Source organism: Aminobacter sp. Y103A (genome assembly GCF_030294925.1).
Taxonomy (GTDB): domain Bacteria; phylum Pseudomonadota; class Alphaproteobacteria; order Rhizobiales; family Rhizobiaceae; genus Aminobacter; species Aminobacter ciceronei.
In genome coordinates, this window is the sequence record NZ_AP017986.1 from 5,566,809 (window position 1) to 5,607,792 (window position 40,984).

34 protein-coding genes and 1 pseudogene (1 of these 35 running past the window's edge) are annotated in these 40,984 nt (G+C 63.4%); 19 read left to right on the plus strand and 16 right to left on the minus strand.

Going from position 1 to position 40,984, the window contains the following annotated elements; genetic code table 11:
- Positions 1–50 carry the 3' end of a putative bifunctional diguanylate cyclase/phosphodiesterase gene (locus Amn_RS27375; protein WP_067965902.1) on the plus strand. It extends 1,651 nt beyond the left edge of the window, so 50 of the gene's 1,701 nt are visible here — the last part of the coding sequence; its start codon lies off the left edge, out of view; it ends in the stop codon at positions 48–50.
- A 38-nt stretch (positions 51–88) separates the two neighbouring features.
- Here the strand turns inward: Amn_RS27375 and Amn_RS27380 are convergent, their stop codons facing one another.
- Positions 89–700, minus strand: a complete 612-nt coding sequence (locus tag Amn_RS27380; RefSeq protein ID WP_067955852.1) for a DUF1236 domain-containing protein — start codon at positions 698–700, stop codon at positions 89–91.
- A gap of 110 nt (positions 701–810) precedes the next feature.
- Positions 811–2,064, minus strand: a complete 1,254-nt coding sequence (locus tag Amn_RS27385; RefSeq protein ID WP_263005604.1) for a flavin monoamine oxidase family protein — start codon at positions 2,062–2,064, stop codon at positions 811–813.
- 168 nt (positions 2,065–2,232) lie between these two features.
- On the opposite strand from Amn_RS27385, the gene Amn_RS27390 reads away from it, so the two are divergent.
- Entirely contained in the window at positions 2,233–3,051 is an 819-nt protein-coding gene (locus Amn_RS27390; RefSeq protein ID WP_067955848.1) for a lytic murein transglycosylase, read from the plus strand.
- A 130-nt stretch (positions 3,052–3,181) separates the two neighbouring features.
- Positions 3,182–3,700, plus strand: coding sequence for a hypothetical protein (locus tag Amn_RS27395; RefSeq protein WP_154386251.1), 519 nt, complete (start codon positions 3,182–3,184; stop codon positions 3,698–3,700).
- Positions 3,701–3,830: 130 nt separating this feature from the next.
- Here the strand turns inward: Amn_RS27395 and Amn_RS27400 are convergent, their stop codons facing one another.
- Complete coding sequence (locus tag Amn_RS27400; protein WP_286294158.1) at positions 3,831–5,051, minus strand: argininosuccinate synthase; 1,221 nt, start codon at positions 5,049–5,051, stop codon at positions 3,831–3,833.
- Positions 5,052–5,176: 125 nt separating this feature from the next.
- Complete coding sequence (locus Amn_RS27405) at positions 5,177–7,480, minus strand: Tex family protein (RefSeq protein WP_286294160.1); 2,304 nt, start codon at positions 7,478–7,480, stop codon at positions 5,177–5,179.
- 203 nt (positions 7,481–7,683) lie between these two features.
- Between Amn_RS27405 and Amn_RS27410 the strand changes: the two genes are divergently transcribed.
- Positions 7,684–8,040, plus strand: coding sequence for a DUF423 domain-containing protein (locus tag Amn_RS27410; RefSeq protein ID WP_067955842.1), 357 nt, complete (start codon positions 7,684–7,686; stop codon positions 8,038–8,040).
- Between the two features lie 3 nt (positions 8,041–8,043).
- On the opposite strand, the gene Amn_RS27415 is transcribed toward Amn_RS27410, so the two are convergent.
- Positions 8,044–9,456, minus strand: a complete 1,413-nt coding sequence (locus Amn_RS27415; RefSeq protein WP_067955840.1) for a helix-turn-helix domain-containing protein — start codon at positions 9,454–9,456, stop codon at positions 8,044–8,046.
- A gap of 167 nt (positions 9,457–9,623) precedes the next feature.
- Here Amn_RS27415 and Amn_RS27420 point away from each other — a divergent pair, with 167 nt between their 5' ends.
- The 4 genes from Amn_RS27420 (at position 9,624) to scpA (ending at position 16,059) form a co-directional block, all read left to right on the plus strand.
- Positions 9,624–10,205, plus strand: a complete 582-nt coding sequence (locus tag Amn_RS27420) for a biotin transporter BioY (RefSeq protein WP_067955838.1) — start codon at positions 9,624–9,626, stop codon at positions 10,203–10,205.
- Positions 10,205–11,737 carry an acyl-CoA carboxylase subunit beta gene (locus Amn_RS27425; RefSeq protein WP_067955836.1) on the plus strand — a complete coding sequence of 511 codons (1,533 nt, stop codon included), beginning with the start codon at positions 10,205–10,207 and terminating at the stop codon, positions 11,735–11,737. The genes Amn_RS27420 and Amn_RS27425 overlap by 1 nt, the downstream gene beginning before the upstream one ends.
- A gap of 11 nt (positions 11,738–11,748) precedes the next feature.
- Positions 11,749–13,752 carry an acetyl-CoA carboxylase biotin carboxylase subunit gene (locus tag Amn_RS27430; protein ID WP_286294166.1) on the plus strand — a complete coding sequence of 668 codons (2,004 nt, stop codon included), beginning with the start codon at positions 11,749–11,751 and terminating at the stop codon, positions 13,750–13,752.
- Positions 13,753–13,917: 165 nt separating this feature from the next.
- Positions 13,918–16,059 carry a methylmalonyl-CoA mutase gene (scpA, locus tag Amn_RS27435; protein ID WP_067955833.1) on the plus strand — a complete coding sequence of 714 codons (2,142 nt, stop codon included), beginning with the start codon at positions 13,918–13,920 and terminating at the stop codon, positions 16,057–16,059.
- 52 nt (positions 16,060–16,111) lie between these two features.
- Here the strand turns inward: scpA and Amn_RS27440 are convergent, their stop codons facing one another.
- Both Amn_RS27440 and hemN read right to left on the minus strand, forming a co-directional pair.
- Positions 16,112–17,443 (minus strand): UDP-glucose dehydrogenase family protein, encoded by a 1,332-nt coding sequence (locus Amn_RS27440; protein ID WP_286294169.1) that lies wholly within the window; start codon positions 17,441–17,443, stop codon positions 16,112–16,114.
- Positions 17,444–17,513: 70 nt separating this feature from the next.
- A complete protein-coding gene (gene hemN / locus Amn_RS27445; protein WP_263005598.1) occupies positions 17,514–18,863 on the minus strand; it encodes an oxygen-independent coproporphyrinogen III oxidase in 1,350 nt (449 codons plus the stop codon).
- 187 nt (positions 18,864–19,050) lie between these two features.
- Between hemN and Amn_RS27450 the strand changes: the two are divergent.
- Positions 19,051–19,772, plus strand: a pseudogene (locus tag Amn_RS27450) (Crp/Fnr family transcriptional regulator).
- Between the two features lie 8 nt (positions 19,773–19,780).
- Here Amn_RS27450 and Amn_RS27455 read toward each other — a convergent pair.
- On the minus strand, positions 19,781–20,350 hold the full coding sequence (locus Amn_RS27455) for a hemerythrin domain-containing protein (protein ID WP_286294173.1): 570 nt from the start codon (positions 20,348–20,350) through the stop codon (positions 19,781–19,783).
- Positions 20,351–20,412: 62 nt separating this feature from the next.
- Here Amn_RS27455 and ccoN point away from each other — a divergent pair, with 62 nt between their 5' ends.
- The 9 genes from ccoN (at position 20,413) to holA (ending at position 29,529) form a co-directional block, all read left to right on the plus strand.
- Positions 20,413–22,029 carry a cytochrome-c oxidase, cbb3-type subunit I gene (ccoN, locus tag Amn_RS27460; protein ID WP_286294175.1) on the plus strand — a complete coding sequence of 539 codons (1,617 nt, stop codon included), beginning with the start codon at positions 20,413–20,415 and terminating at the stop codon, positions 22,027–22,029.
- Between the two features lie 10 nt (positions 22,030–22,039).
- On the plus strand, positions 22,040–22,771 hold the full coding sequence (gene ccoO / locus Amn_RS27465; protein WP_286294177.1) for a cytochrome-c oxidase, cbb3-type subunit II: 732 nt from the start codon (positions 22,040–22,042) through the stop codon (positions 22,769–22,771).
- Between the two features lie 10 nt (positions 22,772–22,781).
- Positions 22,782–22,931 carry a CcoQ/FixQ family Cbb3-type cytochrome c oxidase assembly chaperone gene (locus Amn_RS27470; RefSeq protein WP_067955824.1) on the plus strand — a complete coding sequence of 50 codons (150 nt, stop codon included), beginning with the start codon at positions 22,782–22,784 and terminating at the stop codon, positions 22,929–22,931.
- 3 nt (positions 22,932–22,934) lie between these two features.
- The gene (gene ccoP, locus Amn_RS27475; RefSeq protein ID WP_263005597.1) at positions 22,935–23,798 is read left to right on the plus strand and encodes a cytochrome-c oxidase, cbb3-type subunit III; all 864 of its coding nucleotides are present in this window, start codon (positions 22,935–22,937) and stop codon (positions 23,796–23,798) included.
- 171 nt (positions 23,799–23,969) lie between these two features.
- Entirely contained in the window at positions 23,970–25,526 is a 1,557-nt protein-coding gene (gene ccoG / locus Amn_RS27480; RefSeq protein ID WP_263005596.1) for a cytochrome c oxidase accessory protein CcoG, read from the plus strand.
- Positions 25,523–26,020 (plus strand): FixH family protein, encoded by a 498-nt coding sequence (locus Amn_RS27485; protein WP_286294181.1) that lies wholly within the window; start codon positions 25,523–25,525, stop codon positions 26,018–26,020. Before ccoG ends, Amn_RS27485 begins: the two co-directional genes overlap by 4 nt.
- Positions 26,017–28,290 carry a cation-translocating P-type ATPase gene (locus Amn_RS27490; RefSeq protein ID WP_286294182.1) on the plus strand — a complete coding sequence of 758 codons (2,274 nt, stop codon included), beginning with the start codon at positions 26,017–26,019 and terminating at the stop codon, positions 28,288–28,290. Before Amn_RS27485 ends, Amn_RS27490 begins: the two co-directional genes overlap by 4 nt.
- Positions 28,287–28,427, plus strand: coding sequence for a cbb3-type cytochrome oxidase assembly protein CcoS (ccoS, locus tag Amn_RS27495; RefSeq protein ID WP_067955816.1), 141 nt, complete (start codon positions 28,287–28,289; stop codon positions 28,425–28,427). Before Amn_RS27490 ends, ccoS begins: the two co-directional genes overlap by 4 nt.
- Before the next feature lie 52 nt (positions 28,428–28,479).
- Positions 28,480–29,529: a DNA polymerase III subunit delta gene (holA, locus tag Amn_RS27500; protein ID WP_067955814.1), complete on the plus strand. Its 1,050-nt coding sequence runs from the start codon at positions 28,480–28,482 to the stop codon at positions 29,527–29,529.
- Positions 29,530–29,662: 133 nt separating this feature from the next.
- Here holA and Amn_RS27505 read toward each other — a convergent pair whose 3' ends face one another.
- From Amn_RS27505 to mnmE, 5 genes are all read right to left on the minus strand, one after another.
- Positions 29,663–30,544 carry a ParB/RepB/Spo0J family partition protein gene (locus Amn_RS27505; RefSeq protein WP_067955812.1) on the minus strand — a complete coding sequence of 294 codons (882 nt, stop codon included), beginning with the start codon at positions 30,542–30,544 and terminating at the stop codon, positions 29,663–29,665.
- Between the two features lie 33 nt (positions 30,545–30,577).
- Positions 30,578–31,375 carry a ParA family protein gene (locus Amn_RS27510; protein WP_067955810.1) on the minus strand — a complete coding sequence of 266 codons (798 nt, stop codon included), beginning with the start codon at positions 31,373–31,375 and terminating at the stop codon, positions 30,578–30,580.
- A 39-nt stretch (positions 31,376–31,414) separates the two neighbouring features.
- Positions 31,415–32,050: a 16S rRNA (guanine(527)-N(7))-methyltransferase RsmG gene (gene rsmG / locus Amn_RS27515; RefSeq protein ID WP_286294183.1), complete on the minus strand. Its 636-nt coding sequence runs from the start codon at positions 32,048–32,050 to the stop codon at positions 31,415–31,417.
- Positions 32,047–33,921 (minus strand): tRNA uridine-5-carboxymethylaminomethyl(34) synthesis enzyme MnmG, encoded by a 1,875-nt coding sequence (gene mnmG, locus Amn_RS27520; protein WP_067955806.1) that lies wholly within the window; start codon positions 33,919–33,921, stop codon positions 32,047–32,049. Before mnmG ends, rsmG begins: the two co-directional genes overlap by 4 nt.
- Before the next feature lie 169 nt (positions 33,922–34,090).
- The gene (gene mnmE, locus Amn_RS27525; RefSeq protein WP_286294184.1) at positions 34,091–35,410 is read right to left on the minus strand and encodes a tRNA uridine-5-carboxymethylaminomethyl(34) synthesis GTPase MnmE; all 1,320 of its coding nucleotides are present in this window, start codon (positions 35,408–35,410) and stop codon (positions 34,091–34,093) included.
- Between the two features lie 61 nt (positions 35,411–35,471).
- Here mnmE and Amn_RS27530 point away from each other — a divergent pair, with 61 nt between their 5' ends.
- Positions 35,472–37,490: a thioredoxin domain-containing protein gene (locus tag Amn_RS27530; protein ID WP_286294185.1), complete on the plus strand. Its 2,019-nt coding sequence runs from the start codon at positions 35,472–35,474 to the stop codon at positions 37,488–37,490.
- A gap of 96 nt (positions 37,491–37,586) precedes the next feature.
- Here Amn_RS27530 and rho read toward each other — a convergent pair whose 3' ends face one another.
- The 3 genes from rho to hemE form a co-directional block, all read right to left on the minus strand.
- Complete coding sequence (gene rho / locus Amn_RS27535; protein ID WP_018430513.1) at positions 37,587–38,852, minus strand: transcription termination factor Rho; 1,266 nt, start codon at positions 38,850–38,852, stop codon at positions 37,587–37,589.
- Between the two features lie 161 nt (positions 38,853–39,013).
- Complete coding sequence (hemJ, locus tag Amn_RS27540) at positions 39,014–39,553, minus strand: protoporphyrinogen oxidase HemJ (protein WP_067955800.1); 540 nt, start codon at positions 39,551–39,553, stop codon at positions 39,014–39,016.
- On the minus strand, positions 39,550–40,584 hold the full coding sequence (gene hemE, locus Amn_RS27545) for a uroporphyrinogen decarboxylase (RefSeq protein ID WP_286294186.1): 1,035 nt from the start codon (positions 40,582–40,584) through the stop codon (positions 39,550–39,552). Before hemE ends, hemJ begins: the two co-directional genes overlap by 4 nt.
- Between the last annotated feature and the right edge of the window lie 400 nt (positions 40,585–40,984).

Here is a 40,984-nt window from a genome sequence, read left to right on the forward strand (position 1 = left end):
TGCTGAAGCGGGCGGAACATGCTTCCGAGACGTCGATCACGCCGCTCTAGGACCGGCCGCCGGACAGCTTGCCCGGCGGCCTCCAAGGCTATCGGACCACGTAGACCACGCGCCGAGTCGACGGTTCAACCAGCACCGGCTGGCCGTTCACATTGACATAACGATACTCGTAGTCGGGTATCTCGGTCAGTTCGACCGTATCAGGCAGGCCGGCACCCACCACGACCTCGCCGTCGAGATAGACCGGCTCGACCCGATGGTCGGTCACATAGGTACGAACCGCCCCGGGCGGCTCGATGGCCGGCATCACTTCACCAGCGACGATCGCCCCTGTCGTGCCGTCGATGACAACGTCACCGGCGCCACCGGCAGCCGGCGGATCAACGACAATCACGCCGGAATCTACCGGACGCGCCGAAAGCACGATCTGCTGGCCGCCGAAATCGCCGACGAGATAATCGGAGTAAACCCAGCCGTCGCCGCCGGAATCGGCGACGCTGCACCATTTGCTGCCTTCAAGGCAGCCGCGAAGCGTAGTGCCCTGTCCGGCACCGATGACGCCGATGACCGGATATTGCGGCCCAGGGCCGGCGCGGACGTTGAGATCGGTCGCAGCCTGCACGGCAACGTCGGCAAATGACGGGCCGGAGAAGGCGAGAAGCGCCCCCGCGATGGCGGGCAACAACAGTTTCGTTTTCATCTTTTCGCTCCGTTTTCCTGGTCCCTCAAGGTGCCGAAACGGAGCCGACAGTCATCGGTTCCTGACGAAATGGCCCGGAACGCTCACGAATTGTAGCAGATTGACGTTCGCTAAGCTGATGTCCTCCAATGTGTCGCCAGTTGCGAAGCGACCTGTCCTGCCACCGCTTCGCCCGACAGCCGGGCCCCACCGCAGGTCTGGATCAGCGGCCCCGCAAGATGCTCGCCGGCAAAGAAGATGCGCTCGCCGAGCGGCTGCATCAGGACCGACCGCGCCTCGGAACGACCGGGACGCGCTGCGGCATAGGCGCCCCTGACATAGCGTTCGCCGCCCCAATTCGTCATCATCGCCCGGCCGACATGCTTGCGCGTGTCGTTGCCGAAGATCTCGCACAGCCGGTCGGTGGCGAAATCGACGCCGGCTGCCTCGCCGGCTGCCGACAGCTCCCAGGCGAAATCGCCGCCGACGAAGCCGACCATCAGGTCGAGATCGAAGGGAAAGCTGAGGAAGTAGATGTCGTGACGCGCGGACCGCTCGATGAGCAGGTCATCGAAGGGTTTGAGACCAAGGCGGCTGCCTTTGATTTCGACGGGCAGCTTGGTCAACATGCCCATCGGCAGGTCGAAAAACGCCGTCATATAGTGTTCCGGCAGCGCGGGCGAAAAGGCGATCTCCTCGAAGGCCAGCACCGCCGGCGATGCCGTCACGATCGCAGCCCCGGCACGCAGCACGCCGCGATCGGTGTGGCAGCTGACGCCTGCACCATCCCAGTCGATCCGTCGCACCGGCGTGGCAAGCTCGACCGGAACATCCGCGCCGAAACGCGCGACCAGTGCGCCATACCCTTCCCGAGTGAAGTAATTGGGATCGAGATCGGCGGCATTCCTGAAGTCGGCGATCGAAATCTCGTCTTCGTCGGCGCCGAAATCCATCGGTCCGCAGAAGGTGGCGGCGGCACGCGACGAGCGTCCCTTGGCCAAGAGCGCGCCAAGCCGGTCGTCGGGGTCGGCGTGACTTTCAAGTAAGGCCGCCATGGCGGCATCCGCCTGTTTGACCTCCGCTTCCTCGGCCTCACTCGCCTTACGGTTGCGATAGTAGAGGTGATCAATGTTCATGTCGTGATGATGCATGGTCCAGCCGGCGGCCTCGGCCTCCGGGAAATAGGGGTTGCGATCGGCGGCGTGCAACCAGGCGCAACCGATGTCGAAGGGCGCACCGAAGTGTTTGCTGCTGGTCCAGGCGCGCCCCCCTATACGATCCATGGCTTCCAGCACTTTGAAGCTAAGTCCTGCGGCACGCAGGACTTTTGCCGCCGAAAGGCCGGCGGAACCGGCGCCGACGATCACAACATCGACATCATCCATGTTTTTTCCCCGCTCTCGCCATATTCACCGCTTGATCCTATGCGAGAATTTTGCCACCTGCCATTGCAGGCAGACGGGGACGTAAACGCCTTCTTAATGCTAAAAAGCGAGCGTTGGGCTGGCAACACCCCTCCCAGGGACATTTGATTCAGGCATCAGGAGAACGGCATGGCATTGACTGCCAAGGTGAAGACTTTTGCTGCGGCCTCCGCCATGCTGGCGGTTTCGGCAGGCAGCTCAATTGCGGCGGAATGCGGCAACAACGCGGGCGGCTTCGAAGCATGGAAGGCGGCATTTGCCGACCAGGCGGCGGCGAACGGCATCAAGGGCAACGCGCTGAGCGCTCTCGCCAAGACGACCTATGCCACCAAGACGATCTACGCCGACCGCAACCAGAAGAGCTTCAAGCTCTCGCTTGACCAGTTCATGGCCAAGCGCGGCGGCAAGGCGATTGCCTCCAAGGGCAAGACGATCAAGAAGCAGAACGCGGCGCTGTTCCAGAGCATCGAGGCGCGCTATGGCGTGCCGGCCGGCCCGCTGATCGCGATCTGGGGCATGGAGACCGGCTTCGGCGGCTTCATGGGCAACCAACACACGCTGTCGGCGGTCGCCACGCTCGCTTATGACTGCCGCCGTTCGGAATATTTCACCGACCAGCTCTACGCAGCGCTCAAGCTCGTCCAGAGCGGCACGCTGGCGCCCAACGCCATCGGCGCTGCTCATGGCGAAATCGGCCAGACGCAGTTCCTGCCGGTCAACGTGCTGAAATACGGTGCTGACGGCGACGGCAACGGCAAGATCGACATGGTCCGCTCCAAGGCCGACGCGCTGGCCTCGACCGCCAACTTCCTGCGCGGCCACGGCTGGAGCGCAGGCGGCGGCTACCAGCCCGGCCAGGCCAATTTCGGCGCACTGCAGGGCTGGAACGCAGCCAGCGTCTACCAGCAGGCGATCGCCATCATCGGCGCCGAGATCGACGGCAACTGACGCCTGACGACCTGACACAACCCTGTCAGGAGACATTTCCGAGGCACTGGCAAAGCCAGGGCCTCGGACGCAAAATGACAAGAGCCCGGTGGCGACGCCGGGCTTTTTCAATGCGGACGAGGATCTTGTCATGAACAGCCAGAGCGGCCTGCCCGCCGATCTCTCGCGCTTCGGCAATGTCGAAGGCTACAGCCATTACCCAAAGACCGTGACACCGGGGTTGCCGGCACCCGCCGGCGGCGGCCTGCTGAAGTGGTACGACATCGCCGAGGCCGCGACGCCGGTGACACGCGACACCAGTGCGCTGGCACAGCGTTTCCTGGCGGCGGAGACGGCAACCGGGCGACTCAAGCTCAAGGGCGAGCTCGGCTTTGTCATCCTGCACCGCTGCGGCGGCGATTTTCATTTTCTGCTGGTGAGTTCGTGGCGCAATGCCAACGAGATGTGGGAAACTGTCTACGCCAAGACATCGGACGCCCCCGATTTCTCGCTGTTTCCGCTGCCCGGCCCGCACCGCGCCACCTTCTGTGTCTGGGAGCTGGCCGCAGTGAACCACGAGCGGCTGGCCTTCAGCCGGTACCTCTATTCAGCGCGCGACGAGGCGGCCAAGCGGGCGTATCTTGAGGATTATTACGAAGGTGGGGCGTGAGTCTTTCATTCTCCCCGCTTGCGGGGAGAATGTGGCCCAAAAGGCTGAATAAGGGGCAGCGCGTAATTCTGAGAGGCTTGTCTGCCTGCCGGCATCTTCTCCCCGTAGAACGGGGAGAAGAAAAAGCTCGTCATTGCCGGTTACGCGCGGCGAGCGTGCGCAGGCGCAAGGCGTTGAGCTTGATGAAGCCGGCGGCGTCCTTCTGGTCGTAGGCGCCCTGGTCGTCCTCGAAGGTGACCAGCTTGTCGGAATAGAGCGACTTCGCGCTCTCTCGGCCGATGACCATGACATTGCCCTTGTAGAGCTTGAGGGTGACTTCGCCCTCGACGTCCTTCTGGCTGAGGTCGATCGCTGCCTGCAGCATCTGGCGCTCGGGCGAGAACCAGAAGCCGTAATAGATCAGCTCGGCGTAACGCGGCATCAGCTCATCCTTGAGATGCGCGGCACCACGGTCGAGCGTGATCGATTCGATGGCGCGGTGCGCCTGAAGCAGGATCGTGCCGCCCGGGGTCTCGTAGACGCCGCGGCTCTTCATGCCGACGAAGCGGTTCTCGACCAGGTCGAGACGGCCGATGCCGTTGTCGCGGCCGTAGTCGTTGAGCTTGGCCAGCAGCGCCGCCGGTGACAGGTGCTCGCCATTGATCGAGACGGCATCACCCTTTTCGAAGCCGATCTTGATGATGGTTGCCTTGTCAGGCGCAGCCTCGGGCGAAATGGTGCGCATGTGCACATACTCGGGTGCCTCGACGGCCGGATCTTCCAGTACTTTGCCCTCGGAGGACGAGTGCAAAAGGTTGGCATCCACGGAGAAGGGGGCCTCACCCTTCTTGTCCTTGGCGACCGGGATCTGGTGCTTTTCGGCGAAGTCGAGCAGGTCGGTGCGGCTCTTGAACGACCAGTCGCGCCACGGTGCGATGATCTTGATGTCGGGATTGAGCGCATAGGCCGACAGCTCGAAGCGGACCTGATCGTTGCCCTTGCCAGTGGCGCCGTGGGCGATTGCGTCTGCACCGGTCTTCCTGGCGATATCGACGAGGTGCTTGGAGATCAGCGGACGAGCAATCGAAGTGCCGAGCAGGTAAACGCCTTCATAGACGGCATTGGCGCGGAACATCGGGAAAACAAAGTCGCGGACGAATTCTTCGCGCACGTCCTCGATGAAGATCTCCTTGATGCCCAGCATCTCGGCCTTCTTGCGCGCCGGCTCGAGCTCCTCGCCCTGGCCGAGATCGGCAGTGAAGGTGACGACCTCGGCGTTGAGCTCGGTCTGCAGCCACTTCAGGATGATGGAGGTGTCGAGACCGCCGGAATAGGCGAGCACAACCTTCTTGACGTCTTTCCACTTGGACATTTGAGCACGGCACCTTTTGCAAGCGGCCGGCTGGGGCCGCGTTTCCCGGGCTTTCTAAGCAGGAACGGGCAAGCGGGCAAGGGCGATCATGCCGCTGCGATAGCAGCGTGATCGCCCAGGCTTGCTCACTTGCGCTTCATCGCCTCAAGCAGGGCCGCGCCGAACGCACCTTGCTGGTCCGCCTTGTTTGGCTGCGGCTTCGATGACGCGAACTTCATGTCGCGGCTCTTGGCGGGAGCGGCCGAGCGGGGCGCCGGCTCGCCGCCATCCTTGCGCATGGTAAGCCCGATGCGCTTGCGCGCAATGTCGACCTCGACGACGCGGACTTTCACCACGTCGCCGGCCTTCACCACCTCATGTGGGTCCTTCACGAACTTGTCGGCCAGCTGCGAGACATGGACGAGGCCGTCCTGATGCACGCCAATGTCAACGAAGGCGCCGAAAGCGGCGACGTTGGTGACGGTACCTTCGAGCAGCATGCCGGGCTTGAGATCCTTGATGTCGTCGACGCCGTCGGCGAAGGTCGCGGTCTTGAAGCCCGGACGCGGGTCGCGACCCGGTTTTTCCAGCTCGGCGATGATGTCGCGCACCGTCGGCAGGCCGAAACGTTCGTCGACGAAGGCGCGCGGATCGATCGCCTTAAGTGCTGCACTGTCACCCATCAGCTGGCGCAGGTCACGGCCGCAGGACGCCACTATCTTCTTGGCGACGCCATAGGCTTCAGGATGGACGGACGAAGCATCGAGCGGCTCCTTGCCGTCACGGATGCGCAGGAAGCCGGCGCATTGTTCGAAGGCGCGCTGGCCAAGGCGGGGGACCGACAACAGGTCGCGACGTGTGGCGAAGGCGCCCGAGGCGTCACGGTAGGCGACGATCGACTCGGCCAGCGACGGCCCAAGACCGGAGACACGAGCGAGCAGGGGGGCAGAGGCGGTGTTGAGGTCGACACCGACGGCGTTCACCGCATCCTCGACCACCGCTTCGAGCGAACGTCCGAGGCGATACTGGTCGACGTCGTGCTGGTACTGACCGACGCCGATCGACTTGGGCTCGATCTTGACCAGCTCGGCGAGCGGATCCTGCAGACGGCGCGCAATCGATACGGCACCACGCAGCGACACGTCGAGATTGGGGAACTCGGCCGCGGCCGTAGCGGAGGCCGAATAGACCGAGGCGCCGGCCTCGCTGACAATGACCTTTGTCGGCTTGGGTGCCGGCATGTCAGTCAGCATGTCGGCGACGAGGCGCTCGGTTTCGCGGCTGCCGGTGCCGTTGCCGATGGCGATCAGCTCGACCTTGTGGCGGATGATAAGCCGGGCCAGTTCAGCTTGGGTTCCACGCACGTCGTTCTTCGGCGGGAAGGGGTAGACCGTGGTGGTGTCGAGCACCTTGCCGGTGGCGTCGATGACCGCAACCTTGACCCCGGTGCGGATGCCCGGATCGAGGCCCATGGTGGCGCGCGAGCCGGCAGGGGCGGCGAGCAACAGGTCCTTGAGGTTGCGCGAGAAGACGCGGATCGCCTCTTCCTCGGCCGCCTCGCGCAGGTCGCGCATCAGGTCGAGCGACAGCGAAAGCGACAGTTTCACGCGCCAGGTCCAGCCGACGACCTGCATCAGCCACTGGTCGCCGGGCAGGGTCGATCCAATCTGGTAGGCGGCGGCGATCATGCGCTCGACCGGCTTGACCGGCGAGGTGTCGTCGGCATCGATCTCGAGGTCGAGCGTCAGCACGTCCTCGTTGCGGCCGCGCAGCATGGCGAGCGCCCGGTGGCTCGGCACGGAGGCCCAGCGCTCGGAATGGTCGAAATAATCGGAGAACTTGGCGCCGGCGTCCTGCTTGCCGTCGACGACGCGGGCACGCATGACGGCGCGTTCCTTCATGTGGGTGCGCAGGCGGCCGAGGAGATCGGCGTTTTCCGAAATGCCCTCGGCGACGATATCGCGCGCGCCTTCCAGCGCCGCCTTCACATCGGCCACTTCGCCGACGACGTAAGGCACGGCGAGCTCAGCGGGCACTTTCGAACGGTCGGCGAGGATCGCTTCTGCCAGCGGTCCAAGCCCGCGCTCCCTGGCGATTTCCGCTTTGGTGCGGCGCTTGGGCTTGTAAGGCAGGTAGATATCTTCGAGCTCGGCCTTGGTGGTGACGGTGGCGATGCGGATCGCCAGCTCGTCGGTCATCTTGCCCTGGCTGGTGATGGATTCGACGATGGCAGTGCGGCGCGCCTCGAGTTCGCGCAGATAGGCGAGGCGTTCGGAGAGATCGCGCAGCTGGGTGTCGTCGAGGCCGCCGGTGACTTCCTTGCGGTAGCGGGCGACGAAGGGAACGGTCGCACCCTCGTCGAGCAGCCCGACGGCAGCTATGACCTGCTCGGCCTTCGCATTGATCTCGGCTGCAATGATCGCAGCGATTTTCCTGATGTCGCCAGCCATGGAATCCTGGTGCCTGTTGTACGGGTGCGCGAACATAGTGACTGCCGGGCGGAACGCCAAACGACCATTTTCCCGCGCCGTCTCAAGCTCCACAGAAAAGCGGCAGGGCTGCGGCAATCGGCGCGGCAAACGGATGGAATTTTGGCAGGCATCTTCGCAGCTTCCGCGTATCTTCCCGGGAAAGCGCCCTCAGGAGCAAATCAATGAAATTCGACCGGTTTCTGTTTGTCGCAGCGGCGCTGTGCGGCGCAGCCGGCGTGGCGCTGTCGGCGGCGGCCAGCCATGGCGGCAGCGCAAATGTCGCCACTGCGGCTAATTTTCTGCTGTTTCATGCGCCTGTACTGATCGCTCTGTCGCTGTTGGCAGCCCACAGCCGCACCCTGCACGTCGGAGCAGCCATTCTACTCCTGTCAGTGTTGCTGTTCTCAGGCGATCTCCTGGCGCGCGACTATCTGGGCCAACGCCTGTTTCCCTTCGCCGCCCCCTTGGGCGGCACCGGCATGATCCTGGGCTGGCTGACGCTGGCGGTTGGCGGGCTGACGGTCCGCCAAGACGGCTGATCCTCAGCCGATTCGATAGGGAAGGGGGTGACGGACGTCCTTGTCGATTACCAGCCGGCGCTTGAGCGGCGGCACGGCGCGCTGGAGGCAGTTGGTGCGCTCGCAGATGCGGCATGAAATGCCGATCGGATCGAAGGCGGTTCTGCTACCCAGCTCCAACCCGTCGGCATAGACAAAATCCTGCGCGTAAGTGACCTCGCAGCCAAGCGCGATGGAATAGCGCCGGTGCGGCGCGTTGAAGCCGCCGCCGCCCTTGGAGATTTCCGTGGCGATGCAGAGATATCGCGCGCCATCGGGCGTCTCGGCCAGCTGGCGGATGATCCGGCCCGGCGTCTCGAAGGCCTGGTGCACGTTCCACAGCGGACAGGCCGCGCCGAAACGAGCGAACTGCAGCTTGGCGGCACTGTGGCGCTTGGTGATGTTGCCGGCGCGGTCGATGCGGGCAAAGAAGATCGGCACGCCCTTGTGCCCCGGCCGCTGCAGCGTACTGAGGCGGTGGGCCACCTGCTCGATCGAGGCGCCGAAATGCGCGGCCATCAGCTCGAGGTCGTGGCGCAGCTCCGCCGCCGCGCGCATGAAGGCCTGATAGGGGAGGGTCAGCGCGCCGGCGAAATAATTGCGCAGCCCCATCTTGCAGATTTCCTGCGCCTCGCTGGTACGGAATTCGGCCGAACGAGCGATCTGTGCCACCTCGGCCTCCATCTCCATCTCGGCGATCTGGAAGGCGATCTGGAAGCTGCGGGTGGCCAGAGGCGAGTAGGGGTTGAGAAACAGCACCCCCGACTTGGCGTCGAAGCGCCTCAGCGCATCGTCGTCGGCATCGGCGCGGGCGATGCGGACGCCGTGCCGGCTGTCCAGATGCCCCGCCATCGCCGCATAACTGTCGCGCTCGCCGATGCCGAGCTCCCCGGCCAGCCGCTCGGCCGCCACGTCGAGCGCGTGGATGTAATTGTCGACGAAATGGAAGAAGTCGCGCACTTCCTCATAGGGCGTCGGCTCGGAGGCCGATGTGCCGCGCCCCAGTGTGTCGTCAAGGCTCGCCAGCTGCTCGGAATTGCGGCGATAGGCTTGATGGGCCGAGATCAGCGCCCGGGCGAAGCCCGGCGCGTTCTGCGTCACCAGCTTCAGTTCCTGCAGGTTGGGCGCGTAGTTCTCGAAGATCGGATCGGACAGTGCCTCCGTCAGCGCCGACAGCAGCCGGTCATTGTCGCCCTGCGAAATCTCCGAGATGTCGATCTGGAATTTTTCGGCGAGCGCGAGCAGCACCGAGGCGGAAACCGGACGCTGGTTGTTCTCGATCTGGTTGAGATAGCTGGTCGAGATGCCGATGCGCTCGGCGAAGCTCGCCTGCGTCGCCTTGTTGGCCTCGCGCAGCTCGCGCACCTTGCGGCCGATATAGAGTTTGCGGGTCGCCATGTTTGCAAATTCGCAATTTACATTTCTCGAATTTGTATATTACGCTTTTGCGCACTTTCAACTGTTTTCCTGCGCGCGCCATGGGGCTATTGCGCCAACTTCGCTGCTTGCCGCTGACGCGGCGAGAGGCCATTGTTTTTCAACCTCGTAGCGCGGGAGAAAGCCCCATGACGCTCTACCAGACCGTTGCCGACAGGCGGACCAGCCGGCTCAGCACAATGGACATCGTGGCCGTCGTCGCGGGCTCGTTGCTTCTGACCGCCTCCGCCAAGATCCAGGTGCCGTTCTACCCCGTTCCCATGACCATGCAGACGCTTGTCGTCATCGGCCTCGGCCTGGCGCTCGGCCCGGTACGTGGCACTGCTGCCGTTGCTCTCTATCTCGCGCAGGGCGCTCTTGGCCTGCCGGTCTTTGCCGGCACGCCCGAAAAGGGCATCGGCCTCGCCTACATGACGGGCCCGACCGGCGGTTATCTCGCAGGCTACCTGCCTGCCGCAGTACTCGCCGGCTGGCTCGCCGAGCGCGGCTGGGACCGCAACGCTGCCACCGCCATGCTGGCCGCACTGCTTGCCGGAGCCGTCATCTATGTGCCCGGCCTGCTCTGGCTCGGCAATGTCGTCGGCTGGGACAAGCCTGTGCTGGCCTTCGGCCTCTACCCCTTCATATCAGGCGACGTCATGAAGGCCGTGCTTGCCGCGATCGCCTTCCCCGCCGCCTGGAAATGGCTTTCTCACAAGGGCATAAACTGATGCGCGCCGTACTCGAACAACTGGAAGCCCGCCGCGCCGAGGCCCGCCTCGGCGGCGGCCAGAAGCGCATCGATGCCCAGCATGCCAAGGGCAAGCTGACGGCGCGCGAACGCATCGACGTGCTGCTCGATGAAGGCTCCTTCGAAGAGTTCGACATGTATGTCACCCACCGCACCACCGATTTCGGCATGGCCGAGCAGAAGGTGGCGGGTGACGGCGTCGTTACCGGCTGGGGCACCATCAACGGTCGCCTGGTCTATGTCTTCAGCCAGGACTTCACCGTGCTCGGCGGCTCGCTGTCGGAGACGCACGCGCAGAAAATCTGCAAGATCATGGACATGGCGATGCGCAACGGCGCGCCCGTCATCGGCCTGAACGACTCCGGCGGCGCCCGCATCCAGGAAGGCGTCGCTTCGCTCGCCGGCTATGCCGACGTATTCAAGCGCAATGTCGATGCCTCCGGCGTCGTGCCGCAGATCTCGGTCATCATGGGGCCCTGCGCCGGCGGCGCAGTCTATTCGCCGGCCATGACCGACTTCATCTTCATGGTGCGTGACTCGTCCTACATGTTCGTTACCGGCCCGGACGTGGTGAAGACGGTCACCAACGAGATAGTCACGGCAGAAGAACTCGGCGGCGCCCGCACGCACACCGCGAAGTCCTCGGTTGCCGACGGCGCCTACGAAAACGACATCGAGGCGCTGGAGCAGGTCCGCCTGCTGTTCGACTTCCTGCCGCTCAATAACCGCGAGAAGCCGCCGGTACGGCCGTTCCACGACGACCCGAGCCGGCTGGAGATGCGGCTCGACACGCTGATCCCCGACAGCGCGACCAAACCCTACGACATGAAGGAGCTGATCCTGGCGATCGCCGACGAGGGCGATTTCTTCGAAATCCAGGAAGCCTTCGCCAAGAACATCATCACCGGCTTCATGCGCATCGAGGGCCAGAGCGTCGGCGTGGTCGCCAACCAGCCGATGGTGCTGGCCGGCTGTCTCGACATCGATTCATCGCGCAAGGCTGCGCGTTTCGTCCGTTTCTGCGATGCCTTCTCGATCCCGATCCTGACCTTGGTCGACGTGCCGGGCTTCCTGCCTGGTACCGCCCAGGAATATGGCGGCGTCATCAAGCATGGCGCCAAGCTACTCTTCGCCTACAGCCAGGCCACCGTGCCGATGGTGACGCTGATCACCCGAAAAGCCTATGGCGGCGCCTATGACGTCATGGCCTCCAAGCATATCGGCGCCGACATCAACTATGCCTGGCCGACGGCCGAGATCGCCGTGATGGGTGCCAAGGGCGCGACCGAGATCCTCTATCGCTCCGAACTGGGCGACGCCGGCAAGATCGCCGAGCGCACCAAGGAGTACGAGACCAACTTCGCCAACCCGTTCAAGGCAGCCGAGCGCGGCTTCATCGACGAGGTGATCATGCCGCACTCGTCGCGCCGCCGCATCGCCCGCGCTTTCGCCGCCCTGCGCGGCAAGAAGCTCGATGCGCCGTGGAAGAAGCACGACACGATACCGCTGTGAGCAGGACAAACATGTTCAAGAAAATCCTCATCGCCAATCGTGGCGAGATCGCCTGCCGGGTCATCAAGACGGCCCAGAAGCTTGGTATCGCAACGGTCGCGGTCTATTCCGACGCCGACCGCGAGGCCTTGCATGTGAAGATGGCCGACGAGGCCGTCCATATCGGACCGGCACCATCGAACCAGTCCTACATCGTCATCCAGAAGATCATCGACGCGATCAGGCAAACCGGCGCCGATGCGGTGCATCCCGGCTACGGCTTCCTGTCGGAGAACCCGAATTTCGCCGAGGCGCTGAAGGGCGAGGGCGTCGCCTTCATCGGTCCGCCGCCGGTTGCCATCGAAGCGATGGGCGACAAGATCACCTCGAAGAAGATCGCGGCCTCCGCCGGCGTCAACACCGTGCCCGGCCATATGGGCCTGATCGAGGATGCCGAGGAGGCGGTCAAGATCGCCAATTCGATCGGTTATCCCGTCATGATCAAGGCCTCCGCCGGCGGCGGCGGCAAGGGCATGCGCATTGCCTGGAACGACGCCGAGGCGCGCGAGGGTTTCCAGTCGTCCAGGAACGAGGCCAAGTCCTCCTTCGGCGACGACCGCATCTTCATCGAAAAATTCGTTACCCAGCCGCGTCACATCGAGATCCAGGTGCTGGGCGACCAGCACGGCAACCTTGTCTATCTCGGCGAGCGCGAATGTTCGATCCAGCGCCGCAACCAGAAGGTCATCGAGGAGGCGCCGTCGCCCTTCCTCGACGCCGCCACCCGCAAGGCAATGGGCGAACAGGCCGTGGCGCTCGGCAAGGCCGTCGGCTACTTCTCGGCCGGCACGGTCGAGTTCATCGTCGACGGCAACAGGAACTTCTACTTCCTCGAGATGAACACCCGCTTGCAGGTCGAGCATCCGGTGACGGAATTGATCACCGGCATCGACCTGGTCGAGGAGATGATCCGCGTCGCCGCCGGCGAGAAGCTTCGCTTTACGCAAGCCGACGTGAAGCTCAACGGCTGGGCCGTCGAAAGCCGCCTCTATGCCGAGGATCCCTACCGCAACTTCCTGCCGTCGATCGGCCGGCTGACCCGCTACCGCCCGCCGGTCGAGGGCAAGCGCGACGACGGCACCATCGTCCGCAACGATACCGGCGTCTTCGAGGGCGGCGAAATCTCGATGTATTACGATCCGATGATCGCCAAGCTCTGCACCTGGGCGCCGGATCGCCTGACGGCGGTCGAGGCGATGGGCCGGGCGCTGGACGATTTCGAAGTCGAAGGCATCGGCCACAATCTGCCGTTCCTCTCGGCGGTCATGGACCAGGAGCGGTTCCGCTCCGGCGCGCTGACCACCGCCTACATCGCCGAGGAGTTCCCCGACGGCTTTGCCGGCGTGGCACCCTCCGAGTCCGATGCCCGCAAGCTTGCCGCGGTGGCGGCACTTATCAACCAGTCCGTCCAGCGTCGCGGCACCCAGATCTCGGGCTCGCTCGCCAACCACCAGCGTCCCGTCGGCGCCGACTGGGTGGTCACCCTTGCCGGCTTCACCCTGCCGCTCCATGTCAGGGACGGAGCCGACGGCATGATGGTCGAATTCGACGACGGCACCACACTTGCGGTGTCGAGCGACTGGCTGCCAGGCCACCCGCACGCCAACTTTGCCGTCGATGGCACGTCCATCGGCGTGAAGGTGTCGCGGTCGGGCACAGGCTGGCGCCTGCGCTGGCGCGGCATGGACGTGGTGACCCATGTGCGCAGCCCGCGCGTCGCCCAGTTGGCCAGGCTGATGCCGGTCAAGCTGCCGCCGGATACCTCGAAGATGCTGCTCTGCCCGATGCCGGGCGTGGTGACGTCGATCCTCGTCAAGCAAGGCGACACCGTCGAGGCCGGCCAGTCGCTGGCAACCGTCGAGGCGATGAAAATGGAAAACGTGCTGCGCGCCGAGCGCAAGGGCACGGTCAAGCGCGTGGCGGCGACAGCGGGCGAAAGCCTCGCAGTCGACGAGCTGATCATGGAGTTCGAGTGATGGCGCCTAGCGCCTCTTCAGACTGCTTAGGGTCGATCCGCAAAGTGGACACGATCGACCCCATCGTCGCACGTGCTCGACTTGGCACTCTTACCCCCACCCCGGACCTGCGGTCCGACCCTCCCCAGAAGGGGGAGGGTGAGCCCCGCGCCTGAGGAGGCCCCAATGACCGACAAACCAACAATTGATTCCTGGAAAAAACTCGCCGAGCGCGAGATCAAGGCATCGCCCGACACGCTGACCTGGAACACGCCTGAGGGCATCGAGGTCAAGCCGCTCTACACGGCGGATGATCTCCAAGGCATCGGCCATCTCGGCACGCTGCCGGGCATCGCGCCGTTCCTGCGCGGTCCACGCGCCACCATGTACACCGGCCGCCCCTGGACGATCCGGCAATATGCCGGCTTCTCCACGGCGGAGGCTTCCAACAACTTCTACCGCAAGGCGCTCGCCGCCGGCCAGCAGGGCGTGTCGGTCGCCTTCGACCTCGCCACCCATCGCGGTTATGACTCGGACCATCCGCGCGTCGAAGGTGACGTCGGCAAGGCCGGCGTGGCAATCGATTCCGTCGAGGACATGAAGATCCTGTTCGACGGCATCCCGCTCGAGCAGATCTCGGTGTCGATGACCATGAACGGCGCTGTCATCCCGATCCTCGCCAATTTCATCGTCGCGGGCGAGGAACAGGGCGTGTCGCGCGAGAAGCTGTCGGGGACCATCCAGAACGACATCCTCAAGGAGTTCATGGTCCGCAACACCTACATCTACCCGCCCGAACCCTCGATGCGCATAGTTGCCGACATCATCGAGTACACGGCCAGAGAGATGCCGAAGTTCAACTCGATCTCGATCTCCGGCTACCACATGCAGGAGGCCGGTTCGACGCTGGTGCAGGAACTTGCCTTCACCCTGGCCGATGGGCGCGAATATGTTCGTGCGGCGCTGAAGAAGGGGCTCAATGTCGACGACTTCGCCGGCCGGCTGTCCTTCTTCTTCGCCATCGGCATGAACTTCTTCATGGAGGCGGCAAAGCTGCGGGCGGCGCGCTTGCTGTGGTCGCGCATCATGACCGAGTTCGAGCCGAAGAAGGCCTCGTCGCTGATGCTGCGCACGCACTGCCAGACCTCCGGCGTGTCGCTGCAGGAGCAGGATCCCTACAACAACATCGTCCGCACCGCCTTCGAGGCGATGTCGGCGGCCCTCGGCGGCACGCAGTCGCTGCACACCAACTCCTTCGACGAGGCGATAGCACTTCCAACCGAGTTTTCGGCCCGTATCGCCCGCAACACCCAGTTGATCCTGCAGCATGAGACCGGCGTGACCAAGGTCGTCGACCCACTCGCCGGCTCCTATTATGTCGAGGCCCTGACCAACGACCTCGCCGAGAAGGCCTGGGCGCTGATCGAGGAGGTCGAGGCGATGGGCGGCATGACCAAGGCTGTCGCGAGCGGATTGCCCAAGCGGATGATCGAGGAGGCGGCGACCCGGCGCCAGGCCGCCGTCGACAAAGGTGACGAGGTCATCGTTGGCGTCAACAAGTACCGCCTCGAGCAGGAAGATCATCTCGATATCCTTGAGATCGACAATTCCGCCGTGCGCCTGTCGCAGATCGCCCGTATCGAGCGCACCCGCCGCCAGCGCGACCCGAAGCGCGTCGCCGAAACGATTGCCGCGCTGGAACAGGTCGCTCGCTCAGGTGAAGGCAACATCCTTGCCGCGGCCGTCGACGCGTCCCGCGCCCGTGCCACGGTCGGCGAGATTTCCGATGCCATGCGCCGCGCCTTTGGCGACCATGCGGCGGTGCCGGAAGTGGTCGAAAACGTCTATGGCAAGGCCTATGACGACGAGCCGGAATTCCAGACGTTGGTGTCGCGGCTCGAACAGTTTGCCGGCTCACTGGGTGAAAAGCCGCGTGTCATGGTGGCCAAGCTCGGCCAGGATGGCCACGATCGCGGTGCCAAGATTATCGCCTCGGCCTTTGGCGACATCGGTTTCGAGGTCATTGCCGGGCCGCTGTTTCAGACGCCGGGCGAAGCCGCAGACACGGCGATCGCCTCCAGGGTCCACGTCGTCGGCATGTCGTCGCTGGCGGCCGGCCACAAGACGCTTGCCCCACAGCTTGTCCAGGCTCTCAAGGCCAAGGGCGCTGCGGATATCATCGTGGTGGTCGGCGGCGTCATTCCGCGGCAGGATTATCAGTACCTGCTTGACCATGGCGTGTCGGCGGTCTTCGGACCCGGCACCAATGTGCTCGACGCCGCCCGCGCGGTGCTCGACCTGATGGAAGGCAAGCGCCGCAACCAGTGAGCGCCGCATCAGACAAAAGAGCCCGCTCGCGCGGGCCCTTTCTTTGCCGGTGTTATGACGCCTTTCGGCCGATGGAGACGTATTGGATGCCGTGGCGGGCGACGACTGCCGGGTCGTAGAGGTTGCGGCCGTCGAAGATGACGGCGGTCTTGAGCTGGTCGCGGATCAGCTCGAAGGACGGCGCCCTAAAATTCTTCCACTCGGTGGCGATCAAGAGTGCATCGGCGCCGCGCAACGCCGCCTCCTTGGTACCGCACAAGGTGAGGTCGTCGCGCTGGCCATAGATCTGCTGCGCCTCGTTCATCGCCTCGGGATCATAGGCCTGCACCCTGGCGCCGGCTTGCCACAGCGCCTCCATCAGCACCCTCGATGGTGCCTCGCGCATGTCGTCGGTGTTGGGCTTGAAGGCCAGACCCCAGAGCGCAAAGGTCTTGCCGGCAAGGTCGCCGTTGAAGTGGCTCTTCAGCTTGTCGAACAGCACCGCCTTCTGGGCATTGTTGCGCGCCTCGACCGAGTGCAGCAGCACCGGCTCGAAACCGACATCGCCGGCGGTGCGGATCAGTGCCCGCACATCCTTGGGGAAACACGAGCCGCCATAACCCAGCCCGGGATAGATGAAGTGGTAGCCGATACGCGGGTCCGAACCGATGCCCTTGCGCACCTCCTCGATATCGGCGCCGAGCAGCTCGGCCAGATTCGCCATCTCGTTCATGAAGCTGATCTTGGTCGCCAGCATGCAGTTGGCGGCGTATTTGGTGAACTCGGCCGAGCGCACGTCCATCACGATCATCTTCTCGTGGTTGCGGTTGAACGGTGCATAGAGCTCGCGCATCACCTCCTCGGCCGCTTCGCTGTCGGTGCCGACGATGATGCGGTCGGGCTTCATGCAGTCGGCGACCGCCGAACCTTCCTTCAAAAACTCCGGGTTGGAGACGACGTCGAAGCTTAGCTCCTCCCGGCCTCTCTGCTTGAGCGCAGCCGCAATCGTCTCGCGCACCTTGTCGGCGGTGCCGACCGGCACCGTCGACTTGGTCACCACGATCTTGGCACCCGCCATCTCGCGGCCGATGACATCGGCCACCGACAGCACATATTTGAGGTCGGCCGAGCCGTCCTCGCCCTGCGGCGTGCCGACCGCGATCATCTGGATCGCGCCATGGCGCACGGCCATCGAAGCGTCCGTCGTGAAGACGATACGCCCCGCCGCGTGGTTCTCGCGCACCAACGCCTCCAGCCCCGGCTCGAAGATCGGGATGAAACCCTGGTTCAGCCGCTCGACCTTGGCCGCATCGACGTCGACGCAGACGACGTCATGACCGACCTCGGCCAGAACAGCCGCCTGAACAAGACCGACATAGCCAATCCCAAATACTGTCAGATTCATGAAGCCAGATCCCGTTCGCGCCGTGCGTTTCGCACGCGCTTGATACAGGAATTTGACAGCGCGTAGAAGTTCAGACGGCTACGGAATGGCGCGCGGTGCCCTGGCCGAGATAGGCGTCGAAGACAGCCGCGATCGATCGAACGAACGGCTTGCCGCGTTCGCTGACGACGAAGCGGTTGCCGGCGCGCACGAAGACGCCGTCCCTGTCGTTGGCGGCAAGCAGCTCGGCCTCGGCAATGACGCCGCGGGCGCCATCGCCGAAACGGCTGAGCATCTCGCAGCGCGAGAAGGAAAAATCGCACATCAGCCGCTCGATCACCCAGGCACGCATGCGGTCGGCATTCGACAGGGCGAAGCCGCGCACCGCGGCCAGGCCACCGGCCAGCACGCGGCGTTCATATTCTCCCGTTGCCGGCATGTTCTGGACATAGCCATGTGGCAGAAGGCCGATCGACGAGGCACCGAGGCCGATCAGCGCGTCGGCCTGGTCGGTCGTATAGCCCTGGAAATTGCGCCGCAGCGTGCCCGCATGCGCCGCCACGGCCAGGCTATCCCCAGGCAAGGAGAAATGATCCATGCCGACGGCTTCGTAGCCGGCGTCCAGGATCAGCCGCGCGGCCACTTCCGACTGCGCCAACCGCGCCACAGCGTCGGGCAACAACGCATCGTCGATCATCGTCTGGTGCTTCTTCAGCCACGGCACATGGGCGTAGCCGAACAGCGCGATGCGGTCGGGTCGCAGCGACAGCAGCTTTTCCGTTGTTGCGGCGATGCTGTTGAGCGTCTGGTGCGGCAAGCCGTAGAGCATGTCGAGATTGACCGAGCGCACGCCGCGCGCGCGAACGGCGTTGACCACTGCCTTCGTCTGTTCGAAACTTTGCTCTCGGTTTATGGCCTTTTGAACCCGCTCATCGAAATCCTGCACGCCCAGGCTCGCCCGTGTCAGACCTACGGCCGCCAGCGCATCAAAACGCGCCTCGTCCATGTCGTTGGGATCGATCTCGACACTGATTTCGGCATCATCGGCAAAGCTGAACTTTTCGCGCAGCCGGCTGCCGAGCGCCATCATGTCCTTTGGTGTCAGCATCGTCGGCGAGCCCCCACCGAGATGCAAGTTGCGGACATTTAGCCGGCTTCCACACAGCGCGGAGATCGTATCGATCTCGCACTCCAGCGCCCTGAGATAACGTTCGACGGGATCGTAGCGACGGGTCTGCTTGGTATGGCAGGCGCAGAACCAGCACAGCCGGTCGCAATAGGGAACATGGATGTAGAGCGACGCACTCGCCCCCTTGGGCAACGCGCGCAACCAGCCACCATAGGTCGTCGAAGACACCGCCGCATTGAAGTGCGGCGCGGTCGGATAGCTGGTGTAGCGCGGCACCGGCGCTGCGTATTTCTCGACGAGGGTCCTGTCCATGATCGTCTCCATCAATTGCTGAAGCATGCTGCGGAGACGCCGGTATCGCCTTGACCTGGATCAAGCGAAGACCTGGATCAAGCAACGAGCTGGATCAAAAGCAACACAGGGCGATGGACACAATGACACGGTTCCTTTTGGCGGCCGCGATGCCTAGATTGGGCAAATCGGGGTGCTGGACGAAGAAATGGCCATTCGCCAGGACATTCACAATTCTGAAATACCGGCGTTGTGCCGCTCCTGCGAGGCGCGGCATCGCGGCGTTTGCGGTGCGCGCCGGAACAGCTTGTCGAGCTCAGCCGACACACCACCAAACGCAAGGTCGAGCCGGGCACCGTGCTGGTGTCGGACTCGGACACGATCGACAGCTACGCCAACGTGCTGGCCGGCGTGGTCAAGCTGGTCAAGACGTTGCCCGACGGCCGCCAGCAGATCGTCGGCCTGCAGTTCGCGCCCGACTTCATCGGCCGTCCGTTCAAGCAGGAGAGCTCAATCACGGCAGAAGCCGCAACCGCCGTCCGCGTCTGCGCCTTTCCCAAGACCTCGCTCGACCGTATGATCGACCAGGCGCCGGAGCTCGGCCACCGGCTGCATCTCCAGGCGCTCGACGAGCTCGATGAGGCACGCGACTGGATGCTGACGCTGGGACGCAAGACCGCCGCCGAGCGTGTCGCCTCGTTCCTTCACCTCATCGCCAGGCATGGCGACCCAGAGGCCGAGAGCGCGGGCGAAATCAGCTTCGACCTGCCGCTTACCCGCGCCGACATCGCCGATTTCCTTGGCCTGACCATCGAAACCGTCAGCCGCCAGCTGACCAAGCTGCGCAAGGACGGTCTGATCACGGTCGAAAACAACCGCCATATCACGGTCTTCGACTTGGACAGGCTGGAGCGACGCGCCAATATCTGAGCAGGCCGTCAACCGGCGGGCGCCAGAAGTGCCATGACATGGTCGCGCTCGAAAGCGACGTGCCGGCGCACCGCGCCGAAATAGCCTCGCAACATGAATCCGAGGGTTTCCGGACTGTCGGCCTCGCCCTGCCGCGCGGCAGAGCGCAAGGCGTCCCGCAACTCGGCGGCGTAGCCCTCATCCTCGAGATGTTCGTTCCTCAGTCGCTCGATGGTCTTGCCCGACTCGACGCTGTGGCCCAGACGCTGGCAAAAGCACGGAAAGATCCGCTGCTCCTCGAAGCGGTGGATTTTTGCCATTGTCGGCCCAAGCGCCCGCGCCGCCAGGATGCATTTTCGCCGGTCAAGCCCGTTGGGCAGTGAATCGGCAATCTCCTCAAGCCGATCGCACAGCGCAAGTTCGGCGGTATGGGCGCACCGCATCACCTCGACGGCCTCGCGCTCAGCACCATCCTGCGATCCGGCTTGCCTGTCATTGAGCGCGATCATTACCCAGAGGTTCCCTTTTTGAGGCCAAGGCTGGGCCGACACGGCCGGCTTGACCTTGATCCAGATCAAGGCGCGAGCCGCCAATGTCATGGATGTGTCCGGTCTGGCGTCGGCAGAAACCGTCGGCGCGCGACCATAGTCGGGGATCGCTCATGAAATATGGAAACGAAATCGTCCTGCTGGCACTGGCGGCGTTCGCCGCCTTGCTGGGCGCCGCCTTCGCGCAGGATAGCCAGTTCGGCGCTCATATGTGGGTGCTGTTCTTCGCCCTTGGCGGTGGCGCCACCGTCCTGCTGCGCACCGGCAACTACGCACCGGCCGCTGCCGCGCCCGCGGACAGCTCGCCCTACATGGACGGGCCAATACGCTACGGCGTTATCGCCACCGTGTTCTGGGGCGTCACCGGCTTCCTGGTCGGCGTCGTCGTGGCGGCCCAGTTGGCATTCCCCGATCTCAACATCGAGCCCTGGCTGAACTTCGGCCGCCTGCGCCCGCTGCACACCTCGGCAGTGGTCTTCGCCTTCGGCGGCAACGCGCTGATCGCGACCTCGTTCTACGTCGTCCAGCGCACCTCGCGGGCGCGGCTCTTCGGCGGCAACCTCGCCTGGTACGTGTTCTGGGGCTATCAGTTGTTCATCGTCATGGCGGCGACCGGCTATCTGCTCGGCATCACCCAGAGCCGCGAATATGCCGAGCCCGAATGGTATGTCGACACCTTCCTGACCATTGTTTGGGTCGCCTATCTCGCCGTCTTCCTCGGCACCATCCTGAACCGCAAGGAGCCGCATATCTATGTGGCCAACTGGTTCTACCTCGCCTTCATCATCACCATCGCCATGCTGCACGTGGTCAACAACCTGGCGGTGCCGGCATCCTTCCTCGGCTCGAAGAGCTATTCGCTGTTCTCGGGCGTGCAGGATGCGCTGACCCAGTGGTGGTACGGCCACAACGCCGTCGGCTTCTTCCTCACCGCCGGCTTCCTCGGCATGATGTATTATTTCGTGCCCAAGCAGGTCGAACGCCCTGTCTATTCCTACCGGCTGTCGATCATCCATTTCTGGTCGCTGATCTTCCTCTACATCTGGGCCGGCCCGCACCACCTGCACTACACCGCCCTGCCAGACTGGGCGCAGACGCTCGGCATGGTGTTTTCGATCATGCTCTGGATGCCGTCCTGGGGCGGCATGATCAACGGCCTGATGACGCTGTCGGGCGCCTGGGACAAGATCCGCACCGATCCGATCGTCCGCATGATGGTGTTGGCCATCGCCTTCTACGGCATGTCGACCTTCGAGGGCCCCATGATGTCGATCAAGGCGGTCAACTCGCTCAGCCACTACACCGAATGGACCATCGGCCATGTCCACTCCGGCGCGCTTGGCTGGAACGGCATGATCACTTTCGGCGCCATCTACTTCCTGGTGCCGCGCCTGTGGGGTCGTGAGCGGCTCTATTCGCTGCGTTTGGTGACCTGGCACTTCTGGCTAGCGACCCTCGGCATCGTCGTCTACGCCGCGGTCATGTGGGTTGCCGGCATCAGCCAGGGCCTGATGTGGCGCGAGTATGACGAGCAGGGCTTCCTGGTCTACTCCTTCGCCGAAAGCGTCGCGGCCATGGCGCCCTATTACGTCGTCCGCACCATTGGCGGCCTGATGTATCTCGCCGGCGCGCTGGTCATGGCCTGGAACGTCTACATGACGATCCGCGGCCACCAGCGCCAGGAAGAGCCGATGCCCACCTCAGCCCCCGCCCTCCAGCCTGCGCAGTAAGGAGCCCGAAATGGCACTGCTCGACAAACACAAGACAATCGAGAAGAACGCGACGCTGCTTCTGGTCGGCACGCTTCTGGTCGTCAGCATCGGCGGCCTGGTCCAGATCACGCCGCTGTTCTACCTCGAGAACACGATCGAGAAGGTCGAGGGCATGCGGCCCTATTCGCCGCTGGAGCTCGCTGGCCGCAACATCTACATCCGCGAGGGCTGCTACACCTGCCACAGCCAGATGATCCGGCCATTCCGCGACGAGGTCGAGCGCTATGGCCACTACAGTCTGGCAGCGGAGTCGATGTACGACCATCCGTTCCAGTGGGGATCGAAGCGCACCGGCCCCGACCTCGCCCGCGTCGGCAATCGCTACTCCAACGAATGGCATGTCCAGCATCTGGTCGAGCCGCGCTCGGTGGTGCCGGAATCGGTCATGCCGAGTTACGCCTTCCTCCAGGAAACGCCCTTGGCGGTGAAGACCATCAGCTACGACCTGATCGCCAACCGTCGTGTCGGCGTACCCTACAGCGACGAGATGATCGCCAGCGCCGATGCCGACATCAAGGCGCAGGCCGATCCGAATGCCGACACGTCGGGCGTACTGGCGCGCTATCCCAAGGCCAAGCTTGGCGACTTCGACGGCGATCCGGCAGCGCTGACCGAGATGGATGCGCTGGTCGCCTATCTGCAGATGCTCGGGACGCTGGTCGACTTCTCGACCTACGACCCGGCCACCGGCTACCGCTAGGAGATATGCGATGGACTACACGACGTTGCGGCATTTCGCCGACAGTTGGGGGCTGCTGGCGATGACTGTCTTCTTCATCGGCGCGGTTCTCTTCGCCCTTCGCCCCGGCGGCAAGCAGGCCGCCGAGCGCGCCGCCCAAATCCCGCTCAAGGAGGACTGATCTGTGGGCGACAAGCACATCGACGAACTGTCCGGCGTCGAGACGACCGGACACGAATGGGACGGTATCACCGAGCTCAACAACCCGATGCCGCGCTGGTGGCTCTGGACCTTCTATGCCACCGTCGTCTGGGCGCTGGCCTACACCATCGCCTACCCGGCCTGGCCGATGATCAGCTCGGCGACGACAGGCGTGCTCGGCTATTCCAGCCGCGCCGACGTCAAGAACGAGCTGGCCGCAGCCGAACAGGCCAAGAGCGCCTATGTCCAGGCGGTCAAGGCGAAGAGCGTCGGCGAGATTCTGGCCGACGACAAACTGCGCCAGTTCGCCACCGCCGCCGGCTCTGCCGCCTTCAAGGTCAATTGTATCCAGTGCCACGCCTCCGGAGCGCAAGGCTCGCCCGGCTTCCCCAACCTCAATGACGATGAGTGGCTGTGGGGCGGCAGCATCGACCAGATCTACAAGACCATCGGCCATGGCGTCCGCTTCGACGGCGACGAGAACACCCATGCGTCCGAAATGCCGGCCTTCGCCGACATTCTCGAACCGAAACAGATCACCGAGGTCGCAGCCTATGTCGCGAGCCTGTCGGGCACGGCCGACACGCCGGAGCTTGTTCCGGGCGGTGCCAAGGTGTTCGCCGACAATTGTGCCGCCTGCCACGGCGACAACGCCAAGGGCAACAAGGAGCTTGGCGCTCCCGACCTGTCCGACGCCATCGCGCTCTATGCCTCCGGCCAGGCCGCCATTGCCAGCCAGGTGCGCCATCCCAAGCATGGCGTGATGCCAGCCTGGAGCGCCCGGCTCGGCGACGTCAACGTCAAGGAACTTGCAATCTTCGTCCATTCGCTCGGCGGCGGCGAATAACCCTCCATCGCCGACGGTCGATGGACGAAGGGTGGGGGAGAGGCCCGGCATCGCTGCCGGGCCTCTTTTTGCATTCGCTTGACCTGAATCAAGGTTCGCCGGGCACGGTCACGGCAAAAGCGAGATGAGACGCTGCCGAAGCAATGGCTTGGCGCCCAGCAGGAGACGAGAATGCTCGACGAGAGGCAGGTGGAGAGGCTCGAGGTCACGGCGGTCAACTCTGCCAAGACCCGCCAACCGCTCTACACCGCACGCCAGAAGGTGTTTCCCAAGCGGGCCTCGGGCCGGTTCCGCCAGTTCAAGTGGCTGGTCATGCTGGTCACGCTCGGCATCTATTATCTGACGCCATGGTTGCGTTGGGACCGTGGTCCCTTCGCGCCTGACCAGGCCGTGCTGCTCGACATCGCCAACCGACGCTTCTACTTCTTCTTCATCGAGATCTGGCCGCAGGAATTCTTCTATGTCGCCGGCCTGCTGGTCATGGCCGGAATCGGGCTGTTCCTTGTCACCTCTACCGTCGGCCGCGCCTGGTGCGGCTACACCTGCCCGCAGACCGTCTGGGTCGACCTGTTCCTCGTCGTCGAGCGCGGCATCGAGGGCGACCGCAATGCCCGCATCAAGCTCGACAGCGCGCCATGGTCGTTTGCCAAGATCTGGAAGCGCATGACCAAGCATGCGATCTGGCTGGTCATCGCGGTGGCCACCGGCGGCGCCTGGATCTTCTACTTCGCCGACGCCCCGACCCTGCTCGGCCAGTTCATCACCGGCGAGGCCGAAGCCGTCGCCTACATTACTGTCGGCATCCTGACCGCCACGACCTATGCCTTCGGCGGCCTGATGCGCGAGCAGGTCTGCACCTATATGTGCCCGTGGCCACGCATCCAGGCGGCGATGCTCGACGAGAACTCGCTGACCGTCACCTACAATGACTGGCGCGGCGAGCCGCGCTCGCGCCACGCCAAGAAGGCGGCCGCCGAGGGGTTTTCGGTCGGCGACTGCGTCGATTGCAATGCCTGTGTCGCGGTCTGCCCGATGGGCATCGACATTCGCGACGGCCAGCAGCTCGAATGCATCACTTGCGCACTCTGCATCGATGCCTGCGACGGTGTCATGGACAAGATCGGCAAGGAGCGCGGCCTCATTTCCTACGCCACGCTTGCCGACTACCAGTCCAACATGACAATCGCCATTGACCCCGCCACGAGAGCCATCGATCCCGCTCGTGTGCGCGATGCCGACGGCAAGCTCGACAAGGGCATTTCGCATTTCCACATCCGCCGGCTCTTCCGGCCGCGCACCTTCGTCTATGCCGGCGCGTGGGGCCTCGTTGGCCTTGGCCTGTTGATCGCGCTGCTTAGCCGCGACCGGCTCGACATCAACGTGCTGCAGGACCGCAATCCGCAGTATGTCGTCCTGTCCGACGGCTCGATCCGCAACGGCTACACCGTCAAGCTGCTCAACATGGTGCCCGAGCCGCGCAGCTTCGAGCTCAGCATCGAGGGCCTCCCCGGTGCGGTCATGAGCGTGGTCGGCATCGACCAGCAGGAGACGCGCTCGATCACCATCGAGGCCGAGCCGGACAAGCTCAAGACCGTCAGGGTCTATGTCCGCCAGCCGCGCGACCAACTCAGCCAGGGACAGGGCTTCTCGTTCGTCGTCGCCGACAGGGCGGGCGCCGAACGAGATGTCTACGCCGCAAAGTTCAACGTTCCGGAGACCTTGAGATGAGCACGCGCGCCATTCAGCCGAGAGCATTCACCGGACGGCATATGCTGGCCATCATGGTTGCCTTTTTCGGTGTCATCATAACAGTCAATCTGCTCATGGCGACCTTTGCCAGGACGAGCTGGACCGGGCTCGTCGTCCAGAACACCTATGTCGCCAGCCAGCAGTTCAACGAGCGCGTGGCCGAGCAGCGTGCTCAGGCAGCGCTGGGCTGGAAGGGCAAGCTCACCATCGTCAATGGCGAGATCCACTACAGCTTGACCGATGCCGCCGGCGCCCCGGTCGCGATCGACAGCGTGACCGCTTCCTTCCGCCGTCCGGCCTATGAAGCCGAAGACTGGCAGGTGTCCTTGCAGCGCGAAGCGGACGGCACGTTTTCCATCGCCACACCGCTGCGCGACGGCATCTGGATCGTCAGCACCGAAGCCTCGGTTGCGAACCGCGAGCCCTATCGCGAAGCGCGCCGGATCGTCGTTTTCGATGGAGCGGAAAGATGAATTGCTGCGGTCCAGAAGCCGAATTTGCCCTCAGCTTCAAGCCGGTTGCCGCAAGCGGACCGCCGCGCGAAGAACTGCTGCTTGCCAGTCGCGCTCTGCCAGGCAGTGCCAGGCAGGTCGAACTTTCCGTGCCAGGCGTGCATTGCGGCGCCTGCATTGCCAATATCGAGGCCACGCTCGGCAAGCTCGACGGCGTCGAGCACGCACGCGTCAACCTGTCGACGAAGCGTGTTTCAGTACGCTGGCGCGAGCACGCAGGCGTTCCCGCCATCTCGGAAGCCCTGGCGCGACTCGGCTACGAAAGCCATCTGTTCGAGCAAGGGGCCGATGACAAGGACGAGACGCTGGCCGAACTCATCCGCGGGCTCGGCATTGCCGGCTTCGCCGCCGGCAACATCATGCTGCTGTCCGTGTCCGTCTGGTCCGGCGCGACGGATGCCACGCGCGACCTGTTCCATTGGATCTCCGCGCTGATCGCCCTGCCCGCGCTCGCCTTTTCCGGTCGCATCTTCTTCCGCTCGGCCTGGGGCGCATTGCGCAACGGCCGCACCAACATGGATGTGCCGATCTCCATCGGCATCCTGCTCGCCTTCGGCATGAGCCTCTACGATACAGCCAACAGCGGCCCGCATGCCTATTTCGACGCCTCGGCTTCGCTGCTGTTCTTTCTATTGATCGGCCGTACGCTCGACCACGTCATGCGCGAGCGCGCCCGCGTCGCCGTCAAGGGTCTCGCGCGACTTGCGGCCCGTGGCGCGACCGTGCTGCAGGCCGGCGGCGCCAACGCCTACCTTCCGGTCCAGGAGATCGAGCCGGGCATGCGGATCCTTCTCGCCGCCGGCGAGCGCGTGCCTGTCGACAGCAAGGTGATCAATGGCCGCTCGGAGCTCGACTGCGCTATCGTCTCGGGCGAAAGCGTGCCTGTTGCGGTCGAGTCAGGTGCCGCCTTGCGTGCCGGTACACTCAACCTGACTGGAGCGCTGACAATCGAGGCAACGGCCAAGGCGCGGGATTCCTTCCTCGCCGAGATGGCGCGGTTGATGGAAGCCGCCGAAAGTGGCCGCGGCGGCTATCGCCGCATTGCCGATCGCGCCGCCGCACTCTACGCGCCCGTTCTCCACCTGACCGCCTTCCTGACCTTCGTCGCCTGGATGGTCGCCGACGGAAACTGGCACCAAGCTATCACCATCGCCATCGCCGTCCTCATCATCACCTGCCCCTGTGCGCTCGGTCTCGCCGTGCCGATCGTGCAGGTTGCCGCCGCGCGACGCCTGTTCGAGAACGGCATCATGGTCAAGGACGGCGCCGCCATGGAACGTCTGGCCGAGATTGATACCGTCGTCTTCGACAAGACCGGCACGCTGACGCTTGGTAGACCGAGGCTGGTGAACGCCCACGAAATATCAGCCGAGACGCTCACTTTGGCAGCCGCGATCGCACTCCATTCGCGCCATCCGATCTCACGCGCCCTCTCCGAGACCCAGGCCGCTATGCCTGCCAAGGATTGGCACTTCGACAGCGTCGAGGAAATTCCGGGCTTCGGCCTGGAGGCGCGGCTGGGCGCGGACACCTACCGTCTGGGCCGCTCAGCCTGGGCGCTGGATGATGCCGCCTCGGCCGTTGGCACCGTCCTCTCAAAGAACGGCGCCGAACTCGCCGCCTTCGCCTTCGAGGACAGATTGCGGACCGGCGCCGTAACGGCAGTTGCAGATTTGCGCGCCAAGGGCCTCTCCGTCGAAATCCTCTCCGGCGACCGCTCGGAAGCCGTGACTGCCGTGGCCAAGGCTCTCGGTGTCGAAACCTTCTCCGCGGGCGTGCTGCCAAACGGCAAGGTGGAGCGTCTCGAGGCACTCAAGGCAGAAGGCCGCAAGGTGCTGATGGTCGGCGATGGGCTCAACGACGCGCCGGCGCTGGCCGCCGCCCATGTCTCGATCGCCCCTGCCGGTGCCGCCGACATTGGCCGCAGCGCCGCCGACTTCGTCTTCCTGCGCGAGGGCCTTTCTGCCATTCCACTGGCCTTGGCCGCCTCCTGTGAGGCCAACAAGTTGATCCGGCAGAACCTGGTGCTTGCCGTCATCTACAATGCCGTCGCTGTGCCGATCGCACTGTTGGGCTACGTCACCCCACTGGTGGCGGCCCTGGCGATGTCCGGCTCCTCGGTCATCGTGATCGCCAACGGACTGCGGCTCAGCACCGGCAAACGCAGCGCGGCAGAGGCTGCCATCAGACCGGCAAAACCCTTCCCAGCCAAGGAGGTCATGGCATCATGAGCGGTCTCCTCGTCCTCCTGCCCATCGCGCTGTTTCTCGGCGCCCTTGGCCTCGCTGCCTTCCTGTGGTCGCTGCGCAGTGGCCAGTATGAAGATATGGATGGCGCCGCCGAACGCATCCTGGTCGACGACGACTAGCCTGACGACAAAATGGCTGCGACCGGACCCGGGCCTGTGCTAACAGGACGGCATGGCGCAGAAGAAAGCTCACGAAGTCGATTCCTGGCTGGCCCGGCCCGCTGCCGAAGCCGTCATCGTGTTGATCTACGGCCCCGACCGGGGCCTCGTTTCTGAGCGCGCTTCAGCCTTTGCCGCCAAGACCGGCCTGCCGCTCGATGATCCCTTCTCCGTCGTCAAGATTGACGCCGCCGATGTCGAGCGCGACAGCGGCCGTCTCGTCGATGAGGCCCGCACCGTGCCGATGTTTTCGCCGCGCCGGCTGATCTGGGTGCGCAACGCCGCTGCCCAGAAGAGCCTTGCCGACGACGTCAAGGCGCTGGCCGCCGACCCGCCGCGCGACGCCGTCATCCTGATCGAGGCGCAGGATCTCAAGAAGGGCGCGCCGTTGCGCACGATCGTCGAAGGCGCCTTTGCCGGCATGGCCCTGCCCTGCTACGCCGACGAGGCGCGCGATATCGAAAGCGTCATCGACGAGGAACTGCGCACCGCCGGCCTGAACATGGCCATGGACGCCCGCAACGCACTGCGCCGCAGCCTCGGCGGCGACCGCCTTGCGACACGCGGCGAGATCCAGAAGCTGACACTCTATGCCATGGGCAAGGGCGAGATCTCGCTCGAAGACGTCAAGGACATGACTGGCGATGTCTCGGCATTGTCGCTGGACGACGCCATCGACGCAGCCCTTGGCGGCAACATCGCCGAGTTCGACGCCGCTTTCACCAAGCAGTGCCAGACCGGCAGCCAGGCGGCACAGCTTCTCGCGACCGCAACCCGCCACCTCCAGAACATTCATCTGATGCGCGGCGAGATGGAAAATGGCGGCCGCAACGCCTCGGCGGTCGTCGCCGCGGCACGCCCCCCGGTGTTCTTCTCCCGCCGCCGGGCCGTGGAAAAGACCTTATCGAGCTGGAGCGCGGCAGCGCTGACCCGCGCATTGACACGGCTGCAATCGACAACGCTGCAGACGCGGCGCCGGCCCGACCTTGCGGTTGCGCTGGCGCGCCAGGCGATGCTCGGCATCGCCGTCGAAGGCGCCCGCCTCTCCTCCGGCCGGCGCTAAAGAACGCCGTCGCACGTCTCGTTCTAATACAGTCCGAACGAAATCGGCTGCATGCCTTTCCCGGATTTGCTGCAAACGCAAAAAAAACGCCGGCGCGAGGCCGGCGTTTTCAGACAAGAGTCAATAGAATCAATCAGATATGTTCGCTCTTCAGGCGACGGCACAAATCGTCAAGCTGTTCCAGCGAGCGGTAGCTGATGCGCAGCTCGCCGCCTTTTTCCTTGTGCGCGATCGAGATCTTCATGCCGACGACGTCGGTGAGAAGCTTCTCCAGCGCGATCGTGTCCGGATCCTTCTCGACAGGACGCGACGGCTGCTTTTCCAGCAGCGCATCGGCCGGAAGTTGCGCCAGCGCCTCGGCCTGGCGTACCGACAGGCCCTCTTCGACGATCCGCTTGGCCAGGCCCGCCGGGTCGGCAGCCGTGATCAGTGCCCGGGCATGACCGGCCGACAGCTCGCCATTGACCAGCATGTCGCGCACAACGTCAGGCAGCTTCAGCAGCCGCAGCGTGTTGGCGACATGGCTGCGGCTCTTGCCGATGACCTGGCCGAGATCGGCCTGGGTATAGTTGTGATCGTCGATCAGCTGCTGGTAGCCCATTGCCTCTTCAATGGCATTAAGATCGGAGCGCTGGACGTTCTCGATAATGGCGAGCTCAAGCGCCGTGCGATCGTTGACGTCGCGAACGATGACCGGAATCTCGTTGACGCCGGCCCGCTGTGCTGCACGCCAGCGGCGCTCGCCGGCGATGATTTCATAGTGCCCGGCCTGCGCAGCTGGCCTGACGACGACTGGCTGGACCAGGCCGTGCTCGCGGATAGACTGCGCCAGGTCGGCAAGTTCGGCTTCGCCAAAATGGCGACGAGGGTTGCGCGGATTGGGGCTGACGAACTCGATCGGCACCCGGCCGTCGGCCGGCGCCGCCGGCTTTTCCGGGACCGCCGGCTTGTCCATCTCGCCGATGAGAGCAGCAAGTCCCCGGCCAAGGCGCTTTCTGGAAAGGTCTTCGTTCATGTCTAGTCCAGCTTGTTTCGAGTCCGAATCGATTTATGCGGCCCGGAGTTTACGTTCGCGCCTGATGACTTCCGAGGCGAGCTGCAGATAGGCTTGGCTGCCCGAGCATTTCAGGTCGTAGAGGATCGCCGGCTTGCCATAGGACGGCGCTTCCGAAATGCGCACGTTGCGCGGGATCACCGTGTCGTAGACCTTTTCTCCCATATGGGCGCGCACATCCTCGACCACCTGGTTGGCCAGATTGTTGCGACCATCGAACATGGTCAGCACGATGCCCTGGATCGTCAGCTCCGGATTGATCGAGCGGCGTACCTGATCCACCGTCTCAAGCAACTGGCTCAAGCCCTCGAGCGCAAAGAACTCGCACTGCAGCGGCACCAGGACGGAATCAGCCGCGGCCATCGAATTCAGCGTCAAGAGGTTGAGCGAAGGTGGGCAATCGATCAGTACGTAACTGTAGCCGGCCGCCCGCTCAGCCGATGCCCGCAAGGCATTGCGCAGCTTCAAGACGCGATCGGGCGCCGAGGCGATTTCCATTTCGATTCCAAGCAGATCGAGCGTCGACGGAATGATCGACAGACCCGGCACTGCCGTTTCCATCGCCGCCTGTTCTATCTCCAGCTCGCCGGTCAGCACGTCATAGGACGACACGCTGCGGTCCTTGCGATCGATGCCGAGGCCCGTGCTGGCATTGCCTTGCGGATCGAGGTCGATAATGAGCACGCGCTCGCCGATGGCGGCAAGGGCGGTCGCCAGATTGATGGCGGTCGTCGTCTTGCCGACGCCGCCTTTCTGATTGGCGACTGTGATGATTCTAGGTGTGGTTTTCATGGCTCGACTGCTGTTTTCCGTCTCGTCACAGCGCGGCAGCTAGGCGCGGCGCAGGTTCCGAATCTCGAGAATGACTCCCTGGGCGTCGGTCAGGCTCTGGTGTTCTACCAGATCGAATCTCCACTGGTGAGCGCTATCTTCGATTTCCTGACGGTAATCCCGGCCTTTGTGGAAAAGCGCTGTGGTGCCCGCCGCCTCCAACCATGGCCACGACAGCTCCAGGAGCAGCGGTAGTGGTGCCAAGGCTCGTGCACTCAATATCTCGGGCGACTTGATGAGCGCATGGACATCTTCGATGCGCTTCGAGTGCACTTTAGCCGGCAAGCTGAGCTCACCGACTACGGCCTGCAGGAAGCCGGTCTTCTTGCGATTGCTTTCCACCAGATCGATGGTCGCGCCTGGCCGTTCGGCGAGCATCGAACCGATGATCAGGCCTGGGAACCCGCCGCCCGACCCAATGTCGAGCCATTTCATTGCGGCGCCCCCAAGCTTCACGATCTGGGCGCTGTCAAGGATATGGCGCTCCCAAACGTCATTGAGCGTCGACGGCGCCACCAGATTGATGCGCTGTGCCCACTTTCGGAACACAGCCTCGAAGGCTTTCAGCTTCGCGAATGTTTCACGTGAAACGGGACCGGCCACTTCCTGCAACCGGGCATAGGCGTCATTGTTCAAGCGGCGCCCCTACGTGACTGAGCTTCTGTGTTGCGGACATGGGCCAGAATGATGGCCAGCGCCGCCGGCGTCATGCCATCGATACGCTGCGCCTCGGCCAATGAACGCGGCCGACGGACGCGCATCTTCTGCCGAAGCTCGTTGGAAAGGCCAGGAACCGACTCAAAATCAAGCGCTTCCGGGATCACCCTCTCCTCTTCCTTCAGCATCAACGCCGCGTCAGCCTTCTGGCGGTCAAGGTAGACGGCATATTTGGCTTCGGTTTCAATGGCTTCCGCCGTCTTGGCGTCAACCGACGCCAGCTCCGGCAAGATATTAACAAGTTGCATGAACTGGATATTGGGGTAAGCGAGTAGTTCGTAAAGCGACCGTTTCACACCGTCGAGATTGACCTCGATGCCATAACGGCGCGCCTCGTTGGGTGATAGCTTCAGCGATTGCGTCAGTTCGCGCGCGGCTGCTACGCGGCCCGTCATCTCGCCAAAACGCTTTTCCCGCTCGGCCGAAGCAATGCCCAGTTCCATGGCCAGGGGCGTCAAACGCTCGTCCGAATTGTCGGCCCGCAGTGAAAGCCGGAATTCCGCACGCGACGTGAACATGCGATATGGCTCGCTGATCCCGCGGCTGGTCAGATCGTCGACCATGACGCCGATATATGCCTGTGTCCTGCTCAAGATCAGCTGCTCGCTGTCGCCGGCAAACCGCGCGGCGTTAAGCCCGGCAAGCAGGCCCTGTGCACCGGCCTCTTCATAACCCGTCGTGCCATTGATCTGTCCGGCAAGGAAAAGACCGCGAATACGCCTGGTCTCGAGCGTCGGCTCCAGCTCGCGCGGATCGATGTGGTCATACTCGATCGCATATCCCGGCTGCAGCATCACTGCCCGTTCCAGTCCGGGAATCGACTTCAGAATGTCGAGCTGCACGTCCTCCGGCAACGAGGTCGAGATACCGTTCGGGTAGACTGTGTGATCGTCGAGCCCTTCCGGCTCGAGGAAGATCTGATGGCCTTCCCGGTCGCCAAACTTGACGATCTTGTCCTCGATCGACGGGCAATAGCGTGGCCCGATGCCCTCAATCGACCCGGAATACATCGCCGATCGCCCAAGATTCTCGCGAATGATGCTGTGAGTGGCGTCGGTCGTCCGCGTGATGCCGCATTCGATCTGCGGATTCCGGATCCTATCGGTGAGCAGCGAAAAAGGAACCGGTTCCTCGTCGGCCGCCTGCGTCTCGAGCGAAGTCCAGTTAATGGTGCGGCCATCGAGCCGCGGCGGGGTCCCAGTCTTCAATCGGCCAAGGCGCAAGCCCGCCCGCTTCAGCGTCTCGGACAATCCCATCGAAGCCTGTTCGTTCATCCGGCCGGCCGGGAACTTGCGTTCGCCGATGTGGATCAGCCCACGCAGGAAGGTGCCTGTCGTGAGAACCACGGCGGCACAGGAAAGCGTTTGTCCATCGCCCAGCACAACACCGGTCAGGCGGTCGCTATCTATAATAAAATCAGATACTTCTGCCTCAACGACGGTGAGGTTCGGCTGTTCAGCGATCGCCTGCTGCATGGCCAGGCGATAGAGCTTGCGATCGGCCTGGGTGCGCGGCCCGCGCACCGCTGGGCCCTTGCGGCGGTTGAGAAGGCGGAACTGAATGCCAGCGGCATCGGCGACCCGACCCATGAGGCCGTCAAGTGCGTCGATCTCGCGGACGAGATGGCCTTTGCCCAGACCGCCAATGGCGGGGTTGCACGACATCACGCCGATCGTATCGCGACGAAGGGTGACGAGCGCGGTTTTTGCACCGGCCCGTGCGGCTGCCGAGGCCGCTTCGCAGCCCGCATGGCCTCCGCCCACCACGACGACGTCGTAGCTCTCACTCATCACAGTCTCCAGGAAACATTTGGCGAGACAGATGTCCTCATCTCCGCCTCATGTCAAGAGAATCGCCGCGGTGGTGGTTTCACGTGAAACAACTTGGCCGCGCGGCAGCGAGTCAATGCCGATGTTTCACGTGAATCCTTTGATTCCACCGCTTAATGTTTCACGTGAATCACTTGCCGATGCAGAACTGCGAGAAGATCGCGTCGAGCAGGTCCTCGACATCGACGGCTCCAGACAGCTTGCCGATTCGGTCGCTCGCCAGGCGCAGGTTCTCCGCTTTCAGTTCCAGCAAAGTCTCCGGCGCAGCTAACGCGGCACGCAGATACTCGCTGGCGTCGTTCAGCAGTTCCACATGGCGCAACCGCGACGGCAGCACATCGCCACGCTGGCCGATCGCCGCCGCGGCGCGCGCGCCAATCAGTTCGATCAACCCGTCAATACCTTCGCCATTCACCGTGGAAATGGCGAGGGCAAAGCTCGACCCGGCATCACCACCTTTGATGCGGTCCAGCTTGGTGCCAATCATGACTGCGGATGCATCGCCTGGCGGCGGCAGCTCGATTGGCGCCGACATATCCTGCAGGAACAACACCAGGTCGGCGGCCTTCGCTCGTTCCTTCGCGCGTTCGATACCGATGGCTTCAACCTTGCCCGCAGGTTCGCGAAGCCCGGCCGTGTCGGTGATGCGCACCTTGAGGCCGCCGATATCGAGTGTTGCCTCAACGAGGTCGCGCGTCGTGCCGGGTTCGTCGGTGACAATTGCCGCCTCACGTCGGACCAGCGCATTGAGCAGGCTCGACTTGCCCGCATTCGGCGCACCGAGGATCACGACGTCGAAACCGTCACGGATCATCTCAGCCTTGCTGTAGCCATCGACATGTCGCCCGATGTCGGCGATCAGCTGGTGGACGTCGTCCCACACCTGAGCGGAAACCGACCCTGGTACGTCCGATTCGTCGGCAAAATCCATCTCGGCCTCAATCATCGCCCGAGCGTGAATGAGCCGCTTGCGCCAAGTGAGATATAGCTCGCTTTGCGCACCGCCGGAGTTCATCATGGCAAACTGACGCTGCGCCTCAGTCTCGGAGTTGATGAGATCGGCAAGCGCTTCAGCTTCCAGAAGGTCCATCTTGCCGTTGAGGAATGCCCGCCGGGTGAATTCTCCCGCCTCGGCCTGCCTGAAACCCGGCAGCTTTCCGAGCTCCGCGAGCAGTGTTGTGACCACAGCCCGGCCGCCGTGCACATGGAATTCACCACAATCCTCCCCCGTGAAGCTATGCGGCCCGGGAAAAAACAAGGTCAGCGCCTGGTCGAGTTTCCGCCCGTCCACTGCATTCAGTGGTCCAAAATGCGCGCGACGTGGTTGCGGCAGGCTACCTGCAATCGTTTCGAGAGCGAATCGAACATGTGGACCTGAAATCCTGACGATCGCGACGCCGGACGGCAGGTGACCGCTGGACAAAGCGGCGATCGAATCGGTGAATAGCATTTGCCGGTCTCTTGGAAGCGCCCTAGGTTGACGCCTCATATCACTGTTTTGGGCTTACCACATGCTTCCGCACGAAAACCTGCTTCGAGACGAAGGTAGCCCGTACCTTCGCCAGGATGGCGACAACCCGGTGCATTGGCGCCCGTGGTCGCCCGCGGCGTTGGCAGAAGCGGTGCGGCTCGACCGGCCGATCCTGCTTTCGGTCGGTTATGCCGCCTGCCACTGGTGCCACGTCATGGCGCATGAAAGCTTCGAGAACGCCGAAGTCGCCGAAGTCATGAACAGACTCTTCGTCAACATCAAGGTCGACCGCGAGGAACGGCCGGATATCGACCAGTTCTACATGGCGGCGCTCGCCAGCATGGGCGAACAAGGTGGCTGGCCACTGACGATGTTCCTGACCCCCGATGCCAAGCCCTTCTGGGGCGGGACCTATTTTCCGCGCGAGGCGAGGTATGGACGGCCGGGGTTCATCCAGGTGCTCAGTGCTGTCGACGCCGCCTGGCGCGGCAAGCGCGCCAGCATCCTGCAGAGCGCGGGTGAGCTTGCCCAACATGTCGGCAAGCGCCTCGGCGGCAGCAGCCCGCGCTCCGCGATCTCGACCGATACGGCCAGGACGTTGGCGTCCGGCATCTACGATATGCTTGACCGCGATCTGGGCGGGCTTCGCGGCGCCCCAAAGTTCCCGAATGCGCCTTTCATGCAGACCTTGTGGCTGTCCTGGCTGCGCTCCGGCAATGAGCAGCATCGTGATGCAATGACGGAAAGCATGGCGCATATGCTCGCTGGCGGCATCTACGACCATGTCGGCGGCGGGCTGGCGCGCTATTCGACCGACGCGCAATGGCTGGTGCCGCATTTCGAAAAGATGCTCTACGACAACGCCCAGCTGATACGTCAAGCGAACTGGGCCTATGCCGCCACAGGAAATGAACTGTTTCGGATACGAATCGAAGACACGGTCGACTGGCTGTTGCGCGAGATGCAACTGCCCGACGGAACCTTCGCTTCCAGCCTCGATGCCGACAGCGAGGGTGAAGAAGGGCTGTTCTACACCTGGACGGGGCAACACATAGCCGACGCGCTTGGAGATGATTCATCTATATTTTTCAAATACTTCACGATCAGTAAGCCAGACGCCTGGGAAGGCGACCCGATCATCCACCAGAACGCCGCCCAGAGTGCACAGGCCATCGAAGATCGTGCGCTGGTTTCAGGCCTGACGAAACGCCTGCTGACTAAACGAGAACAGCGCATTCGCCCCGCCCGCGATGACAAGGCGCTCACGGATTGGAACGGCTTGGCCATCGTCGCGCTGGCAGAAGCCGGGCGAAGCCTTGGAAGAAGCGACTGGGTGGCTGTCGCGGCAGGTGCTTTCGGCGCGATTCTGGCGTCAGCAACAGCTGAAGGCCGACTGCCGCATTCAAGTCTGGGCGAAAAGCGGCTCTATCCCGCGCTGTCGAGCGACTACGCGGCGATGGTCAACGCGGCCATCTCCCTGTTCGAGGCAACAAGGGATGCGCGATATCTCGAGCACGGTGCTCGTTTCGTGAACATGCTCGATAACTGGCACGCGGATGCCGACAGAACCGGGCACTATCTTACCGCATCCGACAGCGCCGACGTGCCGATGCGCATTCGCGGCGACATCGACGAAGCCATTCCTTCGGCAACCAGCCAGATCATCGAGGCTGTTGTGCGCCTGGCCAACATCACGGGCGACATTGAACTGCAGCGACGCGCCTGGACAATCGCCGAACACGCCGCCGGCCGCATCCAGAGCCAGCAATATGGCCAGGCCGGAATCGTGAACGCCTGTATCCTGGCAATTGAACCATCAAAGCTGATTGTCGTCGAGGATCCAGAGCGGCCAGCGCTCGTTTCGGTAGCGAATCGGAATCCGGATCCGCGCCGCGTCGACATCTTCCTGGCTCTCGGTGAGGACACGGCGCGGGCGAAACTGCCGGGCGACATCCTTCCCGATACGAAAAAGGCCGGCGCATATCTCTGCACCGGCCTCATCTGTCTGCCCGTGATCAGCGATCCGGCGAAGCTTGAAGACGCGCTTCGTCGTCGCTGACCGATCGGAGCGCCGTGCGTCGCCGCACAAGAGGCGCTCCAAACCTGAGTTTCCGCATCTGTCCCGAAGATCGCTTACGATTTTCGGGCTGACGCGTCAGGTATTCATCGAATCGAAGAAATCGGCATTGGTCTTGGTCTGCTTGAGCTTGTCGATGAGGAACTCGATTGCATCGGTCGTTCCCATCGGTGCCAGAATGCGGCGCAGCACGAAAATCTTCTGCAGATCCTGACGCTGGACCAACAGGTCCTCCTTGCGCGTGCCCGACTTGAGGATGTCCATCGCCGGATAGATACGCTTGTCGGCGACCTTGCGGTCGAGCACGATTTCCGAGTTGCCGGTACCCTTGAACTCTTCGAAGATGACTTCGTCCATGCGGCTGCCGGTATCGATCAGCGCGGTGGCGATGATGGTCAGCGAACCACCCTCTTCAATGTTACGGGCGGCACCGAAGAAGCGCTTCGGCCGCTGCAGCGCGTTGGCGTCGACACCACCGGTCAGAACCTTGCCGGATGACGGCACGACGGTGTTGTAGGCGCGGCCGAGACGGGTGATCGAATCGAGCAGGATGACGACGTCGCGGCCATGTTCGACAAGGCGCTTGGCCTTCTCGATGACCATTTCGGCGACCTGGACGTGACGGACAGCCGGTTCGTCGAAGGTCGAGGACACGACCTCGCCCTTCACCGAGCGCTGCATGTCGGTCACTTCTTCCGGACGCTCGTCGATCAGAAGCACGATCAGATAGCATTCGGGATGATTGGTGGTGATCGAGTGCGCAATGTTCTGCAGCAGCACGGTCTTGCCGGTACGCGGCTGCGCCACGATCAGGGCGCGCTGACCCTTGCCGAGTGGCGCCACCAGGTCGATGACGCGGGGCGAAATGTCCTTGGTGGTCGGGTTTTCGACTTCCATCTTGAGCCGCGAGGTCGGGTACAGCGGCGTCAGATTGTCGAAATGAATCTTGTGACGGATCTTTTCGGGATCGTCGAAATTGATGGTGTTGACCTTGAGCAGCGCGAAATAACGCTCGCCTTCCTTGGGGCTGCGGATCGGGCCTTCGACCGTATCGCCGGTCTTCAGCGAGAAGCGGCGGATCTGCGAGGGCGAGATGTAGATATCGTCCGGACCCGGAAGGTAATTGGCGTTGGCCGACCGCAGGAAGCCGAAGCCGTCCTGGAGCACCTCGACGACGCCGTCGCCAATGATCTCGATGTCCTGCGCCGCCAACTTCTTGAGGATCGCGAACATCAGCTCCTGCTTGCGCATGACGCTGGCATTTTCGACTTCAAGCGACTCAGCGAACGCGATCAGGTCGGTCGGCTTCTTGTTCTTGAAATCCTGTAGTTTCATTTCCTGCATGGACGGACTCTGAGCGTGGGGAGGTTGGCTATCGGCATTTTGCGATAAGCGCCGGGCGCGGCCAGGGAATGAAAATGGGGCGGCGCATGGCGGGAAGGAAGAACAGCCTTTTAGCCCTCCCGAAACGAAAGAGCAAGGCGCAGTCCAGCAAATTTAGGAACTCAAAACGGCTTTACAACCACCAGTATGACAATGACGATCATCAGCAACGTCGGGATTTCATTGACGATGCGCCAATGCCGCGACGGCTTTTCGTTGCGGTCCTCGGCAAAGCGCCGGACCGACGCCGAGAGATAGCCGTGCACGCCCGAAAGCAGCAGCACCGCAACCAGTTTGGCGTGCAGCCAGCCACCGGCGAAGTCGAAACCCTTCCAGGCCAGCCACAGGCCGAAAACCCAGGTGACGATCATCGCCGGATTGATGATGGCGCGCAGCAGGCGGCGTTCCATCACCTTGAAGGTCTCGGATTGCACCGACCCCTTCTCCGCATCGACATGATAGACGAACAGCCGCGGCAGATAGAGCATGCCGGCCATCCACGAAATCACGGCAATGACATGGATCGCCTTGGCCCAGGTATAGAAGCTGTCAGGTGCGGCAAGGAAAAGCAAAGCCGTCAACGCAACCAGCACGATGATGGCAGCGACCGCTCGCTTGGCCGCCGTCGCACCACTCGACGGTCCGACATTCTGGCCGCTCATTGGCCTGTTGCCTTTCGCACCTGCCGCACCATCGCCTCGACATGGGCCACCGGCGTCTCGGGCGTGATGCCGTGGCCGAGATTGAAGATCAGCGGACCAGTGCCCAGCGCCTCAAGGATGGCATCCACGCCCTCTTCCAGAGCCTTGCCGCCGACAACGAGCCTGAGAGGGTCGAGATTGCCCTGTACGGCTCCCCCGGCCTGCAGGCGCTGCGCCTGGCTCAGCGGTACCGTCCAGTCGAGGCCAAGACCGGTGACGCCGGTGCGCTGCTTGTAGCTGTCGAGCTGGGCACCTGCGCCCTTCGGGAAGCCGATGATCGGAACGTCCGGATAGACGGCGCGCACCTTGCGCACAATCTCGGCCACCGGCTTGACGCAGCAGGCCTCGAAAGTCGCCTCGTCGAGCACGCCCGACCAGGAATCGAATATCTGCACGACATCGGCGCCGGCTTCGATCTGGCGAATGAGATAGGCGGCCGAATGGTCGGCGAGAACCTGCAGAAGCTGCGCCATCGCTGCCGGCTCGCGATAGGCAAACAGCCGCGCCGGCGCCTGGTCCGGCGTGCCGTGTCCGGCGATCATGTAGGTGGCGACGGTCCACGGCGCGCCACAGAAGCCGATAAGTGTCGTCTTCTCCGGCAATTCGCGGCGCAGACGGCGCACGGTTTCGTAGACCGGTTCGAGATTCACGTGAAACTTTTCGCCATCGAGTGCTGCGACACCGTCGGCTGTGATCGGCGTCATCAGCGGCCCACGGCCCTCCTCGAAACGCAGGTCGCGCCCAAGCGCGTGCGGAACGACGAGAATGTCGGAGAACAGGATCGAGGCATCGAAGTCGAAGCGCCGGATCGGCTGCAGAGTTACCTCGACGGCGAAGTCGGGATTGTAGCAGAGGTCCAGGAAGCTCCCGGCCCTCTTCCGGCTCTCGCGATATTCCGGGAGATAACGGCCTGCCTGGCGCATCATCCAGAGCGGTGGAACCTCCAGGCTCTCGCCTTTCAGGACTTGGAGCAGGGCGCGTTTCACGGGCATCCGGTCTGCCTTTCCTAGAGCCTTCTATAAACAAAAATTTATTCTGAAGGATTCTTCTAATTCTTAGAGTCTGTTGGAATCGAGAATTCCGACCTGTCCATAGGCAGCCTCGGATATCCACTTGTCATAGTGACGCGCGGCCGTTTTCGCCAGCGGGGAAAACTTCGGGCAGCAAGCGGATTCGTCGATTTGAATCAGGAATCTAGCCGAGCGCATCGCAGGTGCTGATTCTGTGGACAGCCGGGGACTAAAAAACTATCCCCACAATACTCCCCGTCGCTGAATCGAAACAGACAGCGGGGCGAATTGTGGACAAGTCGGCATCTGATACAGTCGCGCCGACCGCTTCGGGCCGAACTGCCCGTTTATCCACATTTGACCACAGACCCAGGCGCCCGCT

Bases quoted from the DNA above. Each gene is read 5' to 3' on its own strand.
- Amn_RS27485 (WP_286294181.1), top strand. From the start codon at position 25,523: ATGAGCACGCGCGCCATTCAGCCGAGAGCATTCACCGGACGGCATATG.
- hemJ (WP_067955800.1), bottom strand. From the start codon at position 39,553: ATGAGCGGCCAGAATGTCGGACCGTCGAGTGGTGCGACGGCGGCCAAG.
- Amn_RS27420 (WP_067955838.1), top strand. From the start codon at position 9,624: ATGACGCTCTACCAGACCGTTGCCGACAGGCGGACCAGCCGGCTCAGC.
- Amn_RS27490 (WP_286294182.1), top strand. From the start codon at position 26,017: ATGAATTGCTGCGGTCCAGAAGCCGAATTTGCCCTCAGCTTCAAGCCG.
- Amn_RS27400 (WP_286294158.1), bottom strand. From the start codon at position 5,051: ATGTCCAAGTGGAAAGACGTCAAGAAGGTTGTGCTCGCCTATTCCGGC.
- Amn_RS27425 (WP_067955836.1), top strand. From the start codon at position 10,205: ATGCGCGCCGTACTCGAACAACTGGAAGCCCGCCGCGCCGAGGCCCGC.
- ccoG (WP_263005596.1), top strand. From the start codon at position 23,970: ATGCTCGACGAGAGGCAGGTGGAGAGGCTCGAGGTCACGGCGGTCAAC.
- Amn_RS27390 (WP_067955848.1), top strand. From the start codon at position 2,233: ATGGCATTGACTGCCAAGGTGAAGACTTTTGCTGCGGCCTCCGCCATG.
- holA (WP_067955814.1), top strand. From the start codon at position 28,480: ATGGCGCAGAAGAAAGCTCACGAAGTCGATTCCTGGCTGGCCCGGCCC.
- ccoS (WP_067955816.1), top strand. From the start codon at position 28,287: ATGAGCGGTCTCCTCGTCCTCCTGCCCATCGCGCTGTTTCTCGGCGCC.
- Amn_RS27440 (WP_286294169.1), bottom strand. From the start codon at position 17,443: ATGAATCTGACAGTATTTGGGATTGGCTATGTCGGTCTTGTTCAGGCG.
- scpA (WP_067955833.1), top strand. From the start codon at position 13,918: ATGACCGACAAACCAACAATTGATTCCTGGAAAAAACTCGCCGAGCGC.
- Amn_RS27430 (WP_286294166.1), top strand. From the start codon at position 11,749: ATGTTCAAGAAAATCCTCATCGCCAATCGTGGCGAGATCGCCTGCCGG.
- ccoN (WP_286294175.1), top strand. From the start codon at position 20,413: ATGAAATATGGAAACGAAATCGTCCTGCTGGCACTGGCGGCGTTCGCC.
- Amn_RS27385 (WP_263005604.1), bottom strand. From the start codon at position 2,064: ATGGATGATGTCGATGTTGTGATCGTCGGCGCCGGTTCCGCCGGCCTT.
- Amn_RS27510 (WP_067955810.1), bottom strand. From the start codon at position 31,375: ATGAAAACCACACCTAGAATCATCACAGTCGCCAATCAGAAAGGCGGC.
- Amn_RS27395 (WP_154386251.1), top strand. From the start codon at position 3,182: ATGAACAGCCAGAGCGGCCTGCCCGCCGATCTCTCGCGCTTCGGCAAT.
- ccoO (WP_286294177.1), top strand. From the start codon at position 22,040: ATGGCACTGCTCGACAAACACAAGACAATCGAGAAGAACGCGACGCTG.
- hemE (WP_286294186.1), bottom strand. From the start codon at position 40,584: ATGCCCGTGAAACGCGCCCTGCTCCAAGTCCTGAAAGGCGAGAGCCTG.
- Amn_RS27405 (WP_286294160.1), bottom strand. From the start codon at position 7,480: ATGGCTGGCGACATCAGGAAAATCGCTGCGATCATTGCAGCCGAGATC.
- Amn_RS27415 (WP_067955840.1), bottom strand. From the start codon at position 9,456: ATGGCGACCCGCAAACTCTATATCGGCCGCAAGGTGCGCGAGCTGCGC.
- Amn_RS27455 (WP_286294173.1), bottom strand. From the start codon at position 20,350: ATGACATTGGCGGCTCGCGCCTTGATCTGGATCAAGGTCAAGCCGGCC.
- mnmG (WP_067955806.1), bottom strand. From the start codon at position 33,921: ATGAGTGAGAGCTACGACGTCGTCGTGGTGGGCGGAGGCCATGCGGGC.
- mnmE (WP_286294184.1), bottom strand. From the start codon at position 35,410: ATGCTATTCACCGATTCGATCGCCGCTTTGTCCAGCGGTCACCTGCCG.
- Amn_RS27410 (WP_067955842.1), top strand. From the start codon at position 7,684: ATGAAATTCGACCGGTTTCTGTTTGTCGCAGCGGCGCTGTGCGGCGCA.
- rho (WP_018430513.1), bottom strand. From the start codon at position 38,852: ATGCAGGAAATGAAACTACAGGATTTCAAGAACAAGAAGCCGACCGAC.
- Amn_RS27380 (WP_067955852.1), bottom strand. From the start codon at position 700: ATGAAAACGAAACTGTTGTTGCCCGCCATCGCGGGGGCGCTTCTCGCC.
- Amn_RS27470 (WP_067955824.1), top strand. From the start codon at position 22,782: ATGGACTACACGACGTTGCGGCATTTCGCCGACAGTTGGGGGCTGCTG.
- Amn_RS27505 (WP_067955812.1), bottom strand. From the start codon at position 30,544: ATGAACGAAGACCTTTCCAGAAAGCGCCTTGGCCGGGGACTTGCTGCT.
- hemN (WP_263005598.1), bottom strand. From the start codon at position 18,863: ATGGACAGGACCCTCGTCGAGAAATACGCAGCGCCGGTGCCGCGCTAC.
- Amn_RS27530 (WP_286294185.1), top strand. From the start codon at position 35,472: ATGCTTCCGCACGAAAACCTGCTTCGAGACGAAGGTAGCCCGTACCTT.